The sequence below is a fragment of the Aequitasia blattaphilus genome, assembly GCF_024721305.1.
Taxonomy (GTDB): Bacteria; Bacillota; Clostridia; order Lachnospirales; family Lachnospiraceae; genus Aequitasia; species Aequitasia blattaphila.
This window is the reverse complement of record NZ_JAMXOD010000007.1, coordinates 57672-115342: the sequence shown is the minus strand read 5'-3', so window position 1 is coordinate 115342 and position 57671 is coordinate 57672. Positions and strand designations below refer to the sequence as shown.

The window sequence follows — 57671 nt, the reverse complement described above, 5'->3', positions numbered from 1 at the left end:
AGCCAGATTTACCACTTTAATTTAGAAAATAAGACAAAATATGATAAGCTTTATAAGGTTTATCAAAAATATAGTAGTTTGATAGGACAAGAAGGCAAGAAAATCTTACATGAATTACACATGTTGAAAAAATTTTGAGAGGATGGCATGCAGCCAAATTGATAAATATGAGATTGAGTAATATTGAAGTTAAAAAAATGAATCGAAATAGTATACTGCAATATATGCTTAAGGCAGATGCAGTACAGAAAAATACAATTGCAGAAGACATACGACTTAGCTTTCCTACGGTTACACAGGGGTTAAAAGATCTGGAAGAGATTGGCTTGATAAAGGAAGAAGGAACACTAAAGTCAATTGGAGGAAGAAAGGCGATGAGCTATCGCTGTGTCAAGGATGCAAAAGTTGCGCTGGGACTAGATATTACGAGAAACCATATTAATATTGTTATGATTAATTTGGCAAGGGAAATCATGTATTCAAGAAGAGTTCGTATGAGAATACACGATAAAGCCGAGTCCTATGAAAAGCTCAAAGCGACAATTGAAGAGTTTATAAAGGAAAGTAGGATTCCCGAAAAGAAAATTTTGGGGCTGGGTATTTCGCTGCCAGCTATCATCGACGAAACCGGGACAAAAATGCATGCGCTTCATGAACAAATGGAGATATCATATCGACTGTATGACATTGTTAAAAAGTGGTTTTCGTTTCCAATTATTTTGGAAAATGATGCGAACAGTGCAGGAAAAGCAGAGATGAATTTTAGGGGAACCAAGAGAGAGTCTGTTTATTTATTTGTAAGCCAAACAGTAGGTGGAGCAATTATTATTGACGGAAACGTTTTTTATGGAAAAATGAGAAGAGGCGGAGAGTTCGGCCATATAACCCTATATCCGGGAGGAAAGCCTTGTTTTTGTGGAAGAAAAGGTTGTATCAATGCATACTGTGCGACAAAGGTTTTATCAGATATGACAAATGACGACTTAAATCTCTTTTTTGAGGGATTAGAGCAAAAGAATGAGAAGTATATAAAAGCCTGGAACCAATATTTAGATGATTTAGCGCTGGCAATTCACGATCTGAATATGGCATTTGACAGTGAAGTTATTATAGGTGGTTATTTAGGACAGTATATTGGTTTATACATGGAGGAGCTTAGGGAAAGAGTAAAGAAGCTCGATCCCTTTATAGAAGATTTATCATTTATTATACCGGCAGCACTAAAATATGAGGCTTCTGCTATTGGAGTTGCGGATGTATTTATTGAAAAATTTATTAGCAGCATATAACGCATATAAAAATGCAGCAATACTCTTTTACGAGATATTACTGCATTCTTTATTTTTGTTATTTAATATCCAATTCCGGAGGTTCATCAAGATGTTCTGAAACATATTTTCCATCTTTTTTCCTTTGACGGACACACTCGGTAAGCAAATATTCAATCTGTCCATTGACCGAACGGAAATCATCCTCAGCCCATGCGGCAAGGGCATTGTATAAGTTTGCAGAAAGTCTGAGTGGAACCTGCTTTTTCTTTGAATCAGCCATCTTAATAGAGGCTTCCCGTATTTACAATTGGTTGTGTATCGTGATTGCCGCAAAGTACTACCAATAAGTTAGAAACCATAGCTGCTTTTCTTTCTTCATCCAGTTCTACAACCTGCTTTTCGTTCAGTTGATCTAAAGCCATCTCAACCATTCCAACGGCGCCATCTACAATCATCTTACGGGCATCGATAATAGCCGAAGCCTGTTGTCTTTGAAGCATCGCAGCGGCAATTTCCGGTGCATAAGCAAGATAAGTGATACGAGCCTCAATGATTTCCATTCCGGCATCTTTTACCTTTTCTTGAATCTCATCCCGAATTCTGGAAACAACAATCTCGCTGGATCCGCGAAGACTGCCCTCATCTGCAACGCCATCACCAGTAGTATCAATATTTGCTGCTACATCATAAGGATAGATACGTACAATATTGCGAAGAGCGCTGTCACATTGAAGAGACAAGTATTCCTTGTAGTTATCAACATTAAAAACGGCCTTTGCAGTGTCGGTTACCCGCCACATAACTGCGATTCCAATTTCGATAGGATTCCCCAGACAGTCATTGATTTTTTGTCTGCTGTTATTAAGTGTCATGATTTTTAAGGAAATTTTCTTGCTGAATAATTCGGTAGCTGCCAACTCATTTTTCATTGTAAATGAAATAGATTTGGTTGAATTGCTGTCTACATCTCCACTTTGGCTGAGTTTCGTCTTTGCAGCTGGGTTTACACTGATACAAAATGGATTTACAAAATAAAAACCTTCGCTTTTAAGAGTACCAAAATAGTTTCCAAAAAGGGTAAGCACCACTGCTTCCTGAGGTTTTACAACCTTTAATCCGCAGAAAGGAATCCAGCCAATAATGAGCCAAATGATGCTGATGATTAGTAAAACAGGAAGTCCGCCATTAGAAAGAATTATTCCTCCCATAATACAGCCACCAATCGCTGCTGCATAGAGCAAAGTGGTAAGAATTAGAACAAATAAGCCATTCTTTTTCGTATTTAATATTTTCTCATTCATAAATAAGCCTCCTTTACCTCTTTTAAGAGGTGATTTTTTGTATCTTAATGATATCATTTTGATATCATTAAGTCAAGAGGAATATTTTAAACCATATAGACAAAAGTAATAATTCAAGATAGAATAGTGCTAACATTAAAAATAGATATAAATTAGGAGGTAGGAAAATGAAATTAGCAATCGGTTGTGATGAGGCAGCATATGCGTTAAAGGTTGAGATTATGAATCACCTGGAAGCAAAAGGAATTGAGTTTAAGGATTTTGGTGCAGCAAAAGGTGAGGTAGTTCTTTATCCAGACGTAGCATATGCAGTAGCTGATGCAGTGGCAGCAGGAGAATTTGAAAGAGGAATTCTTGTATGCGGAACAGGAATTGGAATGGCAATTTGTGCCAATAAGGTTCCGGGAATCAGGGCTGCGGTATGTCATGATCCTTTCTCTACAGAGCGTTCAAGAAAGAGCAATAATGCACAGATTATGTGTATGGGAGAGAGAGTAATAGGAGTTGAGCTGGCGAAATACTTAGTTGATGTATGGCTTGACTGTGAGTTTGCTGGTGGTGGTTCAGCACCAAAGGTAGACCGCATTAATGAATTAGAACAAGAGCATATAAAAAATGCTAAATAAATAACTACAGTGCCAATTTTGGCAGAACAAAATCCTTGCGAAGAGAAGATTCTCCTTGCAAGGATTTATTCAATTTTCATAATCGTATATGGCCTGGAATTCTGATCTTCTAATAACAAATAAATACAAGCGTCTTCTTTACAGAGCTTTGGATACAAGGAGTTGCCATATAAAGCGGGATTCTTGTATTCTGTGGAAATTCGAGTGACATTAAAATCATCCGGAAGGAATTCGAAAGCTGCTTCAAGATAGCGAACATTGTTCATATGTCCGTTAAAATCAATATCATTTCGCCGAACCGAAAAAGCAGGCATGCCTTCAAAGCCCTCTTTAGGTAATATTATTTTCCGGCTTAAATATTCCATAGGAACTTTGGGGTCAATAATCAAAGATTTTATCACATCACCAGGGATTTTTTCCATACGTCCTGTTTCTAATCGAACAAAAGCTCCAATTTCCCACGAAAGGATACAAGGAGTCTGGTTTTCGTCATAAAGAACTGTATTTCGATAGCCATAAGGTCCTTTACAATCATAGATTCCAGTGGAAACAGTAATGCTTTCACTGTACTTTGGAAGCTTTAAGACATCAATCTGTCGAAATGCTAAAAACATTCCCAAATGATTTTCCTGAAAATATTTTAAAAATGTAGGTTCTGATTCCATCCAGAATATGGAGCAGTCCTGTATGGCATCCATTGCCGAGATGAGTTTCATATCTCCGTGTTTATCTGTTTGACTTGTTCCAACTCTTCCAGTAATGGTATACATATAAATTCGCCTCTTCCTTATAATTTCAATTGAAATATTATTATACAACAGAGAGGTGACGAAAACAAAGTGTAAATTGACAGAAAATATTTGTCAAAAAACATATAATGAGAGATAATAGCTCTATAGAGGATTCATTAGAGAAAACAGCGGGAGGATAAAGGTATGGAGCTGGTAGATACGAAAGAAGCAGTAGGGCATGTATTGTGCCATGATATTACACAAATAGTTCGGGGAAAAACAAAGGATGCTGTTTTCCGGAAAGGTCATATTGTCCGGGAAGAAGATATTCCGGTTCTGTTAAGTTTAGGGAAAGAACATTTATATGTGTGGGAGCAGGAAGAAGGGATGCTCCATGAGAATGAGGCGGCGGATATACTGCGTGAGATTGCACAAGGAAAGTTTATGACAGCAACAAAGCCAAAGGAAGGGAAGATTGAGCTAATAGCAGAGAGAGACGGGCTGTTAAAGGTGGACACAGAGCGGCTGAATCAGATTAATGGACTGGGAGAAATGATGGTTGCCACTCTACCCTCTGGACTTGTGGTAAAAAAAGGAGATAAGCTTTGTGGCACAAGAGTCATTCCTCTTGTTATTGAAAAAGAAAAGATGGATCATGCAAGAAGCATGATAGGAGAGGAGCCACTTTTAGAGCTGCTCCCTCTCAAACAAGTTAAATATAGCGTGATTACCACAGGGAGTGAAGTTTTCAAAGGACGGATTCAGGATACCTTTACCCCGGTACTCATTGATAAAATGAGTGAATATGGATGTGAGTTAATGGAACATAAGATATTAGATGATAATCATCAGGAGATTACCACCACCATTCAAGAAATGTTAAAAAATGGAGCAGAGATGATTCTTTGTACAGGAGGAATGAGCGTGGATCCTGACGACAAAACCCCTCTGGCCATTAAAAATACAGGGGCTCAAATCGTGAGCTATGGAGCACCGGTATTGCCAGGAGCTATGTTCCTGCTTGCATATACGAAAACAAGGACTCCCATCTTGGGACTTCCAGGGTGTGTTATGTATGCCAAAAGAACAATATTTGACTTAGTCCTACCGCTGTTGCTGGCAGAAATTCCAGTAACAAAAGAATGGATTGCAGACCTTGGAAATGGAGGACTTTGTAGAAACTGTGAAGTCTGTCATTTTCCCAATTGTGGATTTTGGAAAGGGGTGTAAGCGGATGGGACTCTCACATATAGACAAAGACGGAAATGCCCGCATGGTAGATGTTGGAGAGAAAGAAAATACAAAGAGAAGAGCAGTTGCATGTGGAAAAATATACATGAGTGAAGAATGCTTTCAAATAGTAGCCAAAGGAGCAATGAAAAAGGGAGACGTACTGGGAGTAGCTCAAATAGCCGGGATTATGGGAACCAAAAGAACGGGGGATTTAATCCCGCTTTGTCATAGTTTGGCATTGACTAAAAGTAAGGTGACTTTTACCCTTTTGGAAGATGAGCATGGGATTCTTGGAAGATGTGAAGTGACTTGTGAAGGAAAAACCGGTGTTGAAATGGAGGCCCTGACAGGAGTCAGTATTGCCCTTTTGACAGTGTATGATATGTGCAAAGGAGTGGATAAATCCATGCATATGGAAGAGATTTTTCTTTTGGAAAAAGAAGGTGGAAAGAGTGGGCGTTATGAAAGATCAGTATAACAGACCAATTGAATACATGAGAATCTCCATCACCGATCGCTGTAATATGCGTTGTATGTACTGCATGCCAAAGGGGGTAATCAAACAAACCCATGAAGAAATATTAACGTATGAGGATATTTTACAGCTTTGCAAAGTCGCAGTTACACTTGGAATCACAAAATACAAGGTGACTGGTGGAGAGCCCCTTGTACGAAAAGGCTGTCTGGATTTTATTCGCAAACTTAAGGAATTAGACGGGGTAGAACAGGTTACATTAACGACAAACGGTGTGCTTTTAGAAGAGTATATAGAGGAATTAAAGGCCTGCTCCATTGATGGAATCAATATTAGCATCGATTCCTTAGATGAAGACATGTATCGTAGAGTAACAGGCTGTGAAGAGGGTTCTGTGAAAGAGATTCTGGAAGTGTTAAAAAGAGGGTGCAATTTAGGGATTCCTATGAAAATCAACTCTGTTCTTTTAAAGGAGACAAAAGAGGAAATTTACAGACTGGCTGAAATCGCTGAAAAATACCCGGTAGACATACGCTATATTGAGCTGATGCCAATTGGTGAAGGAGCCCATCTAAAGGGGTTAGAGATGGAGATGGCGTTAAAGCTTCTAAAGGAAAAATATTCAGACTTAAATCCAACCAAAGAAAGGCGAGGCAACGGACCAGCTCATTATTACACTTCAAAGCAGCTCAAAGGAAAAATTGGTTTTATTGATGCAATTAGCCATAGATTTTGTGATGAATGCAACCGAGTACGCCTTACATCCTTGGGCATATTAAAACCCTGTCTTTGTTATGAAAAGGGAATGGATTTTAAAGCTCTTTTAAGAGAAGGTGCACCTTTTGAAAAGATAAAACAAGAGATGGAAAAATGTATTTATCGAAAACCGAGAGCTCATAGTTTTTTGGATAAAAGTCAAGTGACAGAATATAAAAGTATGAATGAAATTGGAGGATAGAATGGGGAAGGTATTAGCAGTCTGTAGGAGTGAGAAAAAGGGAACGCAAAAAATGAATATAGGCTCTGGATTCTTCAAAGAAGGGTTTGGATTAGAGCAGGATGCCCATGGAGGATCCTGGCATCGTCAGGTTAGTTTAATTAGTGGAGAAAAGATAGAAGCTTTTAAGAAAAAAGGGGTCGACGTAGTTCCAGGAGCTTTTGGAGAAAATTTAATCGTAGAAGGAATCGATTTTAAAGAACTTCCAGTGGGGACTCACTTAAGATGCAATGAAGTCCTGTTAGAAATGACACAAATTGGAAAGGAATGCCATACTCACTGTCAAATTTACCATAAGGTAGGAGACTGTATTATGCCAAGAGAGGGAGTATTTGCGCGAGTGTTGCATTCAGGAATCATATCTGTTGGTGACACCATGGAAATCGAGGAACCAAAAGAAAAACAACCCTTAAGAGCAGCGGTCATTACTCTGAGTGACAAAGGTGCACGAGGGGAGAGAGAAGATAAAAGTGGCCCAGCCATTGCCAACCGTTTACGAGAATCTGGATATGAAGTGATTGAAGAAATTTTAATTCCAGACGATGAAGAAGAATTAAAAAGAGAGTTGATCCGTTTATGTGATCAAAGAAGACCACAGCTCATTTTAACCACAGGCGGAACAGGCTTTTCACCAAGGGATATTACACCGGAAGCCACCCTTTTGGTTGGAGATAAAGAGGCTCAAGGTGTGGCAGAAGCGATACGGTATGCATCTATGCAGATTACAAAGCGAGGAATGCTCTCAAGAGGAAGAGCTGTAATTCGGAAGGAAACCCTTATTGTAAATTTACCGGGCAGTCCAAAAGCTTGTATGGAGAGTATGGATGCCTTTTTGGATACCATTGAACATGGATTAGAATTACTGCAGGGAAAAGGAGGCGAATGTGCCTCTGTCTGAAATCGGGCAATACGTGTAAAGTCACGTTTGTTAAATATTTTTGCGAATAGCAAAGGAGGAACGATTTATGAAGAAAAGAGTATTAGCAGTATTCATGATGTTGGTGTTAGGAGCAAGCTTAATTGCCTGTGCAAAAAAGACTCCAGCAGAAGAACCAAAGGAGGAAACGGTAGTGGAGACAAAAGAGGAGGTTGCGCTCACTGTATTTGCAGCAGCGTCTATGACAGAGACCCTGCAGGATATTGCAGAGCTTTACAAGGATGAAGCACCTCATGTAAGCTTGTCTTTTAACTTTGATTCTTCCGGAACACTTCAAACACAGATTGAAGAAGGTGCAGATTGTGATGTGTTTATTTCTGCCGGTGAAAAGCAGGTGAACGAATTGGAAGAAGGGGAGTATCTTGTGAAGGATTCAAGATTTGATTTGCTTTTAAACAAGGTTACTCTATGTGTACCCACGGATAATCCAAAGGAAATTAACAGCTTCGAGGATTTAGTAAGTAAACTTCCAAGTGAAGAGATGCTTTTTGCAATGGGTAACAGTGATGTACCGGTAGGACAGTATACCCAGAAAATTTTCGAACACTTTCAGCTAGACGAAGCAGTACTTGCAGAAAGTGGAAAAATCAGTTACGGAAGCAACGTAAAAGAGGTTACCACATGGGTCAGTGAAGGAAGCGTAGATGCAGGAGTTGTTTATTGCACGGATGCCTTTAGTGCAGGGCTTGAAATTGTGGATGAAGCAACAGAAGAGATGTGCGGAAAAGTATTATATCCGGCAGCAGTGGTTAAAGCAACTGAGAACGAAGAGGAAGCAAAGGCTTATTTAGAGTTTCTACAGAGTGATCAAGCAGTAGAAATTTTTGAGAAAGTTGGATTCACAAAAGCTTTCTAGAAAAAGTGAGGGAATAATATGGATTGGTTTCCATTATGGAATTCCATACGCATTGCGATACTAAGCAGTGTAATCGTGTTTTTTCTGGGAATCTTTGCGGCTTACTATATTGCGAAGCTTCCCAAAGCAGCCAAGGGAATTTTGGATGTGGTACTCACACTTCCCCTTGTACTGCCCCCTACAGTTGTGGGGTATTTTCTATTAATATTATTTGGCGTGAACAGACCCGTAGGGCAGTTTCTAAAGGAGCATGGAATTCAGTTTGTAATGACCTGGTATGGAGGAATTATTACTGCATCCGTGGTTGCTTTTCCTCTTATGTATCGAACAGCAAGAGGGGCTTTTGAAAGCTTTGATGAAACACTTTCCTATTCCGGGCAGACTCTGGGACTCTCCAATACGTATATTTTTTGGTGCATCCGTATGCCTTATTGTAAGCAGGGAATTATAGCAGGGAGTGTTCTTGCCTTTGCCAGAGCCTTAGGCGAATATGGAGCAACCAGTATGATGGTGGGCTATACTCCGGGGAAAACGGCAACCATATCTACAACAGTCTATCAGCTTTGGCGCACCGGAGATAATGCCGGTGCGACAAAATGGGTGCTTCTGAATCTGGCGATATCAGCAGTGGTATTACTGATTGTGAATACCATGGAAAAAAGACAGAATGATTGGAGGCAGGGATAATGCTTCAAGTAGACATTGAAAAAAAAATCGGCCACTTTCATTTGCAAATCACCTTGAATACACAGAAGGGTACGATGGGGATTTTAGGCCCTTCAGGTTGCGGAAAAAGCATGACGCTTCGCTGTATTGCAGGGATCGAGACACCGGACAGGGGAAGAATTGTTCTGGATGGGGTCACTTTGTTTGACAGTGAGAAAAAGATTAATCTCCCGCCACAAAAACGAAGGGTAGGGTATCTTTTTCAAAACTATGCATTGTTTCCCAATATGAATGTGGAAAAAAACATCCTATGTGGTCTTCATTTTGTAAAGAATTCGGCAGAGAAAAAGAAACGTTTTCGTGAGGTGATTGATTTACTTCAGCTAAGAGGAATGGAGAGGCATGGAATTCATCAATTGTCGGGAGGGCAGCAGCAAAGAGTTGCTCTTGCAAGAATCTTGGTGAATCAACCGAAGCTTCTGATGCTGGACGAACCTTTCTCTGCTCTGGATACCCATTTACGCAGCAAGCTTCAAATTGAAATCAAAGAACTTCTAGCACTCTATGGAAGACCGGTTTTGATGGTAACCCATAACCGAAATGAAGCATACCATATGTGTGAAAATATTTCACTAATGGGAGATGGACGGATATTTACCACTAAGAAAACAAAAGCCATCTTTGCAAACCCGGAAACAATATTAGGGGCAGAAATCACAGGATGTAAAAATGTGATTGAAGCAAAAAAGACAGGGGAGTACGAAGTAGAGGTTCCGAAATGGGGAATTCGGCTTGAGACAAAGGAACCGGTAAAGGATCATTTAGAAGCAATTGGAATTCGTGCACATTACTTTGGAGCAAAGGTGAAGTCTAATCGACACGAGGTGGTAAAGACGGGAATGATGGAAGAACCATTTGAGTGGATTATTCAATTTCGATACAAGAAACAAGCTCAGGAATCAAAGGATTTATGGTGGAGAATACCAAAGGATCGATTCCCTGGAGAAATGCCAGAAGAACTTGGCATTTCTCCAGTCAATGTGCTTTGCTTGTATCCGGAGAAAAACAAATGAGAGAATTATTTCAAAAAGCAAAAGAGTATATAGAGAAAAAGGAAGATATTGTTGTGGTTACGATTGTAAGCAGCAGCGGTTCCACACCAAGAGGTACAGGTGCCAAAATGCTGGTTACAAAAGAGGGGCGCTCCCTAGGTACGATAGGGGGTGGAATGGTAGAGCTTATGAGTGAAGAGGAAGCAAAAAAAGCACTGCTTAGAAAAGAATCCCAGCTTTTGTCCTATCAGCTTAAGAAAAATGAAATTCAGGATTTAGGAATGATTTGTGGTGGAGATGTTACAATATATTTGAAGTACATTCCTGGAGGAAATCAGGATTTTCTGGAACTGTGTAAGGGAATTGACGAAGTCTATGAGAAAAATAAAAAAGCATGGTTGGTTGCAGAAACGGCAGAAAGCTCAAAAGGGGAATGGAAGCTGGTTCCTGATACAGAAGATTTAAAACAGTATTCAAATCATTATATTGAAGAGATTAAAGCGCCAGAAAAGGTTTATATTTTTGGAGGCGGCCACGTGTCTCAGGCATTGGTGCCGGTGCTGGCCTCTGTAGAGTTTCAGTGTATTGTATTGGAGGATCGGGAAGAGTTTACGAAAAGGGAACTATTCCCTGGTGTTTGTCAGACAATCCGAACGGATAATCATCAGATTTTAGGTGGTGTTACAATTCAACAAGAGGATTATGTTGTCATCATGACAAGAGGCCATAAGGATGATGAAAGGATTATGGAGCAGATATTAAAAACTCCGGCGAAGTATATAGGAGTAATTGGCAGCAGAAAGAAAAAGGCAGGGGTATTTGAAAGGCTGAAGAAGAAGGGATTTACAGAACAGGATTTTGAAAGAATTACAACCCCCATTGGACTGGCAATTGGAGCAAAAACTCCAGCAGAGATAGCGATTAGTATTGTGGCTCAAATGATTCAGATTCGTGGGCAAGAGTAAGCCTTCTTTTTCCAGAATTTGTCCAGGGCAACAAGGACTGATACGTAATATTTAAAGGGATTCCAATACATTTGGACAGCTCGGAAATAGATGGAATTTTACCATCAATGATTAAATGCAATTCAGAGCGTGTTAAGGTAGCCTCATAAGCATAAACTTCTTTTAGAGCATAGATGGTATCATCTAAGAAGTGGATGTTTATGGGGGTTTTTAAATTCTGCAACCGACCGTATACACGATGGAGTTTTAAAGCGTGATCTCCACATAAGCAGGGAGTGGCTGAGAGTGAGCCAATATCTCCTGTTCGGTAACGAATCAGAGGAAGTGGACTTGGATGAAGACTTGTGAGCACAATCTCTCCTTTTTGACCGGGAAGCAATACTTCTTCGGTGTCGGGATCGATGATTTCCGTATAGAAATCATTGTTTCGCAAGTGAAGATCTTTGCCCTTGCTGCATTGAACTGCAAGGCCGTAACAAGTTTCGGTAAGGCCATAATGGGTAAAAACTTGTGAGCCCCAAAGAGATTCGATGGCCTGAATGATAGCAGGAGATACGTAATCTGCACTAAGAAGAACCGAAGGGATATTGTTTTGGGGCGCTTTCTTACAAAGATAATATACATCAGAAGGCATGCCAACAATGCATCCTACATCCTTTATTTCCTTCAGTATGGTTGTCAAATCTTTCGGACGACCGTAAATAATTCCTTTTCTGTTGATGCGTCTTAAGCCTTCTTTTAAAAGACTTCCAATGCTCCCGGGTTTATCATCAGACATTAAAATAAGAACAGGATGATCCTTCGGTGCAATAGATGCCATTCCTTGAGCAAAGAAGCGGATCGTTCTTTCCTGATCTTCTGTGCCAAAAAAGAATCTTTTTGGGGTGCCACTACTTCCAGAAGTGGAGAAAGTTCGAATGCGGGATATTTCACCAAGACTTGTACAAAGCATTTCTTCCCCATGCTTGCTTAAGAGGTCTCCATTTGTAAAAGGGAGATCTTCAAAGTCTGGAAAGCTTAATTGTTGAAAATGTCTTTTGTAAAAAGCACTGTTTTCTTTTGCATAAGAGACAATTTCAAAAGCCATTTTTTTCTGAATCTTAGTCATCGTTGTTTAAATCCTCCTGCAGCTTGGAAAAATGTTCTTCAAATAATTGGTGAATGGCAGCATTACAACTTTTGACGTAGGACTGATACGTTTCGATTAAAAGCTCTCCTTTGGGTGTCAAGGTGGTAGAGCCACCTTTTTCGCCACCTTTGTGGCGCTTGACCACTTGTATCCTGCTTTGTTCTTCTAGCAGCTTTATCATACGCCAGCCTTTACTATAAGAAATGCCGGTGAGTGTACAGGCATTTCGAACAGAATGACAACGCTTAATGGCCAATAAAAGCTGATAGGTGCCAGGACCTAAGAAAACATGTTCTCTTGCAATCATAAGCTTTGATATTGGACGAAGAGTATTGATTTTATGAGCCTTTAAATACTCTTTCCACTCCGAGAGGAAGCCGAGATTTGCGATTACACCGGAATCCGTGACCGGTATGGTGGCAGCATTTTTTGTGATTTCATTGAAAAGGGAGTCAACGGTACCATGCTTCCCTTGATCATAAATGTTTTGTAAGCTTTTTGAGGTTAAAAGTATAGGAAAACCAGATTGATTCTCAAAAACCGGAAGCACAGGCAATTTTTTTTCTAAGGAGAGCCGCTGGAGGGTATCACTATGAAATAGCGGGTAGTCGGTTGTCGTTAAAAATACAGAGTCACAAGAGACACTTAAAAGAGAAACGGCTTCCAGGAAATAATCCTTTGCAGGAGTATCCTGAAAGTCTGGACCAAGGCAAAGAACTCCCATCTTTGCAAGATGGTTTTCTATGGCAGCTTTTTCTTTTGTCAAAACAATGATAGGAGAGAGATTCTGCTCCTGCAAGGTAATAACAAGACGTTTTAAAGAGGAAATTCCCTCCACTTCCGTCGTTGGATGATAGCCGTTTTTTCTTGTGTTTGTATCGATGGAAATAATAAAAGCACCGTGCATAATATTCCTCCAAAGCAAGGGATTGTTTTATGAAAACAAATCGCAAACAACAAAACTGTCTGATATACTAAAAATAACTAAAGAGATTTCAGACAATTAACAAGGAACTAGTGGTCACACCTGGGATTATCCGGTCCAGCGCCATGTAAATCATTCAACTGCTCAAGGGCAGAGTTGCTTAGAAATACAATTTGAACAGGGTTGCCTCCGATATCGTCTCCCAGCAGCCGAAGACCATTACCGGTTTCGTCGTAAGCCAGTTCAAGATAGCGGCGATAAAGATGCTTATTTTTAGTATCAATGATTTCAATGACTCCGTTGGGGGCAGAAAGATGGGTAACATCTGGTTGATCTTTTAGAAGTATGTTTGTAACCTCATCAAATAATTCCCGGGTAAGTTTCCCTTGTTCCTCTGTATTTGTGGCAGAAGTCTTGAGTTTTTCCACGATGTTTTCTGCCAGGTTTTTTATGAATTGTTTTTCGTTCATGATATTCACCTCGACATGTTATCTCTTTCGTAGTTATTGTTTTAGTATAACATAAAATTGATTAAAAGGAGGTTAAGTATGGACAAACGGGTACTAATTGTTAATGGAATAGCTCAGACGGTTATTGCAGATGGAGAAAGCGTTCTTTCGGATGTTCTCAGGGCTCAGATGCATCTCACAGGATGTAAGGTTGGATGTGGAAATGGGCAATGTGGTGCTTGCTCGATTATTATGGACGGAAAAGTGGTTCGGGCCTGTACAAGAAAGATGAAAAACATACCAGATAACACCCGGGTTGAAACAATTGAAGGAATCGGTACACCAGAGGATCTTCACCCTCTTCAGGTTGCATGGATGGCTCATGGCTGTGCTCAGTGTGGATTTTGCAGCCCTGGCTTTATTATGAGTTCTTTGCAGCTATTAAGAGAGAATGATTCTCCTACAAGAGAAGAAGTTAGAGAATGGTTCCAAAAGAATCGCAATGCCTGTCGTTGTACAGGATATAAACCACTTGTAAATGCTGTTATGGATGCTGCAAAAGTGATGCGTGGAGAAATGAAAAAAGAGGATTTGCTCTTTAAACCAACAGACAATAAGATAACGGGAACTTACTATCATCGTCCATCAGGGGTGGCGAAAGTAACGGGAACCTGGAACTTCGGTGGCGATATTGCCTTAGGAATGCCTCCAGGCAGTCTGCATCTGGGATTGGTTCAGGCAAAAGTCTCCCATGGACTCATTAAGGGAATTGATTTTAGTGAAGCAGAAAAAATGCCAGGAGTTTATAAGGTCATTACCCATAAGGATGTAAAAGGGAAAAATCGTATCAATGGATTAATCACATACCCATCAAACAAAGGTGATGGATGGGATCGTCCTATTTTATGTGATGAAAAGGTATTTCAATTTGGTGATGTTATTGCCATGGTTGCGGCCGATACACCGGAGCAGGCAAGGGCAGCGGCAGCAACAGTTGTAGTAGACATTGAACCATTACCAGCGTACATGAATGCTCTTGATGCCATGGCAGATGATGCAATAGAGATTCATCCGGGCACGCCAAACGTGTATTTCCAGATTGATAATAAAAAGGGAGAGTTCCAAAAAATCGATGCTATTTTTGAGAATGCAGCAACGGTCGCAGAAGTGGATGGTTACAGCAGTCGTCAGCCCCATCTTCCATTAGAACCAGACTGTGGACAAGCTTATATTGATGAGGAAGGGCGTCTTGCAATTCACTCAAAATCAATTGGAATCCATCTCCATGCGGCAATGGTTGCCGAAGGGATTGGAGTTCCAATGGAGAAGCTTCGGATTATTCAGAATCCTGCAGGTGGAACCTTTGGATACAAGTTCAGTCCTACAATGGAAGGATTACTCGGAGTTGCCTGTCTTGCCTGTGACAATCGTCCGGTAAGCTTGGTCTATGATATGTATCAGATGATTACGTATACTGGAAAGAGAAGCCCTACCTTTGCACATATGGAGCTGGCAATGGATGAAAGTGGAAAGATTCTCGGTCTCCGAGGGAAAAATATCTTAGATCACGGTGCGTACTCAGAGTTTGGTGATTTACTAACCTTAAGGCTGGCTCAATACCATTGTGCAGGTTATGATATTCCGAGTATTCACACGGAAAATCTTACGGTATGCACGAACCATGCATGGGGTTCGGCCTTCCGTGGATATGGAGCACCTGAGATTTCTACATCCAGTGAGGTTTTGATTGACATTGCGGCAGAAGCCTGTGGTATGGATCCATTTGAATTCCGTTACAAGAACGTGTATCGTCCGGGATGTACGAATATTACAGGGCAGGTTCCAGAGGTATTTAGTCTGCCGGAGATGATGGATAAGATTAAGCCAAAATACTATGAAGCAGTAGAGCGTTGTAAGAAAAAGAATGAAGAAAGTACAGACTTAAAATATGGAGTTGGCTTGAGTTTAGGTATTTATGGATGTGGCTTAGATGGTGTAGATTCATCTGAAGCGTTTGTAGAGCTGTTACCGAATAATAAGATTCTAGTTGGATCTAGTTGGGAAGACCATGGACAAGGAGCCGATTTAGGGGCTTTGACAATGGCTCATGAAACGCTGCGAAAGGCAGGGATTAAGCCAGAGGATATTCAGTTGATTATGAATGACATGGCAAAGACTCCAAATTCAGGTCCGGCTGGAGGAAGCCGTTCCAACGTTGTGACGGGAAATGCCATTCGTGTAGGGGCAGAGCTTCTTCTAAAAGCAATGGATAAAGGAGATGGAGGATATTATACATACGAAGAAATGACAGAAAAGGGAATTCCAACCCACTATGATGGAAAGTGGGCAGCAAGTATGTGCAGCAATTGCGATATGGAAACAGCTCAAGGTGCACCGTTTTCAAACTATATGTACGAACTATTCCTGCCGGAGGTAGAAGTAGATACGAAGACCGGCAAGGTACGAGTAATCAGTTTCCATACAGTGGCAGATATTGGAACGGTTATTAACAGAGCAACGACGGATGGTCAAATATATGGAGGTATAGCACAAGGGATTGGACTTGCTTTGACAGAGGATTTCGAAGATCTGGAAAAACATACAACATTAGCAGGATGTGGACTCCCATATATCAAAGATGTACCGGATAATTTCACGATTGAATATGTGGAGACTCCAAGAGAAAGTGGACCATACGGTGCATCAGGAGTTGGAGAAGCACCATTATCAGCACCTCATCCGGCAATTCTTAATGCAATTTATAATGCCTGCGGAGCAAGAATAACAGCGGTTCCTGCAAGACCGGAGAAAGTACTGGAGGCTTTAGCAGATCGATAAAAGGTGGTATACCTATGACGAAATTTGACTCGATTCATTCTGAAAACATAACCAGTCAGGAAGTACTACATCAGCTGGAAGCACTTTGTACCGCGGAAGAGCCTGCAGCCTGTACGGCAATGTGCCCCTTGCATGTTGATGCAAGGGGGATGTGCCGGTTAATGGGAGAGGGAGATTTTCAAAGTGCTTTTAAGATTTATCAAAAGCAAGTACCGTTTCCTCTTATACTTGCTTACACTTGTAATGCCCCCTGCAAAAAATCCTGTATCAGAAAGGATTATGGAGGGGCAGTTGATGTGGATAAATTAGAGCGGAAACTGGCAGAAACAGTTGGAAAACCAAGAAAGGCTCCGGTCTTTCTTCAAAGAAAGAATAAAAAAGTTGCAATTATCGGAGGTGGGGTTCGAGGGATGAGCGCTGCCCACGATTTAGCACGAAAAGGGTATTCGGTAATCATCTATGAAAAATCCAATGTACTAGGTGGAAAGCTGTGGGAGCTGATTCCAGAACAACTACCCTTGGAAGTATTCGAAAGGGATCAAACAATTCTAAGGGATTTAAAAGTAAAAATAGAATACGGTGCGGAGATCAAGAATGTTCCAGCGCTATTAGAGGAGGTTGATGGAGTCTATATTGCCACCTCTTCTATAAAAGGACTATTTGAAGATTATAAAATGATTGTTCCAAGAGAATGTAAAATAGGGCTGCGGCCCAGGAATGGAATCGTCTATGAGATGTTTGATGGAAGATACAGTGGGGCTACTTTGGATCGATTGTTTCAAGGGGTGAATCTTGAGGTGGGAAGAGAAAAAGAGGGCAGTTATAGAACCTCTCTTTTGACCAATCAAAAGAATCTTTCCGTGGAACATCCAAAAGACGAGGTGATAGAAGAAGCGCAAAGATGTATTCAATGCAAATGCGAGATGTGCGTAGAAAAATGCGGATTTTTACAGGAGTATGGCAAGAATCCCAGGCAGTACGTTAGAGAGGTATATAACAATCTGTCAATTGCTATGGGGACACATCATGCAAATAAAATGATTAATACCTGTGCACTTTGCAGACAATGTGAGGCTATTTGTCCCAATGGACTGGATATGAGTAAGGTTTTTCTGGCAGCCAGAGAGAAGATGGTGGAGACGAAGAAAATGCCGCCATCGGCTTTTGAATTTGGGCTTTTAGACATGGAGCACAGTATGTCAGAGTCCCATTTTTTGGTGAAGCATCAGGCAGGATTTGATTCTTCAAAAGTTCTGTTTTTTCCGGGATGCCAGCTTACCGCATCGGAACCGGATTTGGTGAAAGCAATCTATCAAGACTTATGTGGAAGGATTCCAGAAGGGGTGGGTTTATTTCTTTCATGCTGTGGGATTTTGGGAAAGTGGGCTGGAGATAAAGAGGTGTTTGAAAAGGTAAAAAGCCAAGTGGTGAGGGGATGGGAAGAGCTTGGAAAACCGAAAATTCTTACGGCTTGTCCAACTTGTAATGAAACATTTAAAAAAGAATATGGAATGGAAGTAGAAAGTCTTTTTGAAATACTAAAAGAGTGTCAGTCAAAGGAGCAAGAGAAGAAAAGAATGGTCTTGCATCATGCCTGTGGAGCCCGTTATGATGGAGAGATGAAGGAAAGCGTTCTTCAATTAGCGAACAATTGCCAATTGGAGATTACGGGAAGAGATGACTTGCAAGAAGAGAGTCCGTGTTGTGGCTATGGAGGTTTGGCGTCAATTGCAGACGAGGATGTGGCAGATCATATTACAGAAGTCTCTTTAGAACAACTTAGCGGAGAGGAAGAGCTGCCCATTCTTACCTACTGTGTCAATTGCAGAGACCGATTCTTGAAAAAGGGAAGGGAATCATGGCATATATTGGAGGTGTTTTATGGAAAGACAGATAAAATACGTCATTGTTCTCCTACCTGGAGTGAAAGACGGGAGAATCGGGAGACTTTAAAGAGAGAGATTTTAAGGGAGTTATGGGAGGTTGAGGTAAAGGAGCAAGAGAAATATAATCTGATTATAGACGAAGAGCTGGAGAGAAAATTAGAGAAAACGCATATTCTTCATAGTGATATTGTTGCAGTCATTAAACATGCAGAAAAGACGAAAGAGCGGTTAATCGACCCGGAGAATGGACATTTCACAGCATACCATAGACCGGGAAATGTCACCTTTTGGGTAGAGTATTTAGTAGAATCAGGCGGCTATCATATCTATAATGCATACAGTCACAGGATGGATTTTATTTTAGACGATTCCATTACGAAAGGAAGGTAGAAATGGCAGATTATCAATACGATGAAGAAGTAAAGCTTCTTTGTGGAAAATGTGATCTTCCCTTGGAAACAAGATCGGTAACCCTTAGCTATATGGATTCGGCATTTCCGGTTGGCTTACCTGCCTGTCCAAAATGTGGAATGGTTTATATTCCAGAAGCCTTGGCAAGAGGTCGTATGCTTCACGTTGAGAAATCCTTAGAAGATAAGTAAGGAGGGGTGACGAATGGAGTTAAGCGAGCGTATTATGGAATTAATTCAAAAGGGTTATCATTGCAGCCAGATTATGATGCAGCTTTCCCTGGATTTACGGGAGAAAGAGGAGCCCTTTACGATACGGGCTCTTGGTGCTCTTGGCGGGGGCATGTTTGTACAGAGAACTTGTGGAACATTAACCGGGGGAGTGTGTATGCTGTCATCTTATTTTGAAAGAGCAGATGGGGAGATGGAACCGGTTGAATATAAGCAATGTGCAAAAGAGCTTGTGGAATGGTTTGAGATGGAACAAGGAAGTATAGAATGCAGAGACATTGTATGCTTTGACTCGGTAGAAATCATGAAGGTCTGTCCGGGACTGCTTGAGAGAACCTTCATGAAATGTCTTGAGATATTGGAGGAACATGGGATTGATCCTACATAAAACGAAGAGCTTATGTCCGATATGTTTAAAAAGAATTGATGCATCCTATGAAAGCAAGGGGGATGAGGTTTGGTTTCGAAAAGAATGTAAGGAGCATGGATTTTATGAGGTTTTGTTTTGGAAGGGCGTAGAGAATTTCCAAGAAAAACGAAACCTCCATGCACCACAACCTCCGAAAAAACCAATGATGGATGCCAATCAAGGCTGTCCTTACGATTGTGGCCTGTGTAAGAATCATAAGCAGGCTACTTGTTGTGTTCTTTTTGAAGTAACCAGTGCGTGTGACTTAGGGTGTCCAATCTGCTTTGCTTCAGCAAAAGAGGATGAAAATCCTATTTCTATGGAAAAAATAAAATCCTGGTATGAGATGCTGATGGAAAGGGGTGGCCCCTTTAATATACAGCTTTCTGGGGGAGAACCGACTACGCGGGATGATTTGGATGAAATCATCCGTATGGGAAAAAGGATGGGATTTACTTTTTTTCAATTGAACACAAACGGTATTCGCATTGGAACAGACAGAGAATATCTGAGAAGGCTAAAGGCAGCAGGTCTTAATACTGTTTTTTTGCAATATGATTCACCCCACAGCCAAGCCGTGGTAAAGCTAAGGGGAAGGGATGTTATAAAAGAAAAAGAGGGGGCAATAAGAAATTGTAAGGAGGTAGGACTATCGGTGGTTCTTGTTCCCACTTTGATGAGAGATTGTAATGAAGAGCATATTGGAGAGGTCTTAGACTTTGCGGTAACTAATATGCCCACGGTCAAAGGGGTTCACTTTCAGCCTATGAGTTACTTTGGACGCTATGAGGAAGAACCGGATGCAAGAGCACATATTAGTTTGCCGGAACTGTTGAACCGAATCCAGGAGCAGACAGGAGGGAAGGCAAAGGCAGAGGACTTTTCATTTGGAAGGGCAGAGCATCCTCTTTGCTCCATAAACGCAGATTATATCATTAAAAATGATGTGTGGGAGGTTGTGAGAAAGGCAGATCAGTCCTGTTGCTGCAGTAGTGATGTGGCAAGGGAAGCAGTAGCAAATAAGTGGAGCATAGAAGAGGATGTAAAAAAGGAGCTGGGGAAATCCTTTGATTTGGATGCACTGGATCAATTTTTGGAAGAGCGGCAAAATCACACACTGGCAATTTCAGCTATGGCCTTTCAGGATGTGTGGACGGTAGATTTGGAAAGATTAGAGCGGTGCTACATTAATATTGTCAGTGAGGAGGGGAAGTTGGTACCTTTTTGTGCCTATAATTTAACGGCACAAAATGGAACTTCCCTTTATAGAGGAAAAGAGACACCGTGTAAGGCGCTGAAATCTATAACCGGAGGACCGATTCGGATTGGGGGATTGGAGCTTACCGACAGAGGCGCTCAAATTTGTGGAATAAAAGAGGGGATGAGGATACTTGATATTGGATGTGGAAGTGGAGAGAGCGTGGAGTTTCTAAGGAAAAGCTATGGAGCCCTGGCAGAAGGGATTGATACAGCGGTAGAAATGATAGTATCTGGAAAAAAACGTACTCCGGATTTGCCGATTGAAGTAGGAAGTCTGGAATCCATCCTTGTAAAAGAGAAGAAGTATGATGTGATTTTTATGGAATGTACATTATCTCATATGGAGGATACTAAGGAAGTGTTAAAAAGTGTGAATGCCCTGTTGAAAGAAAAGGGGAAACTTGTATTAACGGATGTTTACAGTAGAATAAATTCTCCCATACAAGATCAGATTAAAAGTGCCGGATTTTGCATACAGGAATTTGAGGATCATACGGCGCTGCTGAGAGACCTAACAATCAAGTTGATTCTAAAATATGGTTCCTTGGAAGAGTTTGCTGCAAAGGAATGTAAGGAGTGTAAGAAATGCAGTTTATGTGAATTTATGAAGGTGGAAAAGCCGGGATATTACCTCTTGGTGGCAGAAAAGGAAGGGGTTTGAAATAGCCTATACATATAAGAGCATGTATAGGCTATTATTTATCGTGTTAAGATATTGTCCATTAGCGTTAGTACGTGTAACACTTCTTCGTTTTTGACAAGAGGTTCTTCCTCGTTTTTCACCACATGGTAGAAGTTCTGATAGAAGCTTTGATTCATTTCGTGACCTTTGGGGAGTTTCTTTTTGGTGGTAGCTTCCTCAGAGGGTGGAGCCATGGTTTTTGTAAGTCCGACTCCTGCTTTTATCGGTGTGGGATGAACAACACTTTGAGTTTCTTTTGAAACTACCATTTCACCGGTAAGATCCCAGTCTGAAATTTTTGCTGTTCCTTTGGTACCTTTTATGTACCAGCGATCCAGCTTGGTATAATTTGTCGTACCCACTTCCACGAGAACTTTCATATTATTTTCAAAAGTAATGTAAGAAAAAAATCCGTCGTCGACCTCGTTTCCAAGAACAAAACTAAGGTCTGTCTCTATCTTTTTGATGGGAGAATCAATCATCCAGAGGAGCTGATCAAAGAGATGGACACCCCAGTCTAACAGCATACCACCGCCATGCTCCTTTTTATGACGCCAATCTCCGGGGATGCCATTCGCTCCGTGAACCCGGGATTCGATTTGAAAGATCTCACCAATTTCTTTATTCTCGTACAGTTCTTTTAGAATTAGGAAGTCCGGATCCCAGCGGCGGTTCTGATGCACCATAAAGGTCCTGCCGGTACGCTCTATCACCTTTTGAATTTCATGAAACTCTTGCGGATTCATTACAGCAGGCTTCTCGCAAACAATGTGTTTTCCGGCTTCCATCCCTCTAATTGCCAGTTCCTTATGAGAATCATTTGGAGTGGCGATTAACAGGGCATCTACATTGGAATCCTTCAATACCTCTTCCAGGTTTTCATAAACGGGCAGACCATCTTGGATAGCATGAGCTTGCCTGTTGCTATCAATATCATAGATGCCAACCACTTCAAACAAATCTTTCTCTTTGGCTAAAATCGTATTTGCATGGTAAGAACCCATACCACCATATCCAATTACGGCGATCTTTAGTTTCGTCATCTTAAGCCCACCACATTTCCGTTGGTAAATCGTTAATCATAATGGAACGAAGATTCGTAATCGCTCGGTTTAAACCTTCATCAATGGACATAATAGGGTCTTCGTGTTCGATGCTAAGTACGTAGTCATATCCGTAAATACGAAGGGCAGAGATTATATCGGACCATGCCTTTAAGTCATGACCGCATCCAACAGAACGGAAGGTCCATGCCCGTGTTTTTACATTGTTATACGGCTGCATATCCGTAAGACCGTATAGGTTGATATTGTCTTGATTCAGGTAGGTGTCTTTTGCATGGAAATGATGTATGGCACCTGCTTCTCCGAGGATTTTTACAGCGGCAACAGGATCGATTCCCTGCCACCACAAGTGGCTTGGGTCCAGGTTGCATCCAATTGTATTTCCAGTTGCTTCCCGTAAACGAAGCATGGTATAGGGGGTATGTGCAAGGAACCCACCATGTAATTCGATTCCGATTTTAACGCCGGCAGATTCAGCTTCTTTATGGATGTTTTTCCAGTATGGAATGAGCTTTTTCTCCCACTGATATTCATAGCTATCGGTATACTCGGTAGGCCATGGAAGGATAGGCCAGTTCACTTGTGTATCGGTAGCATTTCCACCTGCAACACCGGAGAATCCATTTACCACAGGAATATTCATAAGGCTTGCCAGTTTAATGGTTTTTCGAAGGAGCTGGTCTGCCTCGCCGGCTACATTTTTATTCGGGGAGATCGGATTATTGTGACAGCTTAAAGCTGAGATTTCTAAGCCTTTGTCTGCCAATTTTGCTAAATACTCTTTTCTGGCATCTCCAGATGCCAAGAGCTTGTCGATGTCTAGGTGGGCATTTCCCGGAGAGCCACCGGTTCCGATTTCAACCATTTCCAATCCTTTTTTTGCAACCGTATCAATCATTTCTTCAAAAGACAAGTTGTTAAATAGTGGTGTAAATACGCCTAATTTCATTTTTCTTTCCTCCTTATTTGTGCTCAAATTGTACTGGTTTTCCAGTTTTTGATGATTCGTAAATTGCTTCTAAGATTCGTGTTACAACGTAAGCCTCTTCCGGCTTTACGACGGGTTCGGTGTCATTTAAGATGGCATTGATAAAGGACTGAGCCTCCAATACCTCTGGTTTATCTCCTTCCCCATCATAGAAGTCAACACCTCCGGTTTGAAGTTCGATTTGCTTTTCATATAAAAGGCTGTGATCTTCGCCGTTTATGGTGAGACCGTTATTCATATCGGCGCCACCTTTATTTCCCATAAGAGTTGTTTTGGCCTCTTTTACACCCAAGCTATTTAATGCCCAGCTGGATTCGAGGAAAATGCTTGCGCCGTTTTCCATAACGATATAACCAAAAGCAGAGTCCTCAACGGTAAATTTCTCAGGATCCCATGGACCCCAGGCGTTGGCGGCGTTTGGGGTTTTCGAAAGCTCGTGGTACGTATTTCCGACGACGTATTTGGGCTTGTAATTATTCATCATCCATAAAGTCAAATCAAGAGCATGGGTACCGATATCAATAAGGGGACCGCCACCTTGTGCCTCTTCGTTTAAAAATACACCCCACGTTGGAACAGCTCTGCGACGTATTGCATGAGCCTTTGCAAAATAAATATCTCCCAAAGCACCTTCTTCACACACTTGATGAAGGTAGCGGGAATCGGTACGAAAACGATTTTGATAACCAATGGTTAGTTTCATACCGGTGCGTTTGCTTGCTTCTATCATTTTTAGAGCCTGCGCGGAGGTTTTTGCCATGGGTTTTTCACACATAACGTGGCAACCGGATTCCATCGCAGATACAGAGATAAAGCTGTGGGAGTCATTGGGGGTACATACGTGTACCAAATCCAAATCTTCCTGTTCGAGCATTTCTTTGAAATCTGTGTATACAGTCGCGTCCTCCGCTCCAAATTCTTCTTTTGCTTTCTGAGCCCTTTCGGGAATTGTGTCACAAAACGATATCATCTTTGCTTCTGCTACTTCTTTTAGTGCAGGCATGTGTTTTCCATTGGCAATTCCGCCACAGCCAATTATCCCAATTTTTAACGTCATTTTATATCCTCCTAAAATTCATTTTCCTTGTTATGAGCACATTATATCTTGTAGATAGAAGGATTTCTTCCCATTTCAGCATCTAATATTCCCGGATATTGACATGCAAAAAAAGAGTAGACTCATTACGAATCTACTCTTACTTTTTCATTTTTTTACTGTATTTTAAGGGAGAGATACCTACGTGATTTTTAAAGACGTGATGGAAAGTTTTCACACTGGAAAAGCCGGCTCTTTCGGCCACATCAACCATGGGTAGTTTCTCGTTTGCCAAGATAAACTTGGATTGAATAATTCGATATTCGGTGAGAAATTGCATAAAGGTTTGTCCGGTATTCTTCTTAAAAAAACGCGTGAAATAATGGGGGTTAAACCCGATTTTGGAAGAAACCTCATCAAGAGTTAGAGGCTCATCGTAGTGCTTCTCGACAAAATCGAAGATAACGTTGAGTTGATCTAAGGTTTCTTTGTATTTCATTTCACTTGAGTTTTTCTGCCCAATCTTTGTTACTCTTTCTGGTATCTGCTGATACATCAAGCCAACTACTTGATTGAGAAGACCGGTGAGGTAATAGTTATAACCTTTCTTTTTCTCTTCTAAAGTGTAATAGGCATCCATTAGCAAATGAATGAACTTTTCGGTAAAGTCTTTAGGCCAGCTGCGGCTACAAGGTTCACTCTTTTCAAAGAGCTCAAAAAGGCTCTCCAAATTTCCCCCTAAAAGAGTTTCGTTAAAGATTTTTAAATCGAATTGCCATACGTAGCGCTCGCTTCCGGGAGATGCGAGAAAAAAGTGCGGTTCACCACTTGAAAAAAAGTAAACTTCGCCTTTTTGTAGTTCGATGATTTCATCCCTTACACCAATATTTAATCGCCCTTTTAAGATATATATAATCTCAATTTCTTTATGAACATGCGGGTAGGTGATTGCCATACCGTCGTGTAAAAATGTGCGAAAAGAAATGTCTTGATCGAATTCAGGAATTTCTAAGTATTTACTCATACAAGTTCTCCCATCGTTTTAATTGCGACTAGTATACTATTTGGTGAATGCAAAAGCAACTTTTTATATTACAGACACAAGAATCGAATCAATTGCGATTGGAAAATAAACACGAAAGACGTGTAAATAAATCGCAGAAAAAACAATAATGGGTTATAATATATAATATATTAACGAATATGGCGAAAATAAAGGAGAAAAGAACATGAAAATACTTAAGATAAAAGCAAGCGGGCTGCCTCTGTTTGGAAAAGATTTGGAAATAGATTTTTTTGCAAAGCGTCGTGTAGAAACGGAACAAAAAGATGATATGTACAATCTGTTTTCGAATATATATATTAACAATGCACTTGCGTTTATAGGTGTAAATGCAGCGGGAAAAACAACAGTGTTAAAAGTAATTACATTTGTGTTGGAAATGATTCGAAATGAGCCAATCAACAGGATAAGTTCAAAACATATATTAGAGGGAATCGAAGAGGATGGAGCGGAGATTGAAACATTCTTTTATTGTAATGAGCAAATTTATAAACTTAAGACTATTATAAAGTCTGAACAAAGAGAAGAGAAAACATATTATAAAATTGAAGAAGAAACAATATGGTCGAAAAATATAAGTAAAGTGAGAACGAAAGAAAAAATACTTGATTTTGAAAATATGGATACTATTATGAAACGCAACAATAATGAGGAGTTTTTATTGGATGACGTTAGTACTATTGTTGCTTTTAATAAAAAATATAGTACCAAAGTGTATACAAGAGATATGCTACAGATGACAAATCTGAATTTGATAAGTAGAACGGGGGATTTTCCAGAAGAACTAATCACATATCTTGACCCCAGTGTAGAATATATAAGATTTGAGATTCGAGACAAAAAGAATTTTGATATTAAGCTAAAATTTCATAAAAAAGAAGAGATAGTATTAGATAGTCCACTGAAACTCAATGACTATTTGTCTTCTGGAACAATTAAGGGAATCAGCGTATTTATGAATGTGGCCGATATATTGAGAGAGGGAGGATATTTGATTATTGATGAATTAGAAAACCACTTTAATACAGAAATCGTTTTTACTCTTATACGTTTTTTTAACAATCGGAAAGTTAATAAAAATGGAGCAACTCTGTTGTTTTCGACACATTATGCTGAATTACTAGATGAGTTTAACCGGAATGATGGTATTTATATCGTACGAAATAGAGGAGGAGTTACAGTTGAAAATTTATCCGATGTCCTAAAGCGTAATGATATCAAAAAAAGCGATGCATACCAAAGTGACTTTCTACAAGGAACTGCACCATCATATGAGGCCTATATGGGTTTAAGAAAATATTTTATAAATCATTTGGGAGGAGAATAAATGGATGATATAAAATATAGAGGGTACTCCTGTTTTGTAAGAGTACCCTCTATATTTTCAAATTAAATCAATCCATTTTCTTGCAACATCTTCATAATCATCGTTCCATTCATTTTCTTAAGCGCTTCATGCTCAACCATCTTAGCACCGAGAGGCAGCTTAATATCGGTAAGTTTCTTGCCATCCATCATTTTATGGGTAGAGTCCAGAAGTACCCGCACATCATAAGCAGAACCAAAGACCTCCGGCACGCCGCGGTCAATATCGAGTAAGGTATAGACCGCTTCCATAGCAGTACGAACAGAATATTCCGTTGTGAATACTGTATCGCGAGGGGTCTCCGCGAAGTTACCGATAAAAGCGGCATTGACACTGCCTTTTGGTACAACGAGTGGGCGATCCCCAGGTTTTCTTGGCATAAAGTAAGAGGTAACAAAGGGCATCATGCAAGGGACGCTGTTGGCACTATTCTTTGCCATATCCTCAATTTCATTTTCCGGAACACCAAGGTGATACAGCCATTCTTCGGTAATTTCCACACCGGTACAGTCTTTCATAGGTTTCTTAATATAATCCCCTGGGACATCACAATAGAGAGAATATATCCAAACGGTGAGTTGGTCTTTCGGTTGCTTTTTAAAGTGTGGCTGGCGATTCAGGGTAAAACTCATAAGCCACTTGGAGTCTTTGATTGTTACGATTCCACCAGTCACAACCTTTCCGCTAAAGGGATCTCTTTTACAGATTTTCTCGATGTAAGGTGGGATGCGCATGTCTAAAGTGGTAATCGTAGCAGATTCCCAGTTACTCTTAGGGATATCTCCACAGAATACATCAGGATTGCCGAAAGCGGGATCTTGTGGAGCGATATTTTTCCAAAGATTCCAGCTGCCCCCAAGGTCTGTACTAAGTTCGGCTTTTGTATTTTGGTCACCTAAAGAAGAACTTTCGGTGTTACTTCCATTGGTGATGAAAACGAGGTCATTTTCGGAAAGGTCGATGGTATCGGCTTCTTTATTCTTTGTATATAAAATCTTCTTGGCCACTTTTTTATCCGTTGAAATATCAAATAGAACATTGTCTACAGTGATGCCATACTGAACATCCACTCCCTTTGACTGGAGATACTCAATTAAAGGAAGAGTCAGAGATTCATACTGATTATACTTCGTAAATTTCAAAGCAGAAAAATCAGGTAATCCTCCGATATGATGAATAAATCTTGCGATGTATCTTCTCATCTCCATCGCACTGTGCCAAGGTTCAAAAGCAAACATGGTCTGCCAATAAAGCCAGAAGTTTGACTGAAAAAAGTCCTCTGAAAATACATCCGTGATTTTCATATTGGCAAGAGATTCTTCCGGAGTGAAGAATAACTTCATAATCTCCATAGATGCTGTGTCGCTAAGAGTAAACTTGCCATCGGTATGGGCACTCTCCCCGCGGTTTTGAATGGCACGCTCTAAAGAGAAGTTTGGATCTTCCTTATTAAGCCAGTAAAATTCATCTAAAACAGAAGCATTTTCCACCTCAAGAGAAGGAATAGAGCGGAACAAATCCCATAGGCATTCGAAATGATTCTCCATTTCTCTGCCGCCACGTATGATAAAACCTCTTCCATCATCGTAGAGTCCATCCAAACCGCCTCCAGGAATATCTAACTGTTCGAAAATATGGATGTTTTCCCCTTTCAGTTGTCCATCTCGAAGAAGAAAAGCGGCAGCAGCAAGTGAGGCTAAGCCACCACCTACTAAATAGGCGGATTTTTTATCAACATTTTCAGGTTTTTTCGGTTTTGCGAAAGCTTCGTAATTACCATTACTATAATACATTTTAATTCCTCCAATCGTTTGTTTATGTATATAGAATAGTCCTGGAAATGTGGATTATCTATAGACAGATTATTGGGTATGTCCAAAATCTAGACACTTTGCTATAATTGTCTAAAAAGAAGAAAGGTCGTATGGCTATGACAACTTATACAAAACAAGTTTTAGCGCAAACCTTAAAAGAGTTATTAAAAACAAAACCTTTAGATAAAATTACGGTAATAGAACTGGTGGAAATCTGCAATATAAACCGACAAACTTTTTACTATCATTTTCAGGATATTTACGATCTTCTCGGTTGGATTTATAGAAAAGAGGCGGTGGACGCAATAAAGAGTAAGCGAAGTTATGCTACGTGGCAGCAGGGGCTTCACGATATTTTGGAATACGTAGAAGAAAATAAGACCATGTGTGTTAATACGTACCGCTCTCTTGGAAGAGAGCATTTGGAAGTTTTTTTAAATGAAGTGCTCTATGAGCTTTTAGGTGGAGTCGTGGATGAAATTGCACAGGATACCAATATCTCTTCGGAACAGAAAGCTTTTGTTGTCCGCTTTTATGGATATGCTTTTGGAGGAACCTTGCTGGAGTGGATTCGGGGAGGGATGAAAGAATCCTGTGAGGAGATGGTGCACTATATTAGTACGACGATGGAAGGGAATATAAAATCCTCAGTTCACAATTTTGCTTCGATGCAAACCGAGGATACGAGGAAGGGAATGCTATGATTCGTTTACAAGATATTGCAGAAATGGCAGGTGTTAGCCGTACAACAGTGTCAAATGTGATTCAGGGTAGGACAAAAAGAGTGTCGCAAAATACAATTGATAAAATCACACAAATCATCGATGAGCAAGGATATGTACCCAATATGGCGTCTATGAGTTTAACTGGGAATGTATCCAAGATTATAGGGATTGTTACTTACTCGTGGATTCATGGTATGCATGCTACAATGGACTCTTTCGTAGGAGAATTCATCGGAACGATTGCACGTGAAGCAGAAGAAAGAGGCTACTACATTATGCTAATTGGAGGAGAAGATTACAATAATGTAATCTCAGTTGCCTCAGCCTGGAATATGGATGGTCTTATCATATTAGGATATTCGGAGAAAGAGCATGACATTCTAAGAAAGAAGCTGAATAAAAAAATGGTATTAGTAGATGCTTACGCCTCAGAGGAATATACATTTCAAAATGTGGGAGTCGATGATTATTCGGGCGGGTATCAGATTGGAGAGTATCTAAGAGGGTGCGGATACAAGAAGGCTGTTATGTTCGGGGAGTCGGATGAGGCGAGTGATTATTACCGATGGCTTGGCTTTAAAAAGGCAATGGAAGAAGAAGGATCGTACTGCAGTAAGGCGAGATTTATTGTAGGGAGTACCAATAAAAAGGAAAGATTGGATCTTTATGAAAAGCTAATTCCACAGTTTTTGGAGGTAAAGGCAGTTGCTTTCACCTCAGACTATACAGCGATTGAGGCGATGAATTACTTTCATGATTGTGGAATTAAAGTACCGGAACAGATTTCAGTAGCGGGTTTTGACAACAGCATAAGTGCAACCTTGGTACGTCCAAGACTTACAACGGTGCATCAGGATGTTTCCAAGAAAGCAAGCACAGCATTTGAACGACTTCTCCGCATGATTAAAGGAGAAGAACTTACCGAGATGAATATCCGGCATGAAGTAAAATTGATAAAAAGAGAGTCGGTAAAAGAAATGAAGGGCACCTTTTAGGAGGTGTTCTTCTATTTTGTATATTTTCAACAAATTAGCAAGAAGTTTTTTGTGAGAAAAAGTAGTTTCTCATGAAACCTATTGTAAAACAAGGAGTTTTGGACGTATGATTATGACATGAAGAAGTGTTGGCCGCACTACATAAATGCAAGAGTCAAGATAGATAAGGAGAGCAAGTATGAAAAAGAAGATTGTCAGTTTACTATTAGTTGGTTCTATGATGTTAGGTATGTTAACAGGTTGTGGTGGAAGCAGTAAAGCAAAAGGAAATGAGTTGGAATTATTTTTAAATAAAGCTGAAAATAATGCGATTATGCAGACTTTAGTAGATGAATTCAATGAAACGCAAGAGGAAGCTAAGATTAAAGTTGTTGCACCGGCTGAGGCTGAGACCGTGTTAAAAACACGTATGGCGAAAAACGATATGCCGGACCTTTTGGCAATTGGCGGAAATAGTATGTATACAGAGCTACAAAGTGCCGGGCTTTTAGAGGATTTATCGGACAAGGAATATTTGAATACGATTCAGGAAGCATATATGCAAATGGTTTACGATATTAATAAAGAGAAAGAAGAAAAGGCGTACGGAGTACCTTATGCGACAAACGCATCCGGAATACTTTACAACGTAGATAAATTTGAGGAATTAGGATTAGAGATTCCGGTTACATGGGATGAGTTTCTAAAAACGATGGATCAGATTAAAGAAGCAGGAGAAGAGCCACTATTATTAACGTACAAAGATGCATGGACAGTTCTTCCCTCTTGGAATAGTATGGCACCGGATCTTCAGCCGGAAGGATTTACAGATGACCGTAAAGTGGGAAAAACAACATTTGCAGATACCCATCAGGAAATTGCCGAAAAGTATTTGACCGTGTTAGATTACGCACAGGATGATTTTATGGGAATGACATATGATGATGGCAATAAAGCATTTGCAAATGGACGCGGGGTCATGATGATAAATGGAAACTGGGCGATTAATCAGTTCCATAACGCAAACCAGGATTTCAACGTGGATATGTTTGCATTCCCGGCGTCCAATGATGAGGCAAAGAACTATGTCACCTCCGGAGTAGATGTTCTGTTAGCCGTGTCTTCTACCAGCAAGAACAAAGAGGTGGCAGAAGCCTTCATTGAATTTATGCTAAAGCCGGAAAATGCCCAGAGATACATTGACGATCAGTTTGCATTTTCTCCAATCGAGGGTGTGGAACAGCAAAATGTATCGGTAAGTAGTATTTTAGAAGATTTGGCAAATGAAAAAGTAGCAAACTTCCCGGATCATTACTACCCATCAGGATTTGATCTTGCATCCCTGCTATCAGAGTTTTCTCTGAATTATGTGAATGGCGTGGATAATAAGGAAAACGTTCATACATTTTTAGAACAGTGTGATGAGAAATATGATGTGGCAAATGTAGATTAGTACATTCATGAAGGGAAAAGAGATGAAGAAAAATAAATTCAGAAAAAGTACCAAAGTACATCCGGCGTGTTATATCGCAGTTTGCGCGATGGGAATATTGTTTTTCCTGTTTCATACCATTCCATTTCTAAGAGGTGTGTTTTATAGCTTCACAGATTGGAGAGGATATGGAGAGTGGAACTTCGTAGGCCTTCGAAACTATGCACATTTGTTTACGGATAAAGACATTGTAAATGCCTATCGTTTTACGATTCAATTTTCGGTGATTACTACAATTCTGGTAAATATAATTAGTTTAGTTCTGGCATGTGCCTTAAATGCGAAGATTAAGTTCAAAAATACAATTAAAGCATTTTACTTTCTACCCTATATGCTTGGAACATTAATTGTAGGTTTTATCTTCAACTATATTTTTGCCAACTTAGTTCCCGGAGCCGGTAAGGCTCTTGGAATCAAGGCATTATCGGTAAATATACTGGGAACAAATCAGGCAATGTGGGGAATTATTGTGGTATCTGTCTGGATTGGGTGTGCATTTAATACACTGATTTATCTGGCGGGACTTCAATCCATTGATACCGATGTCTATGAGGCGGCAAGTCTCGATGGAGCGGCAGGGATAAAACGGTTTATGAAAATTACGTTCCCACTGCTTGCCCCATCTTTTACGATAAATATGGTGTTATCAGCAAGAAATTACTTGATGGTTTATGACCAGATTATGGCTATGACAAATGGAGGACCAGGGAGCACCACGACATCCATTGCGGTACTGATTTACAAGAAGGGCTTTGGAGGCGGACAGTTTGCATACCAGTCCGCAAATGCCGTTGTTCTATTTATTATTGTGGTATTAATTGCTTTCTTCCAGTTGAAATTTCTTGAAAAAAGGGAGGATAAGCTCCGATGAAAAAAGTGAAAGAAAAATACAATTGGATTGTAACGATATTGCTTATTATAGGGATTGTATTTGTGATATTACTGCCTTTATACATGACTGTTATGATTGCAATTCGTGATCCGGGAGATATGAACAATGTACTGGCTCTTCCGAAGATGTTACGTCTTAGAAATTTTGTGGAAGCATGGGAGATGACAGATTTCCCTATTAAATTCCGCAATACAGCATTTATTACAGTTGTAAATCTGGTATTTACATTGGTGACGAATTCATTTGTTGCGTACGCGATTACAAGAAATCGAAAGAAAAGCAAGTTCTTTACAATGGTTTATTACTATTTTGTAAGCGCGATGTTTATTCCGTTCAGTGTATTAATGCTTCCATTGGTAGTTCAAGCAAATACCTTTCATTTAGACAATGTGGTTGGAATCACCTTCTTATACGTTGTTTTTGGGATGCCGATGAATACATTTCTATACAGTGGTGCGATTCGAAATATACCGGAAGCGCTGGATGAGGCGGCGAAGATTGATGGGGCAAATCCGATTCAGACTTTCTGGCATATTATCTTCCCAATCTTAAAGCCAACGACAGCGACAGTGGCAATTTTGTCTTTTATGTGGACCTGGAATGATTTTACAATGCCGTTGGTATTACTAAGTGAGCCAAATCAACAGACGTTACAGCTAGCGCAATACGTATTTAAGACACAGTTCTCGGTGGACTATAATCATGCTTTTGCATCTTACTTACTTGTGTTGGCACCGGTATTAGTCATTTATATTTTCTGTCAAAGATGGATTATGAATGGGGTAGTAGCAGGAGCAGTAAAATAAATATATGAAATGACTTGGAGGTCAAAATGAAAAGAAATTGGTGGAAAGAAAGTGTCGTATATCAAATATATCCCAGAAGCTTTAAAGACAGCAACGGAGATGGTATTGGAGATATTAAAGGTATCATAGAAAAACTAGATTATCTAAAAGAATTGGGCGTAAATGTGTTGTGGCTTTCACCGGTTTTCGAATCTCCCCTAGATGATAATGGATATGATATTTCGGATTACCGTAAAATCCTTAATGACTATGGAACAATGGAGGATTATGAGGAATTAATCGCGAAAGCACATGAGAGAGGACTCAAGATTCTCATGGATTTGGTGGTAAACCATACATCGGATGAACATCCGTGGTTTATTGAAAGTAGAAAATCAAAAGAGAATCCCTATCGGGATTACTACATATGGAAATACCCAAAAGATGGGAAAGAGCCAAATAACTGGGGCGCTACATTTGGAGGGTCAGCATGGGAATATGACAACGAAACCGGTATGTATTATCTTCATTGCTTTTCAAAAAAGCAGCCGGATCTGAACTGGGAGAATGAAGCAGTTCGAAATGATGTATATGATATGATGAACTGGTGGTGTGAAAAAGGAATCGACGGGTTCCGCATGGATGTAATCAGCATGATTTCAAAAGATCAAAGCTTCCCTGATGGAAAAGTATATGGAGGGCTTTATGGAGATGGAGCACCCTACTATATGAACGGCCATCGTATCCATGAGTTTCTGCGGGAAATGAACAGGGAAGTACTGGCAAAACACGACATTATGACGGTGGGTGAAACGGCAGGTGTTACCATTGAAGAGGCGAAAATGTATGCCGGGGAAGATGCAGATGAACTAAACATGGTATTTCAGTTTGAACATGTGAGCATTGGCGACGGCCCTTACGGTAAATGGACCACCAACCGATATGATTTCATGGAATATAAAAAAATCATGATTAAATGGCAGGAAGAACTTCAGGGGAAGGCGTGGAATAGCCTTTATCTGGGGAACCATGACCAGCCAAGAAGTGTCTCAAGGTTTGGAGATGACAGTGAGGAGTACAGAGAAATCTCGGCAAAAATGTTGGCAACCTGTATTCATATGATGCAAGGGACACCTTACGTATACCAAGGAGAAGAAATCGGTATGACCAATGCTTATTTTGAAGATATCTCCATGTACAAAGACATAGAAAGCCTACAGTATTACGAGGAGCTGACGGGAGCAGGACTGATGGAACCGGAAGAAATGATGGAATGTCTAAAGCTCCGCAGCAGGGATAATGCACGAACACCAATGCAGTGGGATGATACGGTAAATGGAGGATTCACAGAAGGAACACCATGGATCAATGTGAACTCAAACTACAGCAGGATAAATGTAGAGCATCAAATAAAAGAAAAGGATTCCATCTTTCAATATTATAAAGAGCTCATCCAATTAAGAAAAGAAAATGAGGTTATTGTATACGGCAGCTTCACAGCAATTAACCGGGAAGACGAAAAGATATTTGCTTTTAAGAGAGAATTAGACGAGAAAAAGCTCTTAGTACTTTGCAATTATTCAAAGGAAGAGACGGCGTTTAAAGTACCAGAAGAATTCACGCCGGAGAAGGGGGAAGTATTGATTTCGAATTACCGAGTAAATGAATGGAAGGAAGAAATGATATTAAGACCTTATGAAGCAATTGTCCTCACCTTCCAGACTGTGCTATAATCCATAAAAAGGATAGTGGAAGGAGAAAGGTAATGAAGGAATATGTGATTGGATTTCAACACGTTGGAATCCCGACAAAAGACATGGAGGCATCCACAAAATTTTATGAGGCAATCGGATTTGATGTGATGTATGAAACAATCGATGAAAGCAACGGTGCGAAAGTGAAGTTCTTTAAGCAAAAGGATTTAGTCTTTGAAGTATATGAGTCAACAGATGTGACCATGACGACGGGATCGATTGATCACATATCCATTGATGTAACAGATGTGGAAAAGGTTTATGAAGAAATCAACAAAATGGGGATGAATAATTTAAATGATGAAATTCATTTTCTTCCTTTCTTTGAAAAAGGCGTACGCTATTTTATAATCGAAGGCCCAAATAAAGAAAAAATAGAGTTTAATCAATACGTTTAAATATGAATAAATTTTTCAATCACAAGATAAGAAGCAGCGATTACCGGTGCTTCTTTTTTGATTGCAGAAGGTAAGATTTCAAGACTTTTACAATCTCGTGACAGATAACGAGTCTTCAGTTTCTTTTTCAACATGCCGATAAGAAGTTCGGAGCGGTAAGCAATCGTCCCAGATAGAATAATACATTCTACATCTAGAATATTCATAATATTTGTAATCAATACACTTAAATACTCGCTTTCCTTCTCCACCACATTAAGAGCAGCAGGCGTTCCCTTTATGGCTTCGTCGATAACAACATTCCAAGATATGAGGTGAGGATCTAGTTTCTTTCCGTAGTTTAAAATATTCGGAATGGAAGCATAGAGTTCTGCACATCCCAGGTTGCCACATTTACAGAGAGGACCATCAAAGTCTATGGACATATGTCCGAAGTTATTGCCAAAGCCGGAAGAGAAGGGATAAAGGGAGCCGCCTAAAATAATACCACTCCCTAGCCCGGTGTCAATTAGAAGCTCAACGAAGTTGGTGTATTGATTTCCAATTCCCTTATATTTCTCAGCTAAAGCTCTGGCGCTTGCGTTATTTTCCAGAATTACTGGACAATGAAATTCTTTCTTAAAGAAACCAACCACATTTACATGAAACCAGTTCTCGAAGTTTGGTGGTGTAAGGATGATTCCTTCCTGAGTGTTCAATGGTCCAGGTGCAGTGATGCCAATACCCAATAACTCCTTAGGAAGGTCAAGGACTGACATTTGCTTTTTTAAGATGGTGAGTATTAAATTCAAAGTGTCGGCGGCAGATTGCTCCATTGTAATACAGGTGGAATAGAGAACTGTTCCTTTGAAATCCATAAACCCTATGTGGCATGCATCTCTTGCGATGTCGATTCCAATCATATAGTAGCGATTGGGATTTAATTCCAAAACATGAGACTTTCGTCCTACTTTACCGAGAATAGGCTCTCCTTCTTTGATGAGTCCATCTGCCAGTAATTCGTCTGCAATATTACTAATAGAGGCTCTTGTAAGACCGGTAATTCTTGCAAGCTCCGCCCGGGAATAAGGAGTCATAATTAAATTCTCAATTACCTTTTTTTGATTCCGCATCTTCATAGATGCAGCATTAAGGGTTTTTCTTGCCATTTCTTTTCACCTCGTTCATTCCATATTAACTGGTGGAAAAATAAATGTCAAACTTAATATGTCAAACCAATTGACAAATAGAAATCTCTATGCTATTTTGAGCATGAGAGATAGAACGATGTGAAAGGAGAATTTAATCGTATGAATGCATTAGAAAAAGAATTAACAAAACAACCCATTTTTTTAGAAAGAAACAGAGTCGGCAGAGTGTATAAAGGAGGACTCTTATTTCATGACTTTTTAGGAGATGAAAAGGAAGACAGCTATTTGCCAGAGGAGTGGGTTGCATCAACGGTTCAGGCAAATAATCCAGGAAGTACAATTGAAAATGAAGGCTTAAGCATTATTAAAGATACGAAAATTACTTTAAAGGAGTTGATTGAAAATTATCCAGATGAAATGCTGGGAGGAAAGAAGAACTTTAATGTTTTGGTGAAATATCTTGACAGTGGTATTCGTCTTCCTATCCAGGTTCATCCTGACGCTGAGTTTTCAAAGAAACATTTTGCATCCACAAAAGGTAAAACAGAAATGTGGCTTGTTTTAAACACTAGAAAGGATGCTTGTATTTATTTTGGTTTTAAGGAGAAGTTAACAAAGGAAGAGTTCTCGGAGCTTGTTGAACGATCCAAGACAGAAAAGGATTTGATGGAGGGGTATCTTAATGCGATTCCCGTCAAGGAAGGAGATATCTACCTTGTTCCAGCGAAACGGGTTCATGCAATTGGTAAGGGCTGTTTGATTTTAGAGGTGCAAGAGCCTACAGACTTTACGATTAGTCCGGAATATTTCTGTGGAGAGTATGAATTAAATGATGAAGAACGTTTTTGTGGACTAGAGCGTGAGGTCGCTTTATCTTGCTTTGATTTCACTCCTTATGGAGAAGCGAGCTACGCACCAGCAAAAAAGATCCCAAGAATTGTGATGGCATCAGAAAGCTATCAAGAAGAGGATTTGATTAACAAAGAAGATACTCCGCTCTTTGGTGTGAAAAGATATCGAATTAAAAAGAATTTATTATTGCCAAAGACTCCAGGAGTTTATGTTATAGTAAAGGGAACAGGCTTACTAAAGGGTAAAGACTATCAAAAAGAGGTAAAGCAAGGAGACTACTTCTTCCTTCCCTACGATGGAGGAGAGAAATTTGAATTGATTTCTAATCAGGAAGAATCTCTTGAGGTGGTATCCTGCTTTGAATAGGAGGAGACTGAATGGAGAATATCTATTTCGATAATGCCAGTACTTCTTTTCCAAAAGCACCAGGAGTAGGAGAAGAGATGGCTGATTTTATCAGCCACAGAGGATTTAATATCAATAGAGGAAACTATGGAGGAGCCTACGACGTGGCAGGCAGAGTTTTGGAGACCAGAGAAAAGCTTGCACGTTTTTTTGGATGCGTGAATTCGGAAAATGTAATTTTCACACAGAATGTAACGTACGCATTGAACCAGATTTTAAAAGGCGTTCTAAAAGAAGGAGATCATGTAATTACATCGAACCTGGAGCACAACGCGGTTATGCGCCCTTTGAAACAGTTGGAGGAGAATGGAATTTCCCACACAATAGCCGGTAATGTTGAAGAGCTTGAAAGGACAATAAAGGAAAATACCAGAATGATTGTAATGACCCATGCTTCCAATGTTTCCGGTGAAATTCTCCCCATCGAAGAAGTGGGGAAAATATGTAAGGAAAGAGGAATCCTCTTCACCGTAGATGCAGCACAGAGTGCAGGGACGCTTCCCATCGATATGCAGGCAATGTGTATTGACTATCTTGCATTTACTGGTCATAAGGGGCTGCTAGGGCCACAAGGGATTGGTGGCTTTCTTTTGTCGGAAAAGGGGAGAGAGAGCATTTGGCCTTTGATTGCAGGTGGAACCGGAAGTAAGTCTGATTCTTATGCTATGCCGGAAACGCTTCCCGATGGGTTGGAGAGCGGAACGCTTAATCTCCCGGGAATTATTGGATTATCCGTGGCTCTTGATTATTTGGAGAAAGAAGGAATGGAAGAGCTTCACCGAAAGAAAATGGAACTGACAAAATATTTTCTTGAAAAGCTGGGGGAAATTCCGGAGGTTCGGATTATCGGAAGTAAGGATATTAAAAAACGTGTTTCGGTTGTGTCCGTTCAAATGAAAAATATGGACGAAGCAGAAGCCTCCTTTTGTCTGGAAACCGAAGGAGGAGTCATGACTCGTGTAGGACTTCATTGTGCGCCGCTTGCTCATAAAACCTTGGATACATTCCCGGAAGGAACAATCCGTTTTTCCTTTGGAAATTTCAATACAATAGAAGAAATAAATCGGTGCATAGAAATCATCTATAATTTGACAAAATGATACATAGAAACGATAAGACAAAGCCGGTTTTTAGTGATAAGTTTATAGTATAAAATTATTATACTAGGAGGATAAGAAATGGCTGATTATCGCAAAATGTGGGAAGAACTGGGGATGGACTTAGAAACGCATGATCAACTCTGTGAGGTATTGCCTCAAGCTTTTGGAGATGTGTATCTTTCCCAGGAAAATCGTCCGGAATCAATGGATTATTACAATATGGTGGTGGCAGACATTCATGGAATCAGACCGGCGGAGCTGGTGGCGGCACAAAAGACAGGAACGAAAGTTTTTGGAACCTTCTGTGTGTATGTGCCGGATGAAGTAATCGTTGCATCAGGAGCGATTGCAACAGGATTATGCGGCGGTTCACAGTTTTGGGTTCCCGGTGGAGAAAAGGTATTGCCAACGAATACGTGTCCATTGATTAAAGCTTCTGTGGGAGCAAGACTGGATGCGACTTGTCCTTTCTTTCGAATTGCAGATATGTACATTGGGGAAACCACCTGTGATGGAAAGAAGAAGGCGTGGGAGATTTTAGGAGAAGACGTTCCGATTCATGTAATGGATTTGCCTCAGATGAAGAGAGCGAAGGACATAAAGGCATGGGAAGATGAGATTCTCACATTAAAAGATGTGGTTGAAAAGGAGACGGGAAATACAGTAACTTTTGAATCTTTAAAAGATAGTATTGAACTGATCAACAATAAGAGAAGAGCTCTTGAGAGACTCTATAACCTAAGAAAAAATGAAAATGTTCCAATTAGTGGAAGAGATGTTCTTTTGATTTCTCAAATTGCTTTTTATGATGACCCGGGCCGTTTTACCCAGATGACAAATAAGCTGTGCGACGAGTTAGAAAAACGCGTACAGGATGGAGTAAGTGTCTGTCAAAGTGGTGACAAGCGGATCATGATAACAGGTACGCCAATGGCAGTACCAAACTGGAAACTTCATCAGATAATTGAAACAACCGGTGGAATTGTTGTCTGTGAGGAAACTTGTACAGGAACAAGATATTTTGAACATTTGGTAGATGAGAACAGTAATACGTTTGAGGGACAGGTGGAAGCATTGGCAGAGCGCTACATGAACATTAACTGTGCTTGCTTCACGCCAAATGAAGGAAGAATTGAAGATATTCTACGATTGGCAAAAGAGTATAAGGTAGATGGAATTATCGATGTAAACCTGAAGTTCTGTAATCTTTACGATACCGAAGGATATCTGGTAGAACGTGGGATGAGAGAAGCAAATATACCGGTTCTGGGAATTGAAACAGATTACACAGATAGTGATGCTTCTCAGCTAAGAACAAGAATTGGAGCATTTATGGAGATGTTGCGTTAATTATGAAAGAAATATGGCATTATATCTTATTTCCCAACCATGAGAACGGGATGCGCCTATACAAGGAATTGGGGGCAATTGGAATCAAAACAACGATAGCACCGACACCAAGATCTCTAAGTAAATGTTGCGGAATATCTTTGCTGATAAAGAAGGAAGATATAGAAGCAATACAAAAGTGCATTCAGGAACACAGCATTGAAATTTTAGAGTTTGCAGAAGTAGAAAAAGATATTAATCCCAATCGGGATCGATATTGTTAGAAAGGCATAAAAGATGAATTGTGTTGGGATTGATATTGGATCAACGGCCTCAAAGGTAGTCGTTTTAGGAGAAAAGGAAATTCGTTTTGTTCTCCCCACCGGATGGAGCAGCAAAGATACCAGCAGGCTTATTAAAGATAAGCTTGTAGAAGCAGGTATTGATGTACACGATGAAACTACAAAAGTGGTTGCTACAGGATACGGCAGGGTTGCGGTAGAATATGCAGATGAAATAATTACAGAGATTACTTGCCACGGAAGAGGCGGAAGAGAGCTAGTAGGTGGAGAGTGTGGAATTATCGATGTTGGAGGACAGGATACGAAAGTCATTATTCTGGAAAATGGTATGGTCCGTGATTTTATGATGAATGATAAATGTTCAGCAGGAACCGGGAAATTTATCGAGGTTATGGCAAATCGATTGGGAGTAGATTTAGAGGAACTTTTCGAGCTTGCAAAAACCGGAGAAAAGGTTTCTATTAGTTCTTTGTGCACTGTGTTTGCGGAGACAGAGATTATCAGTCATATAGGAGAAGGGAAGAAACGAGAAGATTTGGCGGCAGGGATTATCGATTCTGTCGCCGAAAAAGTTGCCCAGCTTTGCCGCCGCATGGGATTGCCGGAAACGAATATCTTAACGGGAGGGCTCAGTGATAATAAATACTTTGCTGGAATTTTGTCAAAGAAACTCCGGAAAGAGGTGAAAGGCACCAAAGAGGGCAGATTTGCAGGTGCTCTGGGCGCTGCGTTGTTTGCCAATGAGCTTGTTAAAGATTAAATTAATTGACAATTCACATAACATGCTATAATATTCAGAAAAGAACAAGTTTGTAAGGAGGATGATATTATGCGTGGTTATGGTATGAAAGCAGTTAATCAACCAGCTTGGCTGGAAAAGGAAAAACCTGTAGCAGGGCCAATGGATGCGATTGTGAGGCCAATTGCAATTGCCCCGTGTTCGTCGGATACACATGCTCTTCATGGTGGTTCAGGAGAAAAAATTGATACCATTTTGGGACATGAAGCAGTAGGTGAAATTGTTGAAGTTGGAAGCTTGGTGACAAAATTTAAACCGGGCGATGTAGTGGTTGTACCTTGTGTAACACCGGATTGGGAGCAGCTGGGGGTACAAAATTCCAGATCCAATGCTCATGATTCCCATTTGATGGGAAGTTTTAAATTCTTATCCCAGAAGGATGGGACGATGGCAGAGTTTTTCCATGTGAACAATGCAGATGCAAACCTGGTAAATCTGCCAGATGAGATTCCGGTTGAATCGGCTCTTATGACCGTGGATATGATGTCTACTGGCTTTCACGGAGTGGAGCTTGCAGAAATAGGCTTCGGTGATACGGTTGTAGTAATTGGGATTGGGCCGGTTGGTCTAATGGCTGTAGCTGGCGCAAAGCTTCGTGGAGCAGGAAGGATTATTGCAGTAGGAACCAGACCAAATTGTGTTAAAATTGCAAAAGAGTATGGTGCTACAGATATTGTAAGTTATAAAGATGGAGATATTGTTGAGCAGATTGTGGCCATGACAGGTGGTGGTTCAGACCGTACAATTATTGCTGGTGGAAATGAAAAAACATTTGCCCAGGCTGTTGCAATGACAAGGGAGTGTGGAGTTATTGCCAACGTGAACTTTTTTGATGTTTCAGAGACCCTTTCCATGCCAGCATATCTTTGGGGACTCGGCATGTCGAATAAGGATATCCGCGGAGGCTTTTGTCCAGGTGGTGCAAGACGAATCAAAAAGATGCTTGAGATGATTAAGAATGGAAGAGTGGATCCTTCCAAACTCATTACCCATAGATTCTATGGATTTGATGCAATGGAAGATGCATTTAAACTTATGGATGAGAAACCGGCTGATTTAATTAAACCAGTGGTATTCATTGAATGGGACAAATAGTGAGATAATAATGTGAGGCTGCTTTGGCAGCCTCATTTTTTTCTATTGTGTTTTTGAAGGACTAAAATTATGACGCTTTGCTTTTAAAGTATCAAAGGACAGTGGCTTACTAAAGAAATAGCCTTGAATATAGTCAATATCCATTTCTTTAAGAAGGAGATACTGCTCCTTTGTTTCGACACCTTCTACGATGATTTTCATGTTCAGGAACTTCGCAATCTGCGTGATGGAGCGAAGAAGAAGCTGTTTGAAAGTATCATCTACAATATCATCTATAAACACCTTGTCAACTTTAATGGTATTGGCAGGAAGATTCAACAAATTCTCAAGAGAGGAATAGCCAGTTCCAAAATCATCAATACCCAGTTTGAGACCCATTCCAAGAAGAGAATTTAAGATGGTATACTCGTGTTCTTGCAGTTTGATATGTACGCTTTCTGTAATTTCCAGCTGCAGGTTTTCAATCGGAAAGCCCAGTGATGAGGTGGTTTCCAAGAGATCTGTCATCAGCGTCTCATTAATAACCTGATTCGGTGAAAAATTCACATCAAGAAAAAACTCCTTATTGGTCAATCCCAGATGAATACAATGCTGAATTGCAGTTTTACGAACCCAGGCATCGATTTGCTGAATGAGTCCTAATTGCTCCGCCATAGGGATAAAGACCATAGGTGAAATGGAGGTGCCGTCTGGAGTGGTAAAACGACACAGTGACTCAATGCCGGTCCAGCACTTTGTTTTAGCATCTACAATTGGTTGATGATATACCTCAAATCCCTGCATACCGCTTTGAACACAATTAATAAAAATTTCTTTGAGCTTCAATTTTTCCTTTTCAATTATATCGACCTTCTCGTCATAAATTGAATACCCTTCTTTCGTTTTGGGAGCTAAAAGAGAGCGGCTCAAAAGACTGCGCAGCTTCGATTTCATATATTTTCCTTGTACGATTCCAACCTCGACAGGACAGTAAAGGGGAATTGTATTGTCGGAAAATGGAACAGAAAAAGGAGTTTTAAAGCGGTTTATGATTTCTACGGAGCGGTCTTTTGCATCCTGTAAGGTTTTATTTTTTGAGAATAAAATAAAACTTTTGGGCATAGTGTAGATGCTCACATTTTCCCTTTCTGTGGATAGAAACCAGTCTTTGATGGCTCTTAAAAGAAAATCACCGGTTTCCCATCCGTAGAGCTTATTAATATCACTGAGACGGTCGATACGGCAGTAGATAATCCATGCAGTGTCGTAATTTTCAATGGTCTGTACATCCTGTTCCAGTTTTAGACCATTGGGCAGTTCAAGAAGACCGTCAAAATATGCCAGCCACTCATGTTTGTAAAGCTCTTGTGCCAAGGGAGTTACATTCGTAATGGTTAGGTAAACAACGATGCTGTTGTCCTTCCACGTAGAAAGATGGACACTTAGTTGCTCCCAGATAGATTTTTCCTTCCAATAAAAAGTAGAAGTATGAGTCTTCCAGTCAAGAGAAGAAATTACCAATTCGTTATAAACGAGAGTAAAGTCACGCCCAAATACTTTATCGTATTTTTGGTTAATTATATCTCCTTCTTGAAGGTCTAAATCTCTGAAAACCTTCCGGTTTGAATAGCGAATTTTTCCATCTTCTAATCCGATAACGATGAGAGCAACATCTGCCTCATCAATAATAGTATTTCTGTTTTTCATACAATCCTCTTTTCAGATTGCCTTATCCACTTATATTTTACCATAGAAATTTGACTTTTCAAGAAATGACTGTCTATAATATCTGTAACTGAGAGGAAGGTATAAGGACATGACACATACTGATATAGAAAAAATCTTGGAACACGTGCCAGCTGTTGTGGGAAGGCTTATTCGCAAAAATGGGGAGTGGAGAGTCGATTACATCACAGAAAATATTAGAGAATACGGATACGATAAAGAAGAGCTGATTAATGAAGAAGTTACCTGGGAGTCAATTATTCATCCAGATGATTTGGTGGTGGTGCTGCGAACGATTGATGCATATGAAAAGACAAGTATTGATGTTTTTCATTTGGAATATCGTATTATTACGAAGGAGAAGAAAAGCAGACCTGTGGTTTCCTACATCACGGCGAATAGAGAGCAAAGGGGGATTTGCAGTCATGATATTGTGATTGTGAGTCAAGCTACGCCGATGGCTTGCCAGCATTTGGTAGAGAGTCACATTCAGCAGCAATTAGTGATTAATGACATTTTCCAGAGACTTCACGACAACCAGTTGGAAGAAGCAATTCAAATCATTATTGACCGGGTTGGCGAATACATGAATATCAGCCGGGCTCGATTTTGTGAGTGGAATGAGGAGTCAAAGGACTATCGAATTAGTTATGAGTGGGCTAATCAAGGGACTGAATTACTGACAGATGCAGGAGCGGGTACTTTGGCAGAAACCAATATAACGATTGACTTGATACGAGAAGGGAAAGTGGTTGTTAACGCAGGAGAAATACCAGAAGCCTATAAGGAGGTGTTTCAAAGGGAAAATGTGCAGGCAGCCGCAATGTTCGCGGTTTATCGAAACGGTTGTTACCATGGGTTTGTCTCCTTTGATGAGAGGGCCTTACAGAGGAAATGGAATGAAGAGGAAATAGAGTTCTTACTAAATATAAGCCGTCTTGTGTCCACCATAGTTGCAAGAATTGATACGGCTGATAAGCTAAAGATAAGCCAGCAGCAGATAAAAGAGATGGCATTTACAGACTATTTGACGAAAATATCCAATCGTTCCAAATGTGATATTCTCTTAAATGAAGCAATAGAAAGAGCAAAACAAGGTAAGAAGATTGGATACTTGGTTTTTATCGATTTGGATGATTTTAAAATCGTAAATGACTGTTACGGTCATGACTATGGAGATGAAATTTTAATTAATATTGCTACTTGGCTTAATGAGAAGTATGAAACGCCCAATCACGCATTCCGCTTTGGTGGAGATGAGTTTGTGGTGTTGATTGACGGTGATGCAGATGTTGATTTGAAAGAAGAGATTCGGAGGCTTCATGAAAAAGCGTCTCAACCATGGAAGGCGAAGGACAAAGAATTCACCTGTACCTTTAGCATAGGGATTGCACAGTACCCAATGGAAGGTGTGGATAGTAAAGGAGTGGTAAAGCAGGCAGATGTTGCGATGTATGAGGCAAAGCGCATGGGGAAAAACCGCCATAAACTATATGACTCGGGCTTGGACTCTTTGGCAAAAGAGCGTTTGAATATGGAGACCATTCTAAGCAATGCTATGGAAAATGATTTTCAAGGTTTCGAGGTGAAGTATCAGCCGGTAGTGGATAAGGAAAGTGGAAGTGTGAGAGCGGCAGAGGCTCTTCTTCGTATAAGACATGAAGGTGCAGCAGTGCTCCCGGGAGAATTTTTACCTTTAGCCGAATATCTGGGATTTACTCTGCCCATTGGTGAATTTGTATTCCGGAAGGCGTTGAAAACATGTAAAAAGATTGTAGACAGCGGCTACTCGGATTTTAAAATGATTGTGAATCTTACAAACCGTCAGATTCAGGAAAAGAATATATTGGCAAAGTTTGAAAAAATTGTCAAAGAGGTGGGAATTGAGAATCGGAACATTCTTATTTCTTATTCGGAAAAAAATGCTCTTGAAAATTTTGAAAAAGTACAAATGATTAGCAATCAACTGAAGGAGGAAGGCACACAGGTGATTATGGATCAGTTTGGTGGAGGAAGTGCATCCTTTTTACAATTGCACGAACTGCCAGTAAAGACAATAACCACTTCGCTTTCGTTGATACAGAATTTACAGGAGGTCTATGCAAAAGACTTTGCAAAGCTTATTATTGAACTATGTCATTCGATGAATAAGAAGGTGTGTGTGAACGGCGTTGAGACAAAAGAGGAGTATGACTTCTGCATGAAAAGCGAAGCGGATTATTTGCAAGGCTTTTATTTATACAATGTAATAAAGGAAACAGAGCTTCTTGAGCTTATGAAAGAATAACACAGATTATTGGAAAAGGCTTGCTTTCTGTTCGCCCCTGTGATACAATATCCGAGCGAATGGAAGCAGGTCTTTTTTTTTGTACAGAAAAATAGATCGTGAATTAGATGATAAAGCGAGGTGGAAGTTGTGCGTACAAGAATCACATTAGAGTGTACAGAATGTAAACAACGTAACTACAATATGATGAAGGATAAGAAAGCTCATCCGGAACGTATGGAAACAAAGAAGTATTGCAAATTCTGCAAATCACACACAATGCACAAAGAAACAAAATAATTGAGAGAAGGAGTGATCTTATTATGAGTAAAGATAAGACTCAAAAGGTAAGCAAACTAACCGAACTTAAAAGAGAATTTAAGAAGATAGTTTGGCCGGACAAGATGACACTTTTTAAGCAAACGACAGCCGTAATTGTCATATCAGTTATTTTGGGTGCGATTATCGCAATTGTTGACTTTGTACTGAAGTACGGAGTTGATTTGTTAGTAAACTTTGGCTAATAAGTGCGATAAAGAAAGGTGATTATATGTCAGAAGCAAAATGGTACGTTGTTCATACCTATTCAGGGTATGAAAACAAAGTTAAGGCAAACATTGATAAGACAATAGAAAACAGACACCTGGAAGAGCAAATTTTGGAAGTGCGTGTTCCGATGCAAGACGTTGTTGAGTTAAAAAACGGCATGCAGAAGACAAGCCAAAAGAAGATGTTCCCAGGTTATGTGCTTATTCACATGATTATGAATGACGATACATGGTACGTTGTTCGTAATACAAGAGGGGTTACAGGGTTTGTAGGTCCCGGATCAAAGCCGGTTCCATTATCAGATGCTGAGATGGCACCTTTAGGAATAAGAAGAGAAAATATTGAAGTGGACTTTGGAGAAGGAGATACTGTAAAAGTTATTGCAGGAGCTTGGGCAGATACCATTGGTGTTATCCAGAGCATGAATATTCCAAAGCAAAGTCTGACAATTAATGTTGAGCTGTTTGGCCGGGAAACACCGGTAGAAATTGATTTCGCAGAAGTAAAAAAAATGTAGTGAGAAGTGGGAGGAACGAAACCGTTCTGATAGTACCACAAGGAGGTTATTAAGATGGCTAAAAAAGTAGAAGGTTACATTAAATTGCAGATTCCTGCTGGGAAAGCAACACCAGCACCACCGGTTGGACCGGCACTTGGTCAGCATGGTGTAAACATCGTTGAATTTACAAAACAATTCAATGCAAAGACAGCAGATCAGGGAGATATGATTATCCCTGTCGTTATTACAGTTTACAATGACAGAAGCTTTAGTTTTATTACAAAGACTCCACCGGCAGCTGTTCTTATCAAGAAGGCTTGTAATATTAAATCCGGTTCAGGAGTTCCAAACAAAACAAAAGTAGCAACGATTACAAAAGCACAATTGCAAGAAATCGCTGAGCTTAAGAAACCAGACTTAAATGCGGCAACAACAGAAGCTGCAATGAGCATGGTTGCAGGAACTTGCCGTAGTATGGGTGTTGTAGTAGAAGAATAATAAAGTGTAAATAGAAAGTGGGAGGGATTTCCCGATTACCACAAGGAGGTTATTGTAAAATGAAAAGAGGAAAGAAATATTTAGAAAATGCAAAAGCAATCGATAAAACTGCGGTTTATGACCCGAACGAAGCAGTTGCATTAGTAAAGAAAACAGCGGCAGCAAAATTTGATGAAACCATCGAATTACATATTAGAACTGGATGTGACGGACGTCACGCAGATCAACAAATCCGTGGTGCGGTAGTATTACCTCACGGAACAGGAAAAACAACAAGAATCCTTGTATTTGCAAAAGATGCAAAAGCTGAAGAAGCGAAAGCGGCAGGAGCAGATTTTGTTGGAGGAGATGAGTTGATTCCTAAGATTCAGAATGAAAACTGGTTTGAATTTGATGTTGTTGTAGCAACTCCTGATATGATGGGTGTTGTGGGTCGTCTTGGACGTGTACTTGGACCAAAAGGACTTATGCCAAATCCAAAAGCAGGAACTGTAACAATGGATGTTGCAAATGCAATCAAAGAAATCAAAGCAGGTAAGATTGAGTACAGACTTGATAAAACAAATATCATTCATGTACCAGTAGGGAAAGCATCCTTTACTGAAGAACAACTTGTAGACAACTTCCAAACGCTGATTGATGCGGTAAATAAAGCAAAACCATCTGCTGTAAAAGGACAATACTTAAAGAGTATTACACTTTCAGCAACAATGGGACCTGGTGTTAAAGTTAACCCAATGAAATTAGCTTAATTTCCGATTGACATCAAAAATAGATAATGATATACTACCAAAGAATTGACTGCCGAAGACAGTAGGTGCTTTTTAAAGCATAAGTATGATACGCCTACCGAGGAGATTTGATGAATTTGAATTAGAATTTTCAAAACCTCTGTGTCTTGCTGGGCATAGAGGTTTTTTATAGTTAAACTCAGACAAACGGCGGTGAAAATAATATAAGGAGGTACACCGATTCATGGCAAAAGTTGAATTAAAGCAACCCATTGTTGACAGTATTGCAGCAGAAGTAAAAGGCGCAGCATCAATAGTACTTGTTGATTACCGCGGACTTTCAGTAGCAGAAGATACAGAACTTCGTCAACAATTGAGAGAAGCAGGTATTGTGTATAAAGTTTACAAAAACACAATGATGAAAAGAGCTTTTGAAGGAACAGAATTTGCAGGATTAGATGAATATTTGGCAGGACCAAGTGCTCTTGCAATTTCAAAAGATGATGCAACAGCAGCAGCGCGTATTTTAAGCAAGTTTGCAAAAACAGCAAAAGCATTGGAGTTAAAAGCCGGAGTAGTGGAAGGAAATGTATATGGACAGGAACAGTTAGCAGAACTTGCAAACATCCCATCCAGAGACGAACTTCTTTCAAAATTACTTGGAAGTATCCAATCACCAATTACAAATCTTGCACGTGTGCTTAATCAAATTGCTGAAGCAGGCGGAAGCGAAGCGGCACCAGCAGTTGAAGAAGCAGCAGAAGAAGCACCAGCAGTTGAAGAAGCACCAGCGGCAGAAGCAGCTCCTGCAGTAGAAGCAGAAGAAGCAGCAACAGAAGAATAAAAAAATTAAAATGGAGGAAAAATAGAATGGCAAAATTAACAGTAGCAGAATTTATTGAAGCAATCAAAGAATTATCTGTATTAGAATTAAATGATTTAGTAAAAGCTTGTGAAGAAGAATTCGGAGTATCAGCAGCAGCAGGAGTTGTAGTTGCAGCAGCAGGTGGAGAAGCAGGCGGAGCAGAAGAAAAAGATGAGTTTGACGTAGAATTAGTAGCAGCAGGTGCTTCTAAAGTTAAGGTTATCAAAGTAGTTCGTGAAATCACTGGACTTGGACTTAAGGAAGCAAAAGAATTAGTTGACAATGCTCCTAAGGTAGTAAAAGAAGGTGTGACAAAGGCAGAAGCTGAAGAATTAAAAGCGAAGCTTGAAGCTGAAGGTGCAGAAGCAGCTCTTAAATAAGAGAAAAGCATAACAAAATAAAATAATGATTGACAAAGGAAAGAGCTTTGTGCTATAGTTAAAAATGCGCTATTGTGGGAATGTATGCCTCTATATACTGCAAAAGATTATAGCTACAAGCTCTTTTTTTGCGTTTTTACAGTGTATGTTCCTTTTAAATAATGAAAGAGGAGTGAAACGTCAATATGGAGAAAAACAGAATTCGTCCCATTAAAAGTGGTAGAAGTACTCGTATGAGCTATTCCAGACAAAAAGAAGTTCTGCAAATGCCTAACTTGATTGAGGTCCAAAAAGATTCTTATCAATGGTTTCTTAGAGATGGACTAAAAGAAGTATTTGCTGATATTTCGCCGATTGCTGATTACAGTGGTCAGTTGAGTCTGGAATTTATTGATTTTACCTTGTGTGAAGATGATGTCAAGTATACAATCGAAGAGTGCAAAGAAAGAGATACAACTTACGCTGCACCATTAAAGGTTAAAGTAAGACTTCACAACAGGGAAGCAGAAGAAATTAATGAACATGAAATTTTCATGGGTGATCTTCCACTGATGACCAGCACCGGGACATTTGTGATTAATGGAGCAGAACGTGTTATCGTAAGTCAACTGGTACGTTCACCAGGGATTTACTATTCAATTTCTCATGATAAAGTGGGAAAGAAACTCTATTCATCTACTGTGATTCCAAATAGGGGTGCATGGTTAGAATATGAAACAGATTCCAATGACGTTTTTTATGTTAGAGTAGATAGAACCAGAAAAGTACCAATCACTGTATTGATTCGTGCCCTGGGTGTGGGAACAAATGGGGAAATCCTTGAAATGTTCGGGGAAGAACCTAAAATATTAGCAAGCTTTGATAAAGATGCCGCTTCAAATTATCAGGAGGGGCTATTAGAGTTATACAAAAAAATACGTCCAGGAGAACCATTAGCAGTTGATAGTGCGGAAAGTTTAATCAACAGTATGTTCTTTGATCCAAAGAGATATGATTTGGCTAAAGTTGGACGTTATAAATTCAATAAAAAGTTAGCTCTCAAAAATAGGATTACCGGACGCACCTTGGCAGAGGATGTGGTGAGTAAGGTAACAGGTGAAGTTGTTGCTCAAAAGGGAAGTCTTATTACAAGAGAACTGGCAGATGACATTCAAAATAGCGGGGCTCCTTTTGTGATGGTTGATGTACCAGAAGAAGACAGACCAATCAAAATTTTATCAAACATGATGGTTGACTTTGCAACGATTGTAGATATAGATCCAGAAGAAGTAGGCGTAACGGAATTAGTATATTATCCAGTTCTTGCAGGTATCATTGAGGAATCAGAAGGCGATATTGACGAATTAAAGGCTCTTGTAAAAAGAGAACTCCCTGATTTAATACCAAAGCATATTACAAAGGAAGATATTTTTGCTTCCATTAATTATAATATCCATATTGAGTACGGAATGGGAAATGATGACGACATTGACCATTTAGGAAACAGACGTATTCGTGCAGTTGGTGAGCTTTTGCAGAATCAATACAGAATTGGTCTGTCCAGATTAGAAAGAGTTGTTCGTGAGAGAATGACAACACAAGATTTAGATGGAATTTCACCACAGTCATTGATTAATATTAAGCCTGTTACTGCGGCTGTTAAGGAATTTTTCGGTTCCTCTCAGTTGTCTCAGTTCATGGATCAAAATAACCCTCTTGGAGAGTTGACTCATAAAAGACGTCTCTCTGCATTAGGTCCTGGTGGTCTGTCAAGAGACCGTGCCGGATTTGAGGTTCGAGATGTTCACTACTCCCATTACGGAAGAATGTGTCCTATCGAAACACCGGAAGGTCCAAACATTGGTCTGATTAACTCCCTTGCAACCTATGCACGGATTAATCAGTATGGGTTTATTGAGGCGCCGTATCGTACCATTAATCATGATGATCCGGAAAATCCGGTTGTAACGGATGAAGTAGTATATATGACTGCTGATGAAGAGGACAACTACCATGTTGCACAGGCGAATGAGCCATTGGATGAAGAGGGACATTTCAAACATGCCAATGTTTCAGGCCGTTATAAAGAGGAGACACAAGAATATGAAAAAACCATGTTTGACTACATGGATGTATCTCCTAAGATGGTATTCTCAGTGGCGACGGCATTGATTCCTTTCCTTGAAAATGACGATGCGAACCGTGCGCTGATGGGATCAAACATGCAACGACAAGCCGTACCTCTTATGCTGACTGAGGCTCCTGTTGTAGGAACTGGTATGGAAGAAAAATCAGCGGTTGACTCCGGTGTTTGTATTGTTGCGAAAAAAGATGGTGTAGTGGAGCGGGTAACTTCGACAGAAATCACCATTCGTGAAGATGATGGCCGTTTAGAAAGATATAAATTAACTAAGTTTTTAAGAAGTAACCAAAGTAACTGCTACAACCAAAGACCAATCGTCTTTAAAGATGACAGGGTAAAAGCGGGAGATGTAATTGCAGATGGACCTTCTACTGCAAAAGGCGAGATGGCTCTTGGAAAGAACCCTCTGATTGGATTTATGACTTGGGAAGGTTATAACTATGAGGATGCTGTACTTTTAAGTGAACGTCTTGTACAGGATGATGTGTATACATCGATTCATATTGAAGAGTATGAAGCAGAAGCAAGAGATACAAAGCTTGGACCAGAAGAAATCACCAGAGATATTCCAGGAGTTGGAGATGATGCTCTTAAAAACCTGGATGATCGTGGAATTATCCGCATCGGAGCAGAAGTCCGGGCGGGAGACATTTTGGTAGGTAAAGTAACACCAAAGGGAGAGACAGAGTTGACAGCAGAAGAACGTCTTCTCCGTGCAATCTTTGGTGAAAAAGCCAGAGAGGTTCGAGATACTTCTTTGAAGGTGCCTCATGGTGAATATGGAATTGTTGTAGATGCTAAGGTGTTTACAAGAGAAAACGGCGATGAGCTGTCTCCGGGAGTGAATCAGGCGGTTCGTATTTACATTGCCCAAAAGAGAAAAATATCTGTTGGAGACAAAATGGCTGGACGTCATGGAAACAAGGGTGTTGTTTCCAGAGTTCTTCCGGTAGAAGATATGCCTTTCCTGCCAAATGGAAGACCTTTGGATATCGTACTGAATCCATTGGGTGTACCGTCACGTATGAACATTGGACAGGTTTTGGAAATACATTTATCTTTGGCTGCCAAGGCTCTTGGATTTAATATTGCCACACCTGTATTTGATGGTGCAGATGAGAATGATATTATGGATACCCTGGATCTTGCAAACGATTATGTAAATAGTGAATGGGAAGAATTTGAAGCAAAATACAAAGACTCAGTGCGTCCGGAAGTGTTGGAGCAGCTTTATGAAAACAGAGATCATAGAGAGCTTTGGAAGGGAGTACCTCTTTCTCGAGATGGAAAGGTACGCTTAAGAGACGGTAGAACAGGTGAGTACTTTGATAGTCCGGTAACGATTGGACACATGCATTACCTGAAACTTCATCACTTGGTTGATGATAAGATTCACGCTCGTTCTACGGGACCTTACTCACTGGTTACACAACAGCCGTTAGGTGGTAAAGCGCAGTTTGGTGGACAGAGATTTGGAGAGATGGAAGTTTGGGCTTTAGAGGCCTATGGAGCATCTTATACCTTGCAAGAAATTCTGACCGTTAAATCAGATGATGTGGTAGGACGTGTAAAGACGTATGAAGCGATTATTAAAGGGGATAACATACCGGAGCCGGGAATTCCGGAATCCTTTAAGGTTCTCTTAAAAGAGCTGCAGTCTTTGGGTCTTGATGTTAGAGTGTTAAGAGAAGATAACTCAGAGGTAGAGATTATGGAAACAGTTGATCTGGGAGAAACAGATTTCCGTTCTCTAATCGAAGGGGATCGTAAGTATAATAATGAGGAAAACTTGGGTGAGAAGGGATATACTGCGCAGGAATTCCAAGGAGAAGAGCTGGTAGCCATTGAAGAGGCGGAGCCAGAAGATGTAGTGGATGACATGGAAATTACATTTGATGAATTTTCAGACGACGAAGAATAGAAAGGGGTGCCAATATGCCAGCAGTAAATCAAGAAAGCTATAAACCTATGACATTTGACTCCATTCGAATCGGTTTGGCATCACCTGAGAAGGTATTACAATGGTCCAGGGGAGAAGTTACAAAACCGGAAACGATTAATTACAGAACGCTGAAGCCGGAAAAAGATGGTTTGTTCTGTGAGAAGATATTTGGACCTAGCAAAGACTGGGAATGTCACTGTGGAAAATATAAAAAGATTCGTTACAAAGGCGTAGTTTGTGACCGTTGTGGCGTAGAAGTTACCAAAGCAAGTGTGCGTCGTGAACGCATGGGTCATATTGCTTTAGCTGCCCCGGTTTCTCATATTTGGTATTTCAAGGGTATTCCCAGTAGAATGGGTCTTATTCTTGACTTATCTCCAAGAACACTTGAGAAGGTGTTGTACTTTGCTTCCTACGTTGTTTTGGATGGAATGGACACAAATCTCACCTACAAGCAAGTGCTCTCGGAAGCAGAGTATCAGGATGCTATTGATTCTTATGGTTACGGAGCTTTCCGTGTTGGAATGGGTGCAGAAGCAATCAAAGAATTGTTGGAGTCTATTGAATTAGATAAAGAATACGAGGAACTTCAGTCTGATTTAGAGCATGCAACAGGACAAAAAAGAGCCAGAATTGTAAAAAGATTGGAAGTTGTAGAGGCTTTTAGAGAATCAGGCAATAAACCGGAATGGATGATTATGACAGCAATTCCTGTTATTCCACCGGATTTAAGACCGATGGTTCAGTTGGATGGTGGACGTTTTGCTACATCTGACTTGAACGACTTATACAGACGAATCATTAACCGTAACAACCGTTTGAAAAGACTTTTGGAACTTGGAGCACCGGATATCATCGTTCGAAACGAGAAGAGAATGCTTCAAGAAGCTGTGGATGCCTTGATTGATAATGGCCGTCGTGGACGTCCGGTTACAGGACCAGGTAACAGAGCCTTAAAATCTTTATCCGATATGTTGAAAGGTAAATCAGGACGTTTCCGTCAGAACTTACTTGGAAAACGTGTGGATTACTCCGGACGTTCCGTTATTGTAGTTGGACCGGAACTAAAGATTTATCAGTGTGGTCTTCCAAAGGAAATGGCAATTGAGCTATTTAAACCTTTTGTTATGAAAGAGCTGGTTCAAAACGGAACAGCCCATAATATAAAAAATGCCAAGAAAATGGTAGAGAAGCTGCAGCCAGAAGTATGGGATGTACTGGAAGATGTTATTAAAGAGCATCCAGTTATGCTAAACCGTGCCCCTACACTTCATAGACTAGGTATTCAGGCATTTGAACCAATCCTGGTTGAAGGTAAAGCGATTAAACTTCATCCCTTGGTGTGTACAGCTTACAATGCGGATTTCGATGGAGACCAGATGGCGGTGCATCTTCCTTTATCAGTAGAAGCACAGGCGGAGTGTAGATTTTTGCTCCTCTCTCCAAACAACTTGTTGAAGCCATCAGATGGTGGGCCGGTAGCCGTTCCTTCTCAGGATATGGTTCTTGGAATCTACTACCTGACACAGGAGCGTCCTGGTGCAAAGGGCGAAGGGAATTTCTACAAGAGCGTGAATGAAGCAATTCTTGCTTATGAAAATGAAGCAATTACATTGCATTCCAAAATAAAGGTTCGTATCAGCAAGACCATGCCAGATGGAAGCGTGATAACAGACCTTGTTGAGTCTACTCTTGGAAGATTTATTTTCAACGAGATTATTCCTCAGGATCTTGGATTTGTAGATCGTGAAAAGGAAGGAAATGAACTTCTTCTTGAAATAGATTTCCATGTTGGAAAGAAACAGTTAAAGCAGATTTTAGAAAAAGTAATTAATAATCATGGTTCTACTGCAACGGCAGAAGTACTGGATGCAGTAAAATCGATTGGATACAAGTATTCAACTAGAGCGGCTATGACGGTATCTATTTCGGATATGACAGTGCCGCCAGAAAAACCACAGATGATTGAAGAGGCTCAGGCAACTGTGGATAAGATTACAAAGAACTACAAACGTGGTCTTATTACAGAAGAAGAACGTTACAAAGAAGTTGTAGAAACCTGGAAGGTAACAGATGATAAGCTGACAGAAGCTCTTCTGTCTGGACTTGACAGCTATAACAACATCTATATGATGGCGGATTCAGGAGCCCGTGGTTCTGACAAGCAGATCAAGCAGCTTGCAGGTATGCGTGGATTGATGGCGGATACAACAGGACGTACTATTGAACTTCCAATCAAGTCAAACTTCCGTGAGGGACTGGATGTATTGGAATACTTTATGTCTGCCCATGGAGCGCGTAAAGGTCTTTCAGATACCGCTCTTCGTACTGCCGATTCAGGATACTTGACGAGACGTCTTGTAGATGTGTCTCAGGATTTGATTATCCGTGATGTGGATTGTCAAAGAGGAGACGGAATTCCTGGAACCTACGTAAAAGCATTTATGGAAGGCAACGAGGAAATTGAAGGACTTCAAGAACGTATTACTGGACGTTATCTTGCAGAGACGATTCGGGATAAAGATGGAAATGTTTTAGTAAAAGAAAATCATATGGTAACACCGAAGCGTGCAGAACTTATTATGAAAAAAGGTGTGGATGAGAATGGAAACGAACTTACGAAGATTAAAATTCGTACAATGCTGACCTGTAAATCTCATGCCGGAGTTTGTGCAAAATGTTACGGTGCCAACATGGCAACAGGGGAACCGGTACAGGTAGGAGAAGCAGTTGGTATTATAGCGGCTCAGTCTATTGGAGAGCCGGGAACACAGCTTACTATGCGTACTTTCCATACTGGTGGTGTGGCCGGTGACGATATTACCCAGGGTCTTCCTCGTGTCGAGGAGCTCTTTGAAGCAAGAAAGCCAAAAGGTCTTGCGATTATTACAGAGTTTGCCGGAGTTGCAACCATAAGTGACTCTAAGAAGAAAAGAGAAATCATTGTAACCAGCCATGAAACTGGAGAATCAAAAGCATATTTAATCCCCTATGGATCAAGAATTAAGATTCGTGATGATCAGGAATTAGAAGCCGGAGATGAGTTGACAGAAGGTAGTGTAAATCCTCATGATATTTTGAAGATTAAAGGACTCAAGGCGGTTCAAAATTATATGATTCAAGAAGTACAACGTGTATACAGACTTCAAGGTGTTGAAATCAACGATAAGCATATTGAAGTAATCGTGCGTCAGATGTTAAAGAAGATTAAGATTGAAGACGCTGGTGATTCTGATTTCTTACCAGGTACTTTAGTAGATATATTAGACTTTGAAGACAAGAACGAAGAACTTCAAAAAGAGGGCAAAGAAGAAGCAACTGGCGAGCAGATTATGCTTGGTATTACGAAAGCTTCTTTGGCAACGGATTCATTCTTGTCAGCTGCATCATTCCAGGAAACTACAAAGGTTCTTACGGAAGCAG

At 40.2% G+C, this 57671-nt stretch carries 53 protein-coding genes and 1 other annotated feature (2 of these 54 cut by a window edge); of the genes, 40 read left to right on the top strand and 13 right to left on the bottom strand.

Translation table 11 applies throughout. From position 1 onward, the window contains the following. Positions 1 to 138, top strand: the 3' portion of a protein-coding gene (locus NHH15_RS06710) for a ribulokinase (RefSeq protein ID WP_262065890.1). Its footprint begins 1527 nt before the window's first position; the window shows 138 of its 1665 coding nt (coding positions 1528-1665); its start codon lies beyond the left edge, outside the window; it ends in the stop codon at positions 136 to 138. A gap of 59 nt (positions 139 to 197) precedes the next feature. Then, complete coding sequence (locus tag NHH15_RS06705) at positions 198 to 1289, top strand: ROK family transcriptional regulator (protein WP_262065889.1); 1092 nt, start codon at positions 198 to 200, stop codon at positions 1287 to 1289. A 58-nt stretch (positions 1290 to 1347) separates the two neighbouring features. Here NHH15_RS06705 and NHH15_RS06700 read toward each other — a convergent pair whose 3' ends face one another. Next, positions 1348 to 1551: a type II toxin-antitoxin system antitoxin gene (locus NHH15_RS06700; protein WP_262065888.1), complete on the bottom strand. Its 204-nt coding sequence runs from the start codon at positions 1549 to 1551 to the stop codon at positions 1348 to 1350. A 1-nt stretch (position 1552) separates the two neighbouring features. Then, positions 1553 to 2572 (bottom strand): SPFH domain-containing protein, encoded by a 1020-nt coding sequence (locus tag NHH15_RS06695; RefSeq protein WP_262065887.1) that lies wholly within the window; start codon positions 2570 to 2572, stop codon positions 1553 to 1555. 167 nt (positions 2573 to 2739) lie between these two features. On the opposite strand from NHH15_RS06695, the gene rpiB reads away from it, so the two are divergent. Further along, positions 2740 to 3198, top strand: coding sequence for a ribose 5-phosphate isomerase B (gene rpiB, locus NHH15_RS06690; RefSeq protein ID WP_262065886.1), 459 nt, complete (start codon positions 2740 to 2742; stop codon positions 3196 to 3198). A 65-nt stretch (positions 3199 to 3263) separates the two neighbouring features. Here the strand turns inward: rpiB and NHH15_RS06685 are convergent, their stop codons facing one another. Next, positions 3264 to 3968 carry an acyl-[acyl-carrier-protein] thioesterase gene (locus NHH15_RS06685; protein ID WP_262065885.1) on the bottom strand — a complete coding sequence of 235 codons (705 nt, stop codon included), beginning with the start codon at positions 3966 to 3968 and terminating at the stop codon, positions 3264 to 3266. 165 nt (positions 3969 to 4133) lie between these two features. Between NHH15_RS06685 and NHH15_RS06680 the strand changes: the two genes are divergently transcribed. The 8 genes from NHH15_RS06680 to xdhC all read left to right on the top strand — a co-directional run bounded on the left by NHH15_RS06680 (position 4134) and on the right by xdhC (position 11110). Then, entirely contained in the window at positions 4134 to 5159 is a 1026-nt protein-coding gene (locus NHH15_RS06680; protein ID WP_262065884.1) for a molybdopterin-binding protein, read from the top strand. Positions 5160 to 5163: 4 nt separating this feature from the next. Further along, positions 5164 to 5640, top strand: a complete 477-nt coding sequence (moaC, locus tag NHH15_RS06675) for a cyclic pyranopterin monophosphate synthase MoaC (protein ID WP_262065902.1) — start codon at positions 5164 to 5166, stop codon at positions 5638 to 5640. Then, complete coding sequence (moaA, locus tag NHH15_RS06670; RefSeq protein ID WP_262065883.1) at positions 5624 to 6595, top strand: GTP 3',8-cyclase MoaA; 972 nt, start codon at positions 5624 to 5626, stop codon at positions 6593 to 6595. Before moaC ends, moaA begins: the two co-directional genes overlap by 17 nt. A 1-nt stretch (position 6596) precedes the next feature. Next, a complete protein-coding gene (locus tag NHH15_RS06665; protein WP_262065882.1) occupies positions 6597 to 7532 on the top strand; it encodes an MOSC domain-containing protein in 936 nt (311 codons plus the stop codon). Between the two features lie 67 nt (positions 7533 to 7599). Next, complete coding sequence (modA, locus tag NHH15_RS06660) at positions 7600 to 8427, top strand: molybdate ABC transporter substrate-binding protein (protein ID WP_262065881.1); 828 nt, start codon at positions 7600 to 7602, stop codon at positions 8425 to 8427. A gap of 18 nt (positions 8428 to 8445) precedes the next feature. After that, on the top strand, positions 8446 to 9114 hold the full coding sequence (gene modB, locus NHH15_RS06655; protein ID WP_262065880.1) for a molybdate ABC transporter permease subunit: 669 nt from the start codon (positions 8446 to 8448) through the stop codon (positions 9112 to 9114). Further along, a complete protein-coding gene (locus NHH15_RS06650; protein WP_262065879.1) occupies positions 9114 to 10166 on the top strand; it encodes a sulfate/molybdate ABC transporter ATP-binding protein in 1053 nt (350 codons plus the stop codon). The genes modB and NHH15_RS06650 overlap by 1 nt, the downstream gene beginning before the upstream one ends. Then, the gene (gene xdhC, locus NHH15_RS06645) at positions 10163 to 11110 is read left to right on the top strand and encodes a xanthine dehydrogenase accessory protein XdhC (protein WP_262065878.1); all 948 of its coding nucleotides are present in this window, start codon (positions 10163 to 10165) and stop codon (positions 11108 to 11110) included. The genes NHH15_RS06650 and xdhC overlap by 4 nt, the downstream gene beginning before the upstream one ends. Here xdhC and NHH15_RS06640 read toward each other — a convergent pair. The 3 genes from NHH15_RS06640 to NHH15_RS06630 all read right to left on the bottom strand — a co-directional run bounded on the left by NHH15_RS06640 (position 11067) and on the right by NHH15_RS06630 (position 13634). After that, on the bottom strand, positions 11067 to 12218 hold the full coding sequence (locus NHH15_RS06640; protein WP_262065877.1) for a DVU_1553 family AMP-dependent CoA ligase: 1152 nt from the start codon (positions 12216 to 12218) through the stop codon (positions 11067 to 11069). The two genes, xdhC and NHH15_RS06640, sit on opposite strands and share 44 nt — an antisense overlap. Further along, positions 12211 to 13146 (bottom strand): winged helix-turn-helix domain-containing protein, encoded by a 936-nt coding sequence (locus tag NHH15_RS06635; protein WP_262065876.1) that lies wholly within the window; start codon positions 13144 to 13146, stop codon positions 12211 to 12213. Before NHH15_RS06635 ends, NHH15_RS06640 begins: the two co-directional genes overlap by 8 nt. Before the next feature lie 107 nt (positions 13147 to 13253). Further along, the gene (locus NHH15_RS06630; protein ID WP_262065875.1) at positions 13254 to 13634 is read right to left on the bottom strand and encodes a hypothetical protein; all 381 of its coding nucleotides are present in this window, start codon (positions 13632 to 13634) and stop codon (positions 13254 to 13256) included. 78 nt (positions 13635 to 13712) lie between these two features. Here NHH15_RS06630 and NHH15_RS06625 point away from each other — a divergent pair, with 78 nt between their 5' ends. The 5 genes from NHH15_RS06625 to trsS are packed head-to-tail and all read left to right on the top strand — an operon-like array spanning position 13713 to position 21308. Continuing rightward, complete coding sequence (locus NHH15_RS06625; RefSeq protein ID WP_262065874.1) at positions 13713 to 16451, top strand: molybdopterin-dependent aldehyde oxidoreductase; 2739 nt, start codon at positions 13713 to 13715, stop codon at positions 16449 to 16451. Between the two features lie 14 nt (positions 16452 to 16465). Next, positions 16466 to 18727, top strand: coding sequence for a pyridine nucleotide-disulfide oxidoreductase/dicluster-binding protein (locus NHH15_RS06620; RefSeq protein ID WP_262065873.1), 2262 nt, complete (start codon positions 16466 to 16468; stop codon positions 18725 to 18727). A gap of 2 nt (positions 18728 to 18729) precedes the next feature. Beyond that, the gene (locus NHH15_RS06615; RefSeq protein ID WP_262065872.1) at positions 18730 to 18939 is read left to right on the top strand and encodes a DVU_1557 family redox protein; all 210 of its coding nucleotides are present in this window, start codon (positions 18730 to 18732) and stop codon (positions 18937 to 18939) included. 13 nt (positions 18940 to 18952) lie between these two features. Continuing rightward, positions 18953 to 19366: a DVU_1555 family C-GCAxxG-C-C protein gene (locus NHH15_RS06610; protein ID WP_262065871.1), complete on the top strand. Its 414-nt coding sequence runs from the start codon at positions 18953 to 18955 to the stop codon at positions 19364 to 19366. Beyond that, a complete protein-coding gene (trsS, locus tag NHH15_RS06605) occupies positions 19347 to 21308 on the top strand; it encodes a radical SAM (seleno)protein TrsS (protein WP_262065870.1) in 1962 nt (653 codons plus the stop codon). The genes NHH15_RS06610 and trsS overlap by 20 nt, the downstream gene beginning before the upstream one ends. Positions 21309 to 21346: 38 nt before the next feature. Here trsS and NHH15_RS06600 read toward each other — a convergent pair whose 3' ends face one another. The 4 genes from NHH15_RS06600 to NHH15_RS06585 all read right to left on the bottom strand — a co-directional run bounded on the left by NHH15_RS06600 (position 21347) and on the right by NHH15_RS06585 (position 25441). Beyond that, positions 21347 to 22372, bottom strand: coding sequence for a Gfo/Idh/MocA family protein (locus NHH15_RS06600; protein ID WP_262065869.1), 1026 nt, complete (start codon positions 22370 to 22372; stop codon positions 21347 to 21349). A 1-nt stretch (position 22373) separates the two neighbouring features. Further along, the gene (locus NHH15_RS06595) at positions 22374 to 23342 is read right to left on the bottom strand and encodes a sugar phosphate isomerase/epimerase family protein (RefSeq protein ID WP_262065868.1); all 969 of its coding nucleotides are present in this window, start codon (positions 23340 to 23342) and stop codon (positions 22374 to 22376) included. Between the two features lie 13 nt (positions 23343 to 23355). Then, positions 23356 to 24438, bottom strand: coding sequence for a Gfo/Idh/MocA family protein (locus NHH15_RS06590; protein WP_262065867.1), 1083 nt, complete (start codon positions 24436 to 24438; stop codon positions 23356 to 23358). 139 nt (positions 24439 to 24577) lie between these two features. Further along, positions 24578 to 25441: an AraC family transcriptional regulator gene (locus tag NHH15_RS06585; RefSeq protein WP_262065866.1), complete on the bottom strand. Its 864-nt coding sequence runs from the start codon at positions 25439 to 25441 to the stop codon at positions 24578 to 24580. A 205-nt stretch (positions 25442 to 25646) separates the two neighbouring features. Between NHH15_RS06585 and NHH15_RS06580 the strand changes: the two genes are divergently transcribed. Next, complete coding sequence (locus NHH15_RS06580) at positions 25647 to 26807, top strand: AAA family ATPase (RefSeq protein WP_262065865.1); 1161 nt, start codon at positions 25647 to 25649, stop codon at positions 26805 to 26807. Between the two features lie 62 nt (positions 26808 to 26869). Here NHH15_RS06580 and NHH15_RS06575 read toward each other — a convergent pair whose 3' ends face one another. Beyond that, the gene (locus tag NHH15_RS06575) at positions 26870 to 28639 is read right to left on the bottom strand and encodes an oleate hydratase (RefSeq protein WP_262065864.1); all 1770 of its coding nucleotides are present in this window, start codon (positions 28637 to 28639) and stop codon (positions 26870 to 26872) included. Positions 28640 to 28770: 131 nt separating this feature from the next. Between NHH15_RS06575 and NHH15_RS06570 the strand changes: the two genes are divergently transcribed. The 7 genes from NHH15_RS06570 to NHH15_RS06540 all read left to right on the top strand — a co-directional run bounded on the left by NHH15_RS06570 (position 28771) and on the right by NHH15_RS06540 (position 35680). Next, entirely contained in the window at positions 28771 to 29364 is a 594-nt protein-coding gene (locus NHH15_RS06570) for a TetR-like C-terminal domain-containing protein (protein WP_262065863.1), read from the top strand. After that, on the top strand, positions 29361 to 30380 hold the full coding sequence (locus NHH15_RS06565; RefSeq protein ID WP_262065862.1) for a LacI family DNA-binding transcriptional regulator: 1020 nt from the start codon (positions 29361 to 29363) through the stop codon (positions 30378 to 30380). Before NHH15_RS06570 ends, NHH15_RS06565 begins: the two co-directional genes overlap by 4 nt. Positions 30381 to 30558: 178 nt before the next feature. Continuing rightward, the gene (locus NHH15_RS06560) at positions 30559 to 31812 is read left to right on the top strand and encodes an ABC transporter substrate-binding protein (protein WP_262065861.1); all 1254 of its coding nucleotides are present in this window, start codon (positions 30559 to 30561) and stop codon (positions 31810 to 31812) included. A 22-nt stretch (positions 31813 to 31834) separates the two neighbouring features. After that, positions 31835 to 32722 carry a carbohydrate ABC transporter permease gene (locus tag NHH15_RS06555; RefSeq protein ID WP_330639161.1) on the top strand — a complete coding sequence of 296 codons (888 nt, stop codon included), beginning with the start codon at positions 31835 to 31837 and terminating at the stop codon, positions 32720 to 32722. Then, positions 32719 to 33549: a carbohydrate ABC transporter permease gene (locus tag NHH15_RS06550; RefSeq protein ID WP_262065860.1), complete on the top strand. Its 831-nt coding sequence runs from the start codon at positions 32719 to 32721 to the stop codon at positions 33547 to 33549. The genes NHH15_RS06555 and NHH15_RS06550 overlap by 4 nt, the downstream gene beginning before the upstream one ends. Positions 33550 to 33575: 26 nt before the next feature. After that, complete coding sequence (locus NHH15_RS06545) at positions 33576 to 35261, top strand: glycoside hydrolase family 13 protein (RefSeq protein WP_262065859.1); 1686 nt, start codon at positions 33576 to 33578, stop codon at positions 35259 to 35261. Between the two features lie 32 nt (positions 35262 to 35293). Further along, on the top strand, positions 35294 to 35680 hold the full coding sequence (locus NHH15_RS06540) for a VOC family protein (protein ID WP_262065858.1): 387 nt from the start codon (positions 35294 to 35296) through the stop codon (positions 35678 to 35680). Here the strand turns inward: NHH15_RS06540 and NHH15_RS06535 are convergent. After that, complete coding sequence (locus NHH15_RS06535; RefSeq protein ID WP_262065857.1) at positions 35677 to 36828, bottom strand: ROK family transcriptional regulator; 1152 nt, start codon at positions 36826 to 36828, stop codon at positions 35677 to 35679. The genes NHH15_RS06540 and NHH15_RS06535 overlap by 4 nt on opposite strands. A gap of 141 nt (positions 36829 to 36969) precedes the next feature. Between NHH15_RS06535 and NHH15_RS06530 the strand changes: the two genes are divergently transcribed. The 6 genes from NHH15_RS06530 to NHH15_RS06505 all read left to right on the top strand — a co-directional run bounded on the left by NHH15_RS06530 (position 36970) and on the right by NHH15_RS06505 (position 42692). Beyond that, on the top strand, positions 36970 to 38028 hold the full coding sequence (locus tag NHH15_RS06530; RefSeq protein WP_262065856.1) for a class I mannose-6-phosphate isomerase: 1059 nt from the start codon (positions 36970 to 36972) through the stop codon (positions 38026 to 38028). Between the two features lie 11 nt (positions 38029 to 38039). Continuing rightward, complete coding sequence (locus tag NHH15_RS06525; RefSeq protein ID WP_262065855.1) at positions 38040 to 39167, top strand: aminotransferase class V-fold PLP-dependent enzyme; 1128 nt, start codon at positions 38040 to 38042, stop codon at positions 39165 to 39167. A 78-nt stretch (positions 39168 to 39245) separates the two neighbouring features. Then, complete coding sequence (locus tag NHH15_RS06520) at positions 39246 to 40517, top strand: double-cubane-cluster-containing anaerobic reductase (protein ID WP_262065854.1); 1272 nt, start codon at positions 39246 to 39248, stop codon at positions 40515 to 40517. A gap of 2 nt (positions 40518 to 40519) precedes the next feature. Next, positions 40520 to 40780: a putative Se/S carrier protein gene (locus tag NHH15_RS06515; RefSeq protein WP_262065853.1), complete on the top strand. Its 261-nt coding sequence runs from the start codon at positions 40520 to 40522 to the stop codon at positions 40778 to 40780. A gap of 13 nt (positions 40781 to 40793) precedes the next feature. Continuing rightward, a complete protein-coding gene (locus NHH15_RS06510; RefSeq protein ID WP_262065852.1) occupies positions 40794 to 41558 on the top strand; it encodes an acyl-CoA dehydratase activase in 765 nt (254 codons plus the stop codon). A gap of 69 nt (positions 41559 to 41627) precedes the next feature. Next, on the top strand, positions 41628 to 42692 hold the full coding sequence (locus NHH15_RS06505) for a zinc-binding dehydrogenase (protein WP_262065851.1): 1065 nt from the start codon (positions 41628 to 41630) through the stop codon (positions 42690 to 42692). Positions 42693 to 42734: 42 nt separating this feature from the next. On the opposite strand, the gene NHH15_RS06500 is transcribed toward NHH15_RS06505, so the two are convergent. Beyond that, complete coding sequence (locus NHH15_RS06500) at positions 42735 to 44378, bottom strand: GGDEF domain-containing phosphodiesterase (protein ID WP_262065850.1); 1644 nt, start codon at positions 44376 to 44378, stop codon at positions 42735 to 42737. Positions 44379 to 44487: 109 nt separating this feature from the next. Here NHH15_RS06500 and NHH15_RS06495 point away from each other — a divergent pair, with 109 nt between their 5' ends. The 10 genes from NHH15_RS06495 to rpoC all read left to right on the top strand — a co-directional run. Next, the gene (locus NHH15_RS06495) at positions 44488 to 46683 is read left to right on the top strand and encodes a putative bifunctional diguanylate cyclase/phosphodiesterase (protein ID WP_262065849.1); all 2196 of its coding nucleotides are present in this window, start codon (positions 44488 to 44490) and stop codon (positions 46681 to 46683) included. Between the two features lie 129 nt (positions 46684 to 46812). Next, the gene (gene rpmG, locus NHH15_RS06490; RefSeq protein WP_118346549.1) at positions 46813 to 46962 is read left to right on the top strand and encodes a 50S ribosomal protein L33; all 150 of its coding nucleotides are present in this window, start codon (positions 46813 to 46815) and stop codon (positions 46960 to 46962) included. 23 nt (positions 46963 to 46985) lie between these two features. Further along, on the top strand, positions 46986 to 47186 hold the full coding sequence (gene secE / locus NHH15_RS06485; RefSeq protein WP_262065848.1) for a preprotein translocase subunit SecE: 201 nt from the start codon (positions 46986 to 46988) through the stop codon (positions 47184 to 47186). A gap of 26 nt (positions 47187 to 47212) precedes the next feature. After that, the gene (gene nusG / locus NHH15_RS06480; RefSeq protein WP_262065847.1) at positions 47213 to 47728 is read left to right on the top strand and encodes a transcription termination/antitermination protein NusG; all 516 of its coding nucleotides are present in this window, start codon (positions 47213 to 47215) and stop codon (positions 47726 to 47728) included. Positions 47729 to 47782: 54 nt separating this feature from the next. After that, on the top strand, positions 47783 to 48208 hold the full coding sequence (gene rplK, locus NHH15_RS06475; RefSeq protein ID WP_262065846.1) for a 50S ribosomal protein L11: 426 nt from the start codon (positions 47783 to 47785) through the stop codon (positions 48206 to 48208). Between the two features lie 59 nt (positions 48209 to 48267). Continuing rightward, positions 48268 to 48960, top strand: coding sequence for a 50S ribosomal protein L1 (gene rplA, locus NHH15_RS06470; RefSeq protein ID WP_262065845.1), 693 nt, complete (start codon positions 48268 to 48270; stop codon positions 48958 to 48960). Positions 48961 to 48994: 34 nt separating this feature from the next. Beyond that, positions 48995 to 49137: a sequence feature (ribosomal protein L10 leader region), on the top strand. 46 nt (positions 49138 to 49183) lie between these two features. Further along, positions 49184 to 49783 carry a 50S ribosomal protein L10 gene (gene rplJ / locus NHH15_RS06465; protein WP_262065844.1) on the top strand — a complete coding sequence of 200 codons (600 nt, stop codon included), beginning with the start codon at positions 49184 to 49186 and terminating at the stop codon, positions 49781 to 49783. Positions 49784 to 49809: 26 nt separating this feature from the next. Continuing rightward, a complete protein-coding gene (gene rplL, locus NHH15_RS06460; RefSeq protein ID WP_262065843.1) occupies positions 49810 to 50184 on the top strand; it encodes a 50S ribosomal protein L7/L12 in 375 nt (124 codons plus the stop codon). A 185-nt stretch (positions 50185 to 50369) separates the two neighbouring features. Next, positions 50370 to 54227, top strand: a complete 3858-nt coding sequence (gene rpoB, locus NHH15_RS06455) for a DNA-directed RNA polymerase subunit beta (protein WP_262065842.1) — start codon at positions 50370 to 50372, stop codon at positions 54225 to 54227. 14 nt (positions 54228 to 54241) lie between these two features. Then, a protein-coding gene (gene rpoC, locus NHH15_RS06450) for a DNA-directed RNA polymerase subunit beta' (protein ID WP_262065841.1) crosses the window boundary here: on the top strand, positions 54242 to 57671 show its 5' portion. It continues 215 nt past the right edge of the window; the window shows 3430 of its 3645 coding nt (coding positions 1-3430); it begins with the start codon at positions 54242 to 54244; its stop codon lies beyond the right edge, outside the window.

Coding starts and splice junctions, on each gene's coding strand:
- NHH15_RS06705 (WP_262065889.1), top strand. CDS start 198: ATGAATCGAAATAGTATACTGCAATATATGCTTAAGGCAGATGCAGTA.
- NHH15_RS06700 (WP_262065888.1), bottom strand. CDS start 1,551: ATGGCTGATTCAAAGAAAAAGCAGGTTCCACTCAGACTTTCTGCAAAC.
- NHH15_RS06695 (WP_262065887.1), bottom strand. CDS start 2,572: ATGAATGAGAAAATATTAAATACGAAAAAGAATGGCTTATTTGTTCTA.
- rpiB (WP_262065886.1), top strand. CDS start 2,740: ATGAAATTAGCAATCGGTTGTGATGAGGCAGCATATGCGTTAAAGGTT.
- NHH15_RS06685 (WP_262065885.1), bottom strand. CDS start 3,968: ATGTATACCATTACTGGAAGAGTTGGAACAAGTCAAACAGATAAACAC.
- NHH15_RS06680 (WP_262065884.1), top strand. CDS start 4,134: ATGGAGCTGGTAGATACGAAAGAAGCAGTAGGGCATGTATTGTGCCAT.
- moaC (WP_262065902.1), top strand. CDS start 5,164: ATGGGACTCTCACATATAGACAAAGACGGAAATGCCCGCATGGTAGAT.
- moaA (WP_262065883.1), top strand. CDS start 5,624: ATGAAAGATCAGTATAACAGACCAATTGAATACATGAGAATCTCCATC.
- NHH15_RS06665 (WP_262065882.1), top strand. CDS start 6,597: ATGGGGAAGGTATTAGCAGTCTGTAGGAGTGAGAAAAAGGGAACGCAA.
- modA (WP_262065881.1), top strand. CDS start 7,600: ATGAAGAAAAGAGTATTAGCAGTATTCATGATGTTGGTGTTAGGAGCA.
- modB (WP_262065880.1), top strand. CDS start 8,446: ATGGATTGGTTTCCATTATGGAATTCCATACGCATTGCGATACTAAGC.
- NHH15_RS06650 (WP_262065879.1), top strand. CDS start 9,114: ATGCTTCAAGTAGACATTGAAAAAAAAATCGGCCACTTTCATTTGCAA.
- xdhC (WP_262065878.1), top strand. CDS start 10,163: ATGAGAGAATTATTTCAAAAAGCAAAAGAGTATATAGAGAAAAAGGAA.
- NHH15_RS06640 (WP_262065877.1), bottom strand. CDS start 12,218: ATGACTAAGATTCAGAAAAAAATGGCTTTTGAAATTGTCTCTTATGCA.
- NHH15_RS06635 (WP_262065876.1), bottom strand. CDS start 13,146: ATGCACGGTGCTTTTATTATTTCCATCGATACAAACACAAGAAAAAAC.
- NHH15_RS06630 (WP_262065875.1), bottom strand. CDS start 13,634: ATGAACGAAAAACAATTCATAAAAAACCTGGCAGAAAACATCGTGGAA.
- NHH15_RS06625 (WP_262065874.1), top strand. CDS start 13,713: ATGGACAAACGGGTACTAATTGTTAATGGAATAGCTCAGACGGTTATT.
- NHH15_RS06620 (WP_262065873.1), top strand. CDS start 16,466: ATGACGAAATTTGACTCGATTCATTCTGAAAACATAACCAGTCAGGAA.
- NHH15_RS06615 (WP_262065872.1), top strand. CDS start 18,730: ATGGCAGATTATCAATACGATGAAGAAGTAAAGCTTCTTTGTGGAAAA.
- NHH15_RS06610 (WP_262065871.1), top strand. CDS start 18,953: ATGGAGTTAAGCGAGCGTATTATGGAATTAATTCAAAAGGGTTATCAT.
- trsS (WP_262065870.1), top strand. CDS start 19,347: ATGGGATTGATCCTACATAAAACGAAGAGCTTATGTCCGATATGTTTA.
- NHH15_RS06600 (WP_262065869.1), bottom strand. CDS start 22,372: ATGACGAAACTAAAGATCGCCGTAATTGGATATGGTGGTATGGGTTCT.
- NHH15_RS06595 (WP_262065868.1), bottom strand. CDS start 23,342: ATGAAATTAGGCGTATTTACACCACTATTTAACAACTTGTCTTTTGAA.
- NHH15_RS06590 (WP_262065867.1), bottom strand. CDS start 24,438: ATGACGTTAAAAATTGGGATAATTGGCTGTGGCGGAATTGCCAATGGA.
- NHH15_RS06585 (WP_262065866.1), bottom strand. CDS start 25,441: ATGAGTAAATACTTAGAAATTCCTGAATTCGATCAAGACATTTCTTTT.
- NHH15_RS06580 (WP_262065865.1), top strand. CDS start 25,647: ATGAAAATACTTAAGATAAAAGCAAGCGGGCTGCCTCTGTTTGGAAAA.
- NHH15_RS06575 (WP_262065864.1), bottom strand. CDS start 28,639: ATGTATTATAGTAATGGTAATTACGAAGCTTTCGCAAAACCGAAAAAA.
- NHH15_RS06570 (WP_262065863.1), top strand. CDS start 28,771: ATGGCTATGACAACTTATACAAAACAAGTTTTAGCGCAAACCTTAAAA.
- NHH15_RS06565 (WP_262065862.1), top strand. CDS start 29,361: ATGATTCGTTTACAAGATATTGCAGAAATGGCAGGTGTTAGCCGTACA.
- NHH15_RS06560 (WP_262065861.1), top strand. CDS start 30,559: ATGAAAAAGAAGATTGTCAGTTTACTATTAGTTGGTTCTATGATGTTA.
- NHH15_RS06555 (WP_330639161.1), top strand. CDS start 31,835: ATGAAGAAAAATAAATTCAGAAAAAGTACCAAAGTACATCCGGCGTGT.
- NHH15_RS06550 (WP_262065860.1), top strand. CDS start 32,719: ATGAAAAAAGTGAAAGAAAAATACAATTGGATTGTAACGATATTGCTT.
- NHH15_RS06545 (WP_262065859.1), top strand. CDS start 33,576: ATGAAAAGAAATTGGTGGAAAGAAAGTGTCGTATATCAAATATATCCC.
- NHH15_RS06540 (WP_262065858.1), top strand. CDS start 35,294: ATGAAGGAATATGTGATTGGATTTCAACACGTTGGAATCCCGACAAAA.
- NHH15_RS06535 (WP_262065857.1), bottom strand. CDS start 36,828: ATGGCAAGAAAAACCCTTAATGCTGCATCTATGAAGATGCGGAATCAA.
- NHH15_RS06530 (WP_262065856.1), top strand. CDS start 36,970: ATGAATGCATTAGAAAAAGAATTAACAAAACAACCCATTTTTTTAGAA.
- NHH15_RS06525 (WP_262065855.1), top strand. CDS start 38,040: ATGGAGAATATCTATTTCGATAATGCCAGTACTTCTTTTCCAAAAGCA.
- NHH15_RS06520 (WP_262065854.1), top strand. CDS start 39,246: ATGGCTGATTATCGCAAAATGTGGGAAGAACTGGGGATGGACTTAGAA.
- NHH15_RS06515 (WP_262065853.1), top strand. CDS start 40,520: ATGAAAGAAATATGGCATTATATCTTATTTCCCAACCATGAGAACGGG.
- NHH15_RS06510 (WP_262065852.1), top strand. CDS start 40,794: ATGAATTGTGTTGGGATTGATATTGGATCAACGGCCTCAAAGGTAGTC.
- NHH15_RS06505 (WP_262065851.1), top strand. CDS start 41,628: ATGCGTGGTTATGGTATGAAAGCAGTTAATCAACCAGCTTGGCTGGAA.
- NHH15_RS06500 (WP_262065850.1), bottom strand. CDS start 44,378: ATGAAAAACAGAAATACTATTATTGATGAGGCAGATGTTGCTCTCATC.
- NHH15_RS06495 (WP_262065849.1), top strand. CDS start 44,488: ATGACACATACTGATATAGAAAAAATCTTGGAACACGTGCCAGCTGTT.
- secE (WP_262065848.1), top strand. CDS start 46,986: ATGAGTAAAGATAAGACTCAAAAGGTAAGCAAACTAACCGAACTTAAA.
- nusG (WP_262065847.1), top strand. CDS start 47,213: ATGTCAGAAGCAAAATGGTACGTTGTTCATACCTATTCAGGGTATGAA.
- rplK (WP_262065846.1), top strand. CDS start 47,783: ATGGCTAAAAAAGTAGAAGGTTACATTAAATTGCAGATTCCTGCTGGG.
- rplA (WP_262065845.1), top strand. CDS start 48,268: ATGAAAAGAGGAAAGAAATATTTAGAAAATGCAAAAGCAATCGATAAA.
- rplJ (WP_262065844.1), top strand. CDS start 49,184: ATGGCAAAAGTTGAATTAAAGCAACCCATTGTTGACAGTATTGCAGCA.
- rplL (WP_262065843.1), top strand. CDS start 49,810: ATGGCAAAATTAACAGTAGCAGAATTTATTGAAGCAATCAAAGAATTA.
- rpoB (WP_262065842.1), top strand. CDS start 50,370: ATGGAGAAAAACAGAATTCGTCCCATTAAAAGTGGTAGAAGTACTCGT.